Source organism: Paenibacillus sp. YIM B09110, from assembly GCF_037167145.1.
Lineage (GTDB): Bacteria > Bacillota > Bacilli > Paenibacillales > Paenibacillaceae > Pristimantibacillus.
The window spans coordinates 288357-343644 of the sequence record NZ_JBANSP010000007.1 but is presented as its reverse complement, the minus strand read 5'-3'; the positions used below and the strand labels follow the sequence as shown (position 1 = coordinate 343644).

General features: G+C 52.0%; 46 protein-coding genes and 1 riboswitch (1 of these 47 running past the window's edge). Of the genes, 20 read left to right on the top strand and 26 right to left on the bottom strand.

The features are described from left to right. Positions 1–188: 188 nt before the first annotated feature. The 4 genes from bcp to V8F51_RS13780 all read right to left on the bottom strand — a co-directional run bounded on the left by bcp (position 189) and on the right by V8F51_RS13780 (position 3929). Positions 189–662 carry a thioredoxin-dependent thiol peroxidase gene (gene bcp, locus V8F51_RS13795; protein ID WP_337100851.1) on the bottom strand — a complete coding sequence of 158 codons (474 nt, stop codon included), beginning with the start codon at positions 660–662 and terminating at the stop codon, positions 189–191. 28 nt (positions 663–690) lie between these two features. Further along, the gene (locus V8F51_RS13790; RefSeq protein WP_337100850.1) at positions 691–1371 is read right to left on the bottom strand and encodes a VOC family protein; all 681 of its coding nucleotides are present in this window, start codon (positions 1369–1371) and stop codon (positions 691–693) included. Further along, entirely contained in the window at positions 1361–2458 is a 1098-nt protein-coding gene (locus tag V8F51_RS13785) for an asparaginase (RefSeq protein ID WP_337100849.1), read from the bottom strand. The genes V8F51_RS13790 and V8F51_RS13785 overlap by 11 nt, the downstream gene beginning before the upstream one ends. A 133-nt stretch (positions 2459–2591) precedes the next feature. Further along, entirely contained in the window at positions 2592–3929 is a 1338-nt protein-coding gene (locus tag V8F51_RS13780) for an ABC transporter substrate-binding protein (RefSeq protein WP_337100848.1), read from the bottom strand. Positions 3930–4504: 575 nt separating this feature from the next. On the opposite strand from V8F51_RS13780, the gene V8F51_RS13775 reads away from it, so the two are divergent. Beyond that, positions 4505–5053, top strand: coding sequence for a PadR family transcriptional regulator (locus tag V8F51_RS13775; protein ID WP_337100847.1), 549 nt, complete (start codon positions 4505–4507; stop codon positions 5051–5053). Between the two features lie 7 nt (positions 5054–5060). Next, positions 5061–6917 (top strand): ABC transporter ATP-binding protein, encoded by a 1857-nt coding sequence (locus V8F51_RS13770; protein ID WP_337100846.1) that lies wholly within the window; start codon positions 5061–5063, stop codon positions 6915–6917. 273 nt (positions 6918–7190) lie between these two features. Here the strand turns inward: V8F51_RS13770 and V8F51_RS13765 are convergent, their stop codons facing one another. Then, positions 7191–10388: an MMPL family transporter gene (locus tag V8F51_RS13765; RefSeq protein ID WP_337100845.1), complete on the bottom strand. Its 3198-nt coding sequence runs from the start codon at positions 10386–10388 to the stop codon at positions 7191–7193. A 39-nt stretch (positions 10389–10427) separates the two neighbouring features. Then, a complete protein-coding gene (locus tag V8F51_RS13760) occupies positions 10428–10871 on the bottom strand; it encodes a MarR family winged helix-turn-helix transcriptional regulator (RefSeq protein WP_337100844.1) in 444 nt (147 codons plus the stop codon). A gap of 253 nt (positions 10872–11124) precedes the next feature. Here V8F51_RS13760 and V8F51_RS13755 point away from each other — a divergent pair, with 253 nt between their 5' ends. Together V8F51_RS13755 and V8F51_RS13750 are read left to right on the top strand one after the other, a co-directional pair. Next, positions 11125–11688, top strand: coding sequence for an FAD-dependent oxidoreductase (locus V8F51_RS13755; protein WP_337100843.1), 564 nt, complete (start codon positions 11125–11127; stop codon positions 11686–11688). Between the two features lie 66 nt (positions 11689–11754). Continuing rightward, positions 11755–11841: riboswitch (cyclic di-GMP riboswitch) on the top strand. Positions 11842–11938: 97 nt separating this feature from the next. Beyond that, positions 11939–14563, top strand: a complete 2625-nt coding sequence (locus tag V8F51_RS13750) for a putative bifunctional diguanylate cyclase/phosphodiesterase (RefSeq protein ID WP_337100842.1) — start codon at positions 11939–11941, stop codon at positions 14561–14563. A gap of 61 nt (positions 14564–14624) precedes the next feature. On the opposite strand, the gene V8F51_RS13745 is transcribed toward V8F51_RS13750, so the two are convergent. Next, on the bottom strand, positions 14625–15569 hold the full coding sequence (locus V8F51_RS13745) for a hypothetical protein (RefSeq protein WP_337100841.1): 945 nt from the start codon (positions 15567–15569) through the stop codon (positions 14625–14627). A gap of 278 nt (positions 15570–15847) precedes the next feature. Here V8F51_RS13745 and V8F51_RS13740 point away from each other — a divergent pair, with 278 nt between their 5' ends. Continuing rightward, positions 15848–17593, top strand: a complete 1746-nt coding sequence (locus V8F51_RS13740; RefSeq protein ID WP_337100840.1) for a methyl-accepting chemotaxis protein — start codon at positions 15848–15850, stop codon at positions 17591–17593. A gap of 340 nt (positions 17594–17933) precedes the next feature. Here the strand turns inward: V8F51_RS13740 and V8F51_RS13735 are convergent, their stop codons facing one another. Then, positions 17934–19961, bottom strand: a complete 2028-nt coding sequence (locus V8F51_RS13735) for an ABC transporter ATP-binding protein (protein WP_337100839.1) — start codon at positions 19959–19961, stop codon at positions 17934–17936. Positions 19962–19997: 36 nt separating this feature from the next. Beyond that, entirely contained in the window at positions 19998–21743 is a 1746-nt protein-coding gene (locus tag V8F51_RS13730; protein WP_337100838.1) for an ABC transporter ATP-binding protein, read from the bottom strand. A gap of 516 nt (positions 21744–22259) precedes the next feature. Here V8F51_RS13730 and V8F51_RS13725 point away from each other — a divergent pair. From V8F51_RS13725 to hmpA, 3 genes are all read left to right on the top strand, one after another. Further along, positions 22260–23051 carry a tyrosine-protein phosphatase gene (locus V8F51_RS13725; protein WP_337100837.1) on the top strand — a complete coding sequence of 264 codons (792 nt, stop codon included), beginning with the start codon at positions 22260–22262 and terminating at the stop codon, positions 23049–23051. 367 nt (positions 23052–23418) lie between these two features. Next, complete coding sequence (locus tag V8F51_RS13720) at positions 23419–24612, top strand: nucleotidyltransferase domain-containing protein (protein WP_337100836.1); 1194 nt, start codon at positions 23419–23421, stop codon at positions 24610–24612. Between the two features lie 134 nt (positions 24613–24746). Further along, positions 24747–25979, top strand: coding sequence for an NO-inducible flavohemoprotein (gene hmpA, locus V8F51_RS13715; protein ID WP_337100835.1), 1233 nt, complete (start codon positions 24747–24749; stop codon positions 25977–25979). Here the strand turns inward: hmpA and V8F51_RS13710 are convergent. Continuing rightward, entirely contained in the window at positions 25928–26470 is a 543-nt protein-coding gene (locus V8F51_RS13710) for a Crp/Fnr family transcriptional regulator (RefSeq protein ID WP_337100834.1), read from the bottom strand. The two genes, hmpA and V8F51_RS13710, sit on opposite strands and share 52 nt — an antisense overlap. A gap of 155 nt (positions 26471–26625) precedes the next feature. On the opposite strand from V8F51_RS13710, the gene V8F51_RS13705 reads away from it, so the two are divergent. After that, on the top strand, positions 26626–27114 hold the full coding sequence (locus V8F51_RS13705) for a hypothetical protein (protein ID WP_337100833.1): 489 nt from the start codon (positions 26626–26628) through the stop codon (positions 27112–27114). A gap of 2 nt (positions 27115–27116) precedes the next feature. Here V8F51_RS13705 and V8F51_RS13700 read toward each other — a convergent pair whose 3' ends face one another. Together V8F51_RS13700 and V8F51_RS13695 are read right to left on the bottom strand one after the other, a co-directional pair. Next, the gene (locus V8F51_RS13700) at positions 27117–29417 is read right to left on the bottom strand and encodes an ATP-dependent DNA helicase (RefSeq protein ID WP_337100832.1); all 2301 of its coding nucleotides are present in this window, start codon (positions 29415–29417) and stop codon (positions 27117–27119) included. Between the two features lie 106 nt (positions 29418–29523). Then, positions 29524–29889: a hypothetical protein gene (locus V8F51_RS13695; RefSeq protein ID WP_337100831.1), complete on the bottom strand. Its 366-nt coding sequence runs from the start codon at positions 29887–29889 to the stop codon at positions 29524–29526. A gap of 266 nt (positions 29890–30155) precedes the next feature. Between V8F51_RS13695 and V8F51_RS13690 the strand changes: the two genes are divergently transcribed. Then, positions 30156–31181, top strand: coding sequence for a GGDEF domain-containing protein (locus V8F51_RS13690; RefSeq protein WP_337100830.1), 1026 nt, complete (start codon positions 30156–30158; stop codon positions 31179–31181). Positions 31182–31185: 4 nt separating this feature from the next. Here the strand turns inward: V8F51_RS13690 and V8F51_RS13685 are convergent, their stop codons facing one another. From V8F51_RS13685 to V8F51_RS13675, 3 genes are all read right to left on the bottom strand, one after another. Beyond that, complete coding sequence (locus tag V8F51_RS13685) at positions 31186–32562, bottom strand: serine/threonine protein kinase (RefSeq protein ID WP_337100829.1); 1377 nt, start codon at positions 32560–32562, stop codon at positions 31186–31188. A gap of 104 nt (positions 32563–32666) precedes the next feature. Next, positions 32667–33554 (bottom strand): PP2C family protein-serine/threonine phosphatase, encoded by an 888-nt coding sequence (locus tag V8F51_RS13680; RefSeq protein ID WP_337100828.1) that lies wholly within the window; start codon positions 33552–33554, stop codon positions 32667–32669. Next, positions 33545–33967: a hypothetical protein gene (locus tag V8F51_RS13675; RefSeq protein WP_337100827.1), complete on the bottom strand. Its 423-nt coding sequence runs from the start codon at positions 33965–33967 to the stop codon at positions 33545–33547. Before V8F51_RS13675 ends, V8F51_RS13680 begins: the two co-directional genes overlap by 10 nt. A gap of 149 nt (positions 33968–34116) precedes the next feature. Here V8F51_RS13675 and V8F51_RS13670 point away from each other — a divergent pair, with 149 nt between their 5' ends. The 3 genes from V8F51_RS13670 (at position 34117) to V8F51_RS13660 (ending at position 36344) form a co-directional block, all read left to right on the top strand. Next, on the top strand, positions 34117–34371 hold the full coding sequence (locus tag V8F51_RS13670) for a ribbon-helix-helix domain-containing protein (RefSeq protein WP_337100826.1): 255 nt from the start codon (positions 34117–34119) through the stop codon (positions 34369–34371). Positions 34372–34376: 5 nt separating this feature from the next. Continuing rightward, on the top strand, positions 34377–35516 hold the full coding sequence (gene dnaN, locus V8F51_RS13665; RefSeq protein WP_337100825.1) for a DNA polymerase III subunit beta: 1140 nt from the start codon (positions 34377–34379) through the stop codon (positions 35514–35516). Between the two features lie 90 nt (positions 35517–35606). Beyond that, the gene (locus tag V8F51_RS13660) at positions 35607–36344 is read left to right on the top strand and encodes a Bax inhibitor-1/YccA family protein (RefSeq protein ID WP_337100824.1); all 738 of its coding nucleotides are present in this window, start codon (positions 35607–35609) and stop codon (positions 36342–36344) included. Positions 36345–36930: 586 nt separating this feature from the next. Here V8F51_RS13660 and V8F51_RS13655 read toward each other — a convergent pair. The 3 genes from V8F51_RS13655 to V8F51_RS13645 form a co-directional block, all read right to left on the bottom strand. Continuing rightward, complete coding sequence (locus tag V8F51_RS13655; protein WP_337100823.1) at positions 36931–38256, bottom strand: ABC transporter substrate-binding protein; 1326 nt, start codon at positions 38254–38256, stop codon at positions 36931–36933. 138 nt (positions 38257–38394) lie between these two features. Continuing rightward, positions 38395–39228, bottom strand: a complete 834-nt coding sequence (locus V8F51_RS13650) for a carbohydrate ABC transporter permease (protein WP_337100822.1) — start codon at positions 39226–39228, stop codon at positions 38395–38397. Next, complete coding sequence (locus tag V8F51_RS13645; protein WP_337100821.1) at positions 39228–40124, bottom strand: carbohydrate ABC transporter permease; 897 nt, start codon at positions 40122–40124, stop codon at positions 39228–39230. Before V8F51_RS13645 ends, V8F51_RS13650 begins: the two co-directional genes overlap by 1 nt. A 209-nt stretch (positions 40125–40333) precedes the next feature. On the opposite strand from V8F51_RS13645, the gene V8F51_RS13640 reads away from it, so the two are divergent. Continuing rightward, on the top strand, positions 40334–42214 hold the full coding sequence (locus tag V8F51_RS13640; protein ID WP_337100820.1) for a cache domain-containing sensor histidine kinase: 1881 nt from the start codon (positions 40334–40336) through the stop codon (positions 42212–42214). A gap of 3 nt (positions 42215–42217) precedes the next feature. Next, positions 42218–43861 (top strand): response regulator, encoded by a 1644-nt coding sequence (locus V8F51_RS13635; protein WP_337100819.1) that lies wholly within the window; start codon positions 42218–42220, stop codon positions 43859–43861. Between the two features lie 350 nt (positions 43862–44211). On the opposite strand, the gene V8F51_RS13630 is transcribed toward V8F51_RS13635, so the two are convergent. Both V8F51_RS13630 and V8F51_RS13625 read right to left on the bottom strand, forming a co-directional pair. Further along, positions 44212–44442 (bottom strand): cold-shock protein, encoded by a 231-nt coding sequence (locus V8F51_RS13630; RefSeq protein ID WP_337100818.1) that lies wholly within the window; start codon positions 44440–44442, stop codon positions 44212–44214. 174 nt (positions 44443–44616) lie between these two features. Further along, positions 44617–45249 (bottom strand): hypothetical protein, encoded by a 633-nt coding sequence (locus tag V8F51_RS13625; RefSeq protein WP_337100817.1) that lies wholly within the window; start codon positions 45247–45249, stop codon positions 44617–44619. 231 nt (positions 45250–45480) lie between these two features. Between V8F51_RS13625 and V8F51_RS13620 the strand changes: the two genes are divergently transcribed. Beyond that, a complete protein-coding gene (locus V8F51_RS13620; protein ID WP_337100816.1) occupies positions 45481–45612 on the top strand; it encodes a DUF4023 family protein in 132 nt (43 codons plus the stop codon). 59 nt (positions 45613–45671) lie between these two features. Here V8F51_RS13620 and V8F51_RS13615 read toward each other — a convergent pair whose 3' ends face one another. Beyond that, the gene (locus tag V8F51_RS13615; RefSeq protein ID WP_337100815.1) at positions 45672–46985 is read right to left on the bottom strand and encodes an SMI1/KNR4 family protein; all 1314 of its coding nucleotides are present in this window, start codon (positions 46983–46985) and stop codon (positions 45672–45674) included. Between the two features lie 142 nt (positions 46986–47127). On the opposite strand from V8F51_RS13615, the gene V8F51_RS13610 reads away from it, so the two are divergent. Beyond that, positions 47128–48078 (top strand): DUF4261 domain-containing protein, encoded by a 951-nt coding sequence (locus V8F51_RS13610; RefSeq protein ID WP_337100814.1) that lies wholly within the window; start codon positions 47128–47130, stop codon positions 48076–48078. A 42-nt stretch (positions 48079–48120) separates the two neighbouring features. After that, complete coding sequence (locus tag V8F51_RS13605; RefSeq protein WP_337100813.1) at positions 48121–49299, top strand: DUF4272 domain-containing protein; 1179 nt, start codon at positions 48121–48123, stop codon at positions 49297–49299. A 107-nt stretch (positions 49300–49406) separates the two neighbouring features. Here V8F51_RS13605 and V8F51_RS13600 read toward each other — a convergent pair whose 3' ends face one another. The 5 genes from V8F51_RS13600 to ggt all read right to left on the bottom strand — a co-directional run bounded on the left by V8F51_RS13600 (position 49407) and on the right by ggt (position 54298). Continuing rightward, positions 49407–49733 carry a hypothetical protein gene (locus tag V8F51_RS13600; protein WP_337100812.1) on the bottom strand — a complete coding sequence of 109 codons (327 nt, stop codon included), beginning with the start codon at positions 49731–49733 and terminating at the stop codon, positions 49407–49409. 24 nt (positions 49734–49757) lie between these two features. Then, positions 49758–50456 carry a pirin family protein gene (locus tag V8F51_RS13595; RefSeq protein WP_337100811.1) on the bottom strand — a complete coding sequence of 233 codons (699 nt, stop codon included), beginning with the start codon at positions 50454–50456 and terminating at the stop codon, positions 49758–49760. Positions 50457–50552: 96 nt separating this feature from the next. After that, complete coding sequence (locus V8F51_RS13590) at positions 50553–51413, bottom strand: fumarylacetoacetate hydrolase family protein (protein ID WP_337100810.1); 861 nt, start codon at positions 51411–51413, stop codon at positions 50553–50555. Next, entirely contained in the window at positions 51410–52687 is a 1278-nt protein-coding gene (locus tag V8F51_RS13585; protein ID WP_337100809.1) for an amidase, read from the bottom strand. Before V8F51_RS13585 ends, V8F51_RS13590 begins: the two co-directional genes overlap by 4 nt. A gap of 24 nt (positions 52688–52711) precedes the next feature. Next, the gene (ggt, locus tag V8F51_RS13580; RefSeq protein WP_337100808.1) at positions 52712–54298 is read right to left on the bottom strand and encodes a gamma-glutamyltransferase; all 1587 of its coding nucleotides are present in this window, start codon (positions 54296–54298) and stop codon (positions 52712–52714) included. A gap of 213 nt (positions 54299–54511) precedes the next feature. On the opposite strand from ggt, the gene V8F51_RS13575 reads away from it, so the two are divergent. Together V8F51_RS13575 and V8F51_RS13570 are read left to right on the top strand one after the other, a co-directional pair. Next, positions 54512–54994: an Lrp/AsnC family transcriptional regulator gene (locus V8F51_RS13575; RefSeq protein WP_337100807.1), complete on the top strand. Its 483-nt coding sequence runs from the start codon at positions 54512–54514 to the stop codon at positions 54992–54994. 3 nt (positions 54995–54997) lie between these two features. Next, positions 54998–55288, top strand: partial view of a chromate transporter gene (locus V8F51_RS13570; RefSeq protein ID WP_337100806.1) — the beginning only. 348 nt of this gene lie beyond the right edge of the window; 291 of the gene's 639 nt are visible here — the first part of the coding sequence; its start codon is at positions 54998–55000; its stop codon lies beyond the right edge, outside the window.

Below are 55288 nucleotides of genomic sequence, written 5' to 3'. Positions count from 1 at the left end.
GCGGAGGTTGGAGCGGCCGTGGCGGTAAATAGCGCAACGTTCTTGCGCTATTTGGGGTGGTTTGGGGTTTGTGTGCGAAATAGCGTAAGGTTTTTGCGCTATTTCGGTTGTGGCGGCGCTCAGCGCCAGCAAAACAGAAAGGGATACCCCAAAGCGCTCTCAAGCGCTTTGGGGTATCCCTTGGTTCGTTACAGACTCTTAGCGGCCTCGAGCACTTCGGCTGCGTGGCCTTCTACGTTCACGCTGCGCCACTCCTTGGCGATCTTGCCTTGCTCATCCAGCAGGAATGTCGAGCGTTCAATGCCCATGAACTCCTTGCCTTCCCAACTGCGTAGCTTCCATACACCGAACAGCTCCGACACGGTGTGCTCCGTATCCGACAGCAGCAGGAACGGCAGCTCATGCTTCTCGATGAATTGCTCATGCGACATCAGATCGTCTGGGCTAATGCCGATAACAGCCGTATTATGCGCAGCGAACTGTCCGTTGAAGTCGCGGAAGTCGCAAGATTCGGTCGTACAGCCCGGCGTCATATCCTTCGGGTAGAAATAAATAACAAGCTTCTTGCCTGCATAATCAGCAAGTGCCGCTTCCTTGCCGTTAGATGCCTGTAGCTTAAAATTAGGCACCTGATCTCCTACCTGCAAAACCGTTTGTCCCATCGCATATTCTCCTCTACTCTACTTATTATTAATTTTGCTCGATGACGAGCTGCTGACCGCTCTCATACAAATGTAACTCACCGAGCCCTCGTATGTCAGCACGTATAGGGAAGCTCTCCGCCGTCTTATTCGTGAAGTGCCACCTGCCCCCTACCGTTCGAATAATGAACAGACCTTCATCATCGCCGATCGGATTGAAGCTGTCATCTCTCGTCTTATACGTCGGTATGCCAAGCGCCTCGAGTGCATCCACTGTTGACCGCACATGGCGCGCCGGCAACCCAATTTCGCTAATGTTCAGCACATCCTGCTTTGCATCGAAAGGTCGGTCCACCTCATTATCCATCGTATGACGCGCAATCAACTCCAATATATTACCCGCTGGATCGGCAAAATAGACCGAATGCGAATTCCACAAGGCACTATACGAGACATCCTCACCTGCCTCAACGCCCAGCTGCACATGCCGGCTTATCCAAGCCTTCGCTTCATCCAGCTTATTCGATGGAATATTGAACGCAAAATGGTAATAAGGATTGTTCTCTGCACTCTCAACGGATACAAAAGCCAATCGGGAGCTGCCCGCCTGAAACGTAACGCGTCCGCTCAAGCCTTCGTCTACGATCGGAAACTGAAGCGTTTCGTTGTAAAAAGATATCAGCCGAGCCAGCGGCTCTGCCGTTAGAAATTCCGCCCTATCAATGAACATCGCACGCTTCATTCCTCTCGTAAAAGATAGACGCGCCCGTCACGAACGACTTAACGCTTTCGCGAGCATCGTCATCCGATCCCCCATATAAGCCCCATCCCAACATGAGCTTCGTAAGCGCCGCTTCTACCGATAGCTTCTCGATCACAATCGCTCCCGCCTCAATCAGCTTCAGCGATGAGGAATACATAGAATCCGAATTGTCTTTGATCGGACAAAGGTAGACGTCAATCTGCTGTGCCTGGCAAGCTTCAATAAATCGAGTAAGGGAATACGGTTCTTCATCTACCGCACAAGCCGTTCCCGAATGATGAAGATCATGCAGAATCGCCTTCGGCCGCCGCTCTCCGCCCTCGCCAAACCGATAATAGCTATAATTCAATCCCGGATAAGGCTTCACGTATACGATGCTTGAATCTATAGCAAGCGATTCACTTTGCCATTCCGCCAAGCCGGAATCCTTGCGGCCGCGAAGCTGCTCCGGTGTCGGATTATGGTCATGCGCAAGCCGTACAAACTTACGATTGACCACTTTGCCATAAGGCAAGTCATACGGACAACGAAACTGATCGGTGAACGATTCGCATTGCGTAATCCGAGTACCGAGATAGACAATGGGTTCGGACTTGTCGTTCGCATAGACGACAAAAACGCCCGGCAGCTCGCCGTCCAATATGAAATCTATTGAATGGCTGAAGTTAGCGAGACCGTTGCTCCGCTCGTCTTCTAAAGGATAATTGCTCGCCGTGAACACGAGCGGTATTGTAATGTCAGCGAACAAGTAGCTGAACATCGCCGCTGAATAAGCGAGCGTATCGGAGCCATGTGTCACAATAATGCCCGCATAGGACCGCCAGTCCGCTCCCTTGAGCGTGGCGGCTAAAGTGCTCCAATGATTCGGCGTCATATTTTCGCTCAAAATATTAAGAGGCTGAATCGTATCCAATACGACTTCGTCGCGCTTCAAGCCGCTAGCCTGATAAGCGTCAAGCAAGGCATACGAGCCTGACTCATTCACCTGAATCTCGCGGCCTGCGCTTCTGCTGCCAATGGTCCCGCCTGTAAATACAATTAATAAGCGTTTCATAGACTTTACTCTTCCTTTCACCTAATCGACTATCCCTCTTATCGTATCGGCGATGCAGGAGAAGGTCAAACTGCATATAGAGATAGTGTAAGCGAATGAAGCAACGTCCATTCATCGTTACGCTTGTATGTTCCTACTCAGGCGATCGTTTCCACATCTCGTCAAGCTGTTCTAACAGATGCTCTCCCGTCCAATCTCCACGTAAATACTTTCTTAGCATGTCCGGTCCATTTTGCGTGTAATCCCCATTTTGAGCAAAGCCGCCTAATGTTCTCGTTCCCGCATAGCGTACAGGATTGTTATTCATAAGAATATACGGAGCGAACGCGCCAGTTTTGAAAAACTCCGAGTCGTCCACATTGTTATAGATCGGTATAACGCCGGTATCTTTGGCAAACTTCATATGGTTGTCTGTCGACGATAAGAAGGTGATCAGCTCCCAAGCCTCATTCTTATGGCCCGACTTGGACGATATTCCCCATCCCGCCCCGCCGACACTGTAATAAGATACGCCGCCCGGTCCAGCTGGAAGCGGAGCAGTAGCCCAGATGCCATACGCAAGCTTCTCCTCAATAAGAGCGATCGCGTCCGAATCTTGAATCAGCATTGCCGTCATGCCGTTCGCGAACGCTTCTACCTGCTCGTTGAACCCCCAATTAATAGATTCCGGAGGCGATGTATCGGCGTAAATATTACGATACAGCTCTATAGCTTGAAGAGCTCCATCATAGGCAAATATGGACCTTCCGTCATGTCTATACATCGGCTCTCCCAGGTTCACATCGTCGCTGTTGTACGCTTGGATGATCTGATTCAACATTCGGGTTGCACCCGTTCCCCCCCGGAAGGCATAGCCGAATTGGTTGCGCGGAGCGCTCGTAAGCTGCTTCCCGACATAATACAACTGTTCCCACGTTTCAGGCACTTGAAGCGCCTTCGCCTCGAACAGATCCTTCCGGTAATACAATTGTGACTGGTATAGACCGCTCGGAATGTAGTAAGGCGTACCGTCTAGATTGGTTGCAGCAGTACGAGCGTTCTCGCTTAACATGCTATATTTGTCCCATTGCGCAACATAGGGTTGAAGATTTTCAATAAGTCCCTCCGAGATAAAGGATTGCATATTGCCGGTTCTCACTTCTACAATATCTATCCCTTGCTCCTCGCCTAGCAGCTTCATTATCGTCTCATCCGCCGTGGCATAGTCGGTTGATACGAGTTCAACCTTAATGTTTGGATGCAGCCGTTCAAAAGCTTGAATAAGCGCCTTCAACGATTTGGTTCGCACATCATTAGGCAAGCTCTGTGCAATCCTAATCGTAATACGATCCGTCACACCAGGCGGACTGCTTTCTTGTCTGGTTATGTTCTCGTTATGAGAGGCGCACCCGCTGAGCAAGATAAACACAAGTACGAGTAGCAGCAAAAGCTTATTCCAGCCGAGCTCGAGCTTCCTCCACTTGTTATCCATTCCATACCCTCCCCGTAGCGCATATTTCGTTGTGTCCTACCTTATTTATCGGTCGGCAACTCCCCATACAATACAGTTACGGCCTTGTTTCTTAGCGGAATATAATAAAATGCCAGCTGCTTTCAAGACATCCTCCGTCCATTCACTGCGACAACGCACCACGTATCCACATTCGCATGTCGAAAATAGTAAGCGCATACAATTTCAGCAACTACTAAGAATACCATCTGAGCAAGGAGAAGATTCTTTCGAGAAAGTGGTCGTTTTTGAAGTTCATGCTTTCGGCACATCCATAGAAGATCAAATGAGTAACCTTGCTCTTATTTTACCACAACGGGCAGTCTAGATCATCACACCAATGGCAGATTAAAATCCGTTTCAAGCATTACTCTAACGTTAATCGCTGTAAGTTACTTAAAAATTTCTGATATTGTAAATAATAATAATAATCATTGTCAATGATGATAAGAGGCACACCATTACGAAGATAGAAAAACGGCTATTGACTTCAATACGATATATCGTTAACTTAATATTACGATATATCGTATTATACAAGCGAGGTGAGACCTACTATGCATCCACATAAAGAACCTGGCTCCGGCAAACGTTACTTCGGCCGCGGCGGCGTGAAGATTGCGCTGCTCAGACTGCTCGCCGAGGAGCCGATGCACGGCTATCAGATTATGAAGACGCTGGAGGAGCAATCCGGCGGTCTCTATATTCCTAGCGCAGGCAGCATTTATCCGACACTGCAAGCGCTTGAGGAGAAAGACTTCGTCTCGGTCAGAGAGGACGACGGCAGCAAAAAGGTTTACTCGATCACCGAACAAGGACGATCCGCGCTCTCCCTGCTTCCCGAGCGGCCCAAACGTGACGAGGACGGGAAACTGCCCCCGGAAGTGGAAGCCTATCGATTCGAGAAGATGAGACGCAAGCTTGGACTATCGAACGAGTCCTTCGACCTGCTTCGTCTTGTGACGCGCGCCGAACAAGAAGCTTCGGCAAGCAAGGAGCTCTCGTCCAAGCTTCAATCGCTGTTATCGCAGCAGCAGCAGCAGATCAATACTTTGCTTGATGCATATGCGCAGCAAGCAACCGGGGCTATCGAGGAAACGGAGTGATGCGAGCATGAACCCGAATCCAGGTTTTATGGGCAATCGAATGCCGCCTTTACCGGCCAAGAAACCAGCTCGCGGCAGTATATGGAGCATGTACAAGCGAATGTTTCTCCATGTGCGAGCGCAATGGATGCTCATGGCAGCCGCCTTCATCTGTATCATCGCCGTGTCGCTGCTAGAGTTCGCCATTCCGCGTCTTACGCAATGGACGATTGACGACATCATTCCGAGTCAGCGTTACGACAGCTTAATTTGGGTAGCGCTGGGCGTTCTAGGTACGGCGCTGCTGCTAGGGCTGTTTAACTATTTAAGCAGCTTACTAATGGCTTCTGTCGGCCAGCGCGCCGTGTACGACATACGCGGCGAGCTGTATCGGCATATCCAGCGGCTTGATATCGGCTTCTTCGACCGCAACCGCACAGGTGATCTAATGTCGCGCGTCACGAACGATGTGAACATGCTTCAGCAGCTCGTCTCGTCAGGCATGATGTCGATCATAACCGACTGGTTCACCTTCATCGCCGTCGCCGCTTATATGATGTGGATCAACTGGCAGTTAACGCTCATCGTGCTCGCAACGTTTCCGCTAATGCTCCTTACGACGCAATTTTTCGGCAAGAGGATGCGAGCGGCATTTAAGAAAGTGCAAGAGACGGTTGCCGAGGTAAGCAACCATCTGCAAGATACGTTATCATCCATTCGACTCATTAAATCATTTTCCAACGAAGACTTCGAGGCGGATCGCTTTGCACTGCGAAGTGAGAGCAATATGAAGGCCAATCTGCATGCCGTGAAGACGCGGGCTGTATTCGAGCCGGTGATCGACATGCTCTTGTTCATTGGACTTGCTGCCGTCTTGCTGTTCGGAGCACGCTTCACGATGGACGGAAGCATGACGATCGGCACCATCGTTGCCTTTATGGCATACCTTCGCCTGCTGCAAAATCCGATACGCCGCTTCAGCCGCACCATTAATACCATTCAACAATCGGCTGCCGCTTACGAGCGAATCGTCGATATATTAGGAACGCAGCCGCAGATTGCCGATGCTCCGGACGCTACTACGCTGACCCATGTGCAAGGGCACGTCGTCTTCGACAACGTCAGCTTCGCCTATCACAATGATGTGCCGGTGCTGACGAACTTTGAATTCGAGATTGCCCCTGGCAAGATTACCGCCATCGTCGGATCTTCCGGTGCCGGCAAGTCGACGATTACGCATTTGATGACGCGGTTCTATGACCCCCAGGAGGGTACGGTATCGCTCGATGGCATTTCGCTTCAGCATTTGAAGCTGGCGTCTTTGCGATCGCATCTTGGCATCGTTTCGCAGGATATTGTGCTGCTGAACGGTACGATACGCGAGAACATCGTCTATGGGAAGCAAGGCGCGTCCGATGAAGAAATCGAGGCTGCCGCGGGGGCTGCAAGCGCACATGAGTTCATTATGTCGTTCCCGCAAGGCTATGACTCCCAGATCGGGGAACGAGGCGTGAAGCTGTCCGGTGGACAGAAGCAGCGCATATCGATCGCCCGCGCCATACTGAAAAATCCAGCCGTTATCATACTGGACGAGGCAACCTCCTCGCTCGATACGGAATCCGAGAAGTCGATTCAAGATGCTCTCGCGCACTTGCTCGAAGGCCGCACTTGCCTCGTCATCGCGCATCGGCTGTCAACGATTCAGCAGGCCGATACGATCTACGTGCTGGATAAAGGCGTCATCCTCGAATCTGGCACGCATGATGAGCTGCTTGCGGCACAAGGCAGGTACAAGCAGCTGTATGAGCTGCAGTTCCCTCAGCAGGAAGCTGCGGCATCCGCCGCCGAACCACAGCTGGAGCTGCAACGGACGAAGAAATTTTAGTTGCATGATCAAGACTCGCGACAAGGACCTCATATTCCACTATTCAGTGGCGTATGGGGTCTTTGAGTTATACGAATCCCAAACCAACACCAAGCCTCATGACGAATAAAGTTAAAAAGTATATCTATTCCACCAATTTCAACTTACTTGCGAGAAATAGATATAGAAACGATCTCTATCTCATATAAAACCTCCACATAAACAACAAGAAACCGTCCCAACAGCATACTGGCTATTGGGACGGCCTCTTTGAATGATCAACAAACCCCTGACTTACTTCGGGTCATGCGAGGCAATGCGAGCTCGCTGACCGTGCGAACCGATGGAAGCGCCTGAGTCGGCATCACGCTCGCGTCCCATGAACGGCCACCAGTTGGCTGGGCCGAACATGCGTACCATGACCGGTATGAACAGCGGCAGCATAACCATCGCATACAAGAACAATCCGCACAGGACGATCGTTGCAATTTGCAGCAGCGACATGACTCCCGATGGAAGCATCGCCGCGAACGTGCCGCCGAGAATGACGGCAGCGGACATAATGACGGTACCCATATTTTTCATCGCTTCAAGGATCGCCTCGGAAGGCGACAGGTGACGATATTCCTTGAATCGATCCATTAAGAAGATGCTGTAGTCGATGCCGAGCGCCACCAGCATGACGAAGCCGAAGAACGGCACGGCCCAGCTGACGCCCGAGTAACCGAGCAAACGTACGAATATAACTTCCGTAATCGCCATCGAAGTGTAGAACGTAACGAGCAGCGAGGCGATCATGTAGAGCGGCATAATGATTGAACGGAAGAGCACGATCAGAATAATCGCTATGCCGATCAGCATGAGCACAACCGTCTTCGAATAATCGGCCGACGATATATTGCTCAGATCGTGGTTAATGCTCGTCACGCCGCCGATTGCAATCTCGGCATCGCTATATGCCGTGCCTTTCAGTGCCCGTTCCACGGCTGCTTCGAGCGAAGGAACTTCAGCCATTGTATCTTGCTCGTAAGGATTTGTACGGAATACGACATCGAACTTAGCCGTGTGGCGATCCTCGGACATATACACATTAAGTGCCGATTGGAACTCCTCGTTCGCAATCGCTTCTTCGGGAATATACCAGCCCGTCATTTGTTTATTCGGCGAATCTGCCAAACCATTCAAGTAACCTCCAGCCGACTGCAGGCCATCCGTCACTTGCGTAAGTCCGCTAACACTATCGTCGAGTCCGCTTGTCAGCTCGCCGAGCTGATCGCCAAGCGCCGCGAAGCCCGACTGCAGCTCCTTCTGCCCTTCTGTCAGTTGACCAAGACCCTGCGTTACGCCCGGCAGCTTGGTGACGATCTGCCCTTGACCTGCCGCTGCTTGCGCAATGCCCTTCTGCAGCTCGGCAATGCCAGCTGCCAATCGTTCAAGTCCGCCTGCAAGCGCGGATTGGCCTTGCGAAGCTTGCGTGAAGCCCGCATTCGCCTGCTTCATGCCGGTATTGATTGCGCCAAGCTGCGCGTTCATCTGCGCAAGCTGGGCGTGAACGCCGGCAGCGCTTTGCTGCAGCTGGCCGAGCGCGCCAAGCGCCTCCTGGAATGCGGCATCTTCCGCCAGTCCAGGATAATTGTCCGTCAGCCCGCTTAAGCCTTGCTGCACGCCAGAGAGCCCTTCCGCCAGCTTCGCCTGCTCAGCAGCGACTGCGCTATAGGCGCCGGTCAACTGATCCAGACCGCCGCCAAGGTGCTCATAGCTGCCCGCAAGCTCCTTGCTCGCAGCAGCCAATTGAACCGCGCTGGCATGCGCCTGCTCAAGCCCGGCGGTCAATTCCTTCGCTCCGGCTGAGCCGTCCAGCAGCCCTTGCTCGATCTTGCTCAGACCGGCGCCAAGCTGCTCGACGCCCGTCTTCAGCTCATTCGTGCCGGAGACGAGCTCCCCCGCACCGTCGACCGCTTCGGCCAGCTTCGGCGCATTTTCGTTCAGCGCGTTGCTCGCCTCAGACAAGCCGCTGCCGATCTTGCCGAGCCCTTCTCCGCTCTGTCCAAGGCCATCCTCGAGCGTGCCTACCTGGTCGGCGACGAGGAATTGCTCCATCGCTTCGCCCATCGGCCGCGTGGCGCTGCGAACCGCCTTCACGCCTTCGGCCTTCGCCAGCTCGCGGCTCGCCTGCTCCAGTGCTGCCAGTCCCTCAGGCGTATCCAGCGGCTGATCGGTCTTCACGACGACCGTCGTTGGCAACGATTCGCCTGGTCCGAATCCCTCCGCAATAATATTGAATGCTTTAACGGAATCATATTTGTCGCCAATCTCGTCAAGCGAATTGAACGAGATCGAGCCTTTGTAAGCAGTGAGGAACGGTACGACGATTACCGCCAATATAACAAGCGCCCACACCGGTTTCTTCAGCGAGAAGTTGCCGACAGCGCCCCATAGCTTGCTCGGCTTATGCTCCAGCGAGCCCTTCGCCGGCCAGAACAGCGCCTTGCCCAGCACAGCCATAAAGAACGGTACGATGGTGAACAGTGCAATAAGCAGCACCGCTACGCCAACAGCGACCGCTACGGCTGAACGATACAACATGAATGTCGAGAAGCCGATCGACGCGAATCCGACCAGCACCGCAAGCCCGGAGAACAGTACGGTTCTGCCTGCCGTGCGATACGTATGAACGATCGCTTCCGTAATGTCGCCGCGATGCGCCAGCTCTTCCTTGAAGCGGCTGATCAGCAGTATGCAGTAGTCCGTGCCAATGCCGAACAATACGGCAACGAGGAAAATTTGCGTAAAGTTGGATAGCGGAAAGTCAGCATACTTCACGAGGAATGCGACTATCGATTGTGAGGTGAGGTAAGTAAAGCCAACCGCCAGCAGCGGCACAATCGGCGCAACCGCCGAACGGAAGACGATGAATAAGATGATAAGAATGAATCCGACCGTAATAAGCTCTGTCTTCTTAAGCCCTTCCTGCGAGCTCTGCACAACATCCTCGGAGATAATCCAGTTGCCCGTATAATAATGCTCAATGCCGATGTCGGACAGCGACTCATACAGACCGTCCTTTAGCTCGACCAGCTCCCGGTCGCCAGCCTCTACGCTCAAAAGTGTCAGAACGGTGCTGCCGTCCTCGGACATCATCTGCGGCTTGAGCTCAGGCGTATCGAAGTGGCTTGTAACCGACGTGACGCCGATCGACTCGCCTTCCGCCTTCAGCTTATCAACGCCGCCCTTCACTTCGGCTAGATCGCTTTCCGATAGGCCGCCTTCTTTATGAAAGACGAGCACGGTCGCCATGCCGCTTGCGCCTTCGTCGCCACCTACTTCCTTCACTAGATCGCTGGCGATATGCGAGGAGTAGCCGTCCGGCACGCCAATCTGTCCTTTCGTGCGTACAAGTTCCCCCATTGCCGGCGCTGTAATCATCAGCCCTGCCGCCAACGCAATCCATAACACAAGCACTAACCACTTTAGCTTCAGTATGACTCTCATTCTCTCTCTGCTCTCCCTTCACGATTACGCTTCATAGCCTTACTGTGGTTTGCCCAGTTCATGAGCGAGCTTCTCGAACGTCTGGATAAACGTGATCGCTTCCTGCTCGTCGAACGGGCTAATATACTTTAGCAGCAGCTCATACATCTTCACATCCATCTCGTCAAAAAGCTGCTCTCCCTCCTCAGTCAGCGCTAAATAAGTGACGCGCCGATCCTTCTCATCAGGCAAACGATAAATCAGATTCTTGTAGAAAAGACGATTAATAATGGCCGTAATCGAGCTTTTGCCCACGCAGAAAATATCAGCCAGCTCCGAGGACGTGCTTCTCCCTTGGCTATGCAAATATCGCAGCGTCGAGAACTGGTCGATCGTCAGCTCTTCCGGCATCAGCTCGCGTATCAAGGCGTTTAATCGACGGTTAACCAAGAAGTGGGCAGCCTCGTAGCGATGTATAATTTCTTTGGATAGTCTGAGATCCATTCCTGCATCAGATCCTCCTTCTGTGTCGCAATAGTCCGAACACCTAGTGACCTCAATGCCTCGGACAAACTAATTCTACTGTAGAACTATTTGATAATCGAACTATATCAAAGACGCGATTCAAATGCAACGTATCAATAATGAACTTATCGTGAACGGACTAGAATTGTCCGATTGATTTTTGCCGCGGAACATTTATATAATATTGGCGAAAACAAAAGGAACGAAATAAATTCATATGGAGGTTGGACGCATGTACGATATTGCAATTATCGGAGCTGGGCCCGCAGGAGCAAGCGCAGCGATCTTTAGCGCCAAGGCAGGCAAAAAAACAGTCATGTTCGAAAATAACAAAGGGATGACAAAACGCGCATGGTTCGAGAACCATTACGGCGTGTCCGAAATCGGCGGTCCTGATCTCATCGAGACAGGCAAGAAGCAGGCGCTCAAATTCGGTACCGAGATTAAGGAAGAAACCGTTCAGAACATCACAGTCATCGAAGGCGGTCTCAAGATTGAATCCGATGGCGGAACTTACGAAGCCAAGCATGTCCTGCTCGCTACTGGAGCCGCAACTGACCTTGCGGAGCATATCGGCGTTCAGACGAAGCCAGGTACAGAGCCGCGCATCAAGACGGTTGTCGCAGTCGATCCAAGCGGCAAAACGAGCATTCCCGGGATCTGGGCCGCGGGAACGGTAGCAGGCGTAAGCGTTCATGCGATCATTACAGCCGGCGACGGCGCCAAAGCAGCTATCAACATCATTAGCGAAATGAATGGCGAACGTTATGTCGATCACGACGTACTGAAAGCATAGTTTACTAATTCACGCAAAAAAAGAAGGATTTTAGAATAAATTGTCGAATATTAGGTGAAAAGCCGGATAGGCAAAGGGCAAACTATGCGAAAGCATAGGACGCAAAGCTACGGGTCTACAGCGTAATCACGCCATGATCGCCGGGTTACCCTAATGATTTGTGACTGCAGGAGGGTGCCGTTTGGCATCCTTTTTTTATTGTCAAATCCAACCATAATCGTTCCATTGACATATTACCAGGAGGCCCGAATTGAGTACTGTACAGCAACCGAAGCGTAATCGATGGATCATCGCCATGTCCTTCCTACTATGCACGTTGCTCGCTTTAATCAGCGAGAGACTTGGCTATCCCTTTCTATATGGCATAACATTCACCTTTACAAGCGTATTCCTGTTAGTCGGACTCCGCTTGTTCGGGTTCTGGCCCGGATTACTGGCCGCCGCAGTCGTGCATACGATTGGGACTCAGCTTATGGAACAATCTCTATTCCATTACATCGGATTGCTGGAAATTGCCATTGTCGGTCTGCTCGTTCGCAAGTACCCGAGTCACCTGTTCGTCTGCGACGCCGCCTTCTGGCTGCTCATCGCCGCCCCGCTAACGTATCTTACGCATGTCGGTCAATATAACGCTATGGGGACCGATCTGATACTCGTTACATCGATTGTGGCGATAAACGGACTGCTGAACGCGCTGTGTGCCGATATTGCCCTGCAATATTTGCCGCTCTCAAGGTGGTCCGGCATCGCTCGCGATTGGCGCAGATCCAGTTCCCTCAACCGCGTCATGCTTCATTTCTCGGTCGTGTGCGTTATACTGCCGTTTCTATTGAATATTTACATTAGCAGCACAGGCTCATTCAAGGAAGCCAGCCGCCACGCCGAGCAGCTATCCAGCAGCGTAGCTTCGATGATCGGAAGAGAGTATATGGAGAGCAGGATCCGATATGAAGATAATAAGTCTGAGGCCACGCTTGCATACCTGCAATCGCTGATTGCCAAGCATTCGTCCGCTCTATATACAATTACCATTACAGATGGAAGCGGCACCGTCATCCCTTGGAACGGCAGCATCCGTAATGACACCTCAAGCTACCGGATTAACAAAGCGTTAAGCAACAACCTTCAATTGCTTATTCCTGTACTTAAAGAGCATCCGCTCCATATCTCGACTTGGCATGAAGGAAAGTTCCGTTACGCCTCGTCCATCCATGATACGGGCCTCATGATCCATATCGATATTCCTTTACATAACTATCAATACTATCTTTTTAATAAATACATCACGCATTTCATTTATTTAATTACACTCGCCTTATTCGCTGCGCTTGTTGCGTTCTTCATTAACCGCTGGCTAGGCAGAAGCTTGAAGCGATTAGCCGAAGCGACGAACAATCTGCCGAGCCGCCTGAAGCAGGAAGACTTGATCGAATGGCCGTCCAGCAATATTTTCGAGATTCACGCCTTAATTAGCAACTTCAAGCAAATGGCGGTCAATCTCGTCCATATGTTCGGTGAGACGCAGAAAAACAGCGAGCGCCTGCAAGCTCAAGCGTATATGCTTGGGCAATCGGAGGAGAAACTTCATCGCCTCGCTTATTACGACATGCTGACAGGCTTGCCGAATCGGCTTCACTTTACGAAGCATATTCAAGACATGATTACGATACACGCTGGCAATGAACATAAGATTGCTGTTATGTTCGCCGATATCAATCGCTTCAAGCAAGTAAACGATACGCTTGGCCACGCAACCGGCGATAGACTCCTGAAGCAGGCTGCCAGCCGCTTCGCAGAGACTGCAACGAGCTTCGATGTATTTCGTCTCGGAGGCGATGAATTCGTCTTCGCCGGCTCGTACACCGACGTTGCGGAGGTGCACAACATGGCGGAGCAGATCGGCGAAGCATTCTCGAAGCCTTTCGAAATCGACGGCATGCCGCTTTACTTGACAATCAGCATTGGCATTAGCCTATATCCGCTCGACGGAGAAGATATCGACACCGTTATTAGCAATGCGGATATCGCCATGTACAGCGCCAAGGAGGAGGGCGACGGCTGCTACCGCTTCTACAAGCCGAAACTGGCCTCGGTCATGACAGAGAAGATGCACTTGGAGAACGGACTCTATAATGCGCTGCAAACAAACCAATTCTCCTTACACTATCAGCCGAAAATGAGCGCCTCGACAGGGAAGTTATGCGGCATAGAAGCGCTTATCCGCTGGCAGCATCCAGAACTGGGCCTTATTCCGCCAGATAAGTTCATTCCGCTTGCCGAACAGGCGGGCTTCATATTAGAAATTGACCGATGGGTGTTCCGCGAAGCTTGCCGCCAGAACAAAGCGTGGCAGGATGCGGGTTTACCTCCGATATGCGTATCGGTTAACATCTCCGGGAGACATTTTTTCCAAGGAAACTTAATCGAAATGATCGTAACCGCGTTAGAAGATACACAATTATCGCCGGAATACGTCAGCATTGAAATTACGGAGGGCGTCTTCATGCGCAATATGGAGCAAGTCATTGAAACGATCCAGTATTTGCGCAAGCTCGGCATCTTAATCTCGATGGACGACTTCGGCACCGGCTACTCAACGCTTAATCAGCTGCAAAGGCTGCCGATCTCCGATGTGAAGCTGGACCGCTCTTTCATTCAAGGCATTACAACCGACGAGAAGAAATCCTCGATCGTTCGGGCTATTATCGAGCTTGTGCACAGTATGGATATGAGGGTCGTGGCAGAAGGCGTGGAAACCGATGACGAATCGCAATTTTGCAAAGAGCTGAAGTGCGATGAACTGCAAGGTTACTTGTTCAGCAGGCCTCTTCCGGCGCATCAGTTCGAAGCTCTGCTGGCCGGCAGTGCAGCATAAAGCACTGCACAAACAACGAATGGCAGTACAGGAGTAGCCACCTGTACTGCCATTGTTCGTCTTAAGCGCTTGCTCCGGTTTCGGCTTGAGATGCCGATTCGCTTTCGCTTGCCTGTGCCCCATTCTCCGCTGCTGGCTTGTCACCTTTCTGGGCACCGCGCGCTCCGTTAGGACGCTCCCCCCGCGGACCTTTGCCGCCATCTTGAGCGCGCCCTTGAAGCTCGCCGTTTACCAGCTTCTCGGCATGCTCAGCCAAGGTTGCAAGCTTCTCGTCATACTGCTCCTGCGTCAACTCTCCCGCCGCAAGTTTCTCGGCGAGCTTCGCCTTAACTTCGGCTACATGCGCATCAATAACGTTTTGAACGGCTATGCCTTTCTCAGCAGCAAGTGCCGCAATCGTTTTTCCGCCATCTAGAGCCTCCTTAAGCTCGTCCGCTCCTAGACCCAACGCTGCAGCTACCGCTTCAAGCCCTCCGCCTCCAAAGCCCTTGCCGCCGCGACCGTCATGCTTGCCCAGCCCCTGTCCGCCGCCTTTGGAATCAAGCAGCTTCTCCGCCTGCTCGGCAGCGGTTGGTTTCGTCTTCTCTGCTTGTCCTTCCTTCTGCTTATCGGTGTCCGCAGATGCGTCTGGGGCGCTCGCACGCTCCGCCTCCAGCCATTCGATTAGCTTCGCTTTCAGCTCTTCGCGAGTTTTGCCCTGCGCCACTGCGATTTCGCTGAGCGTGCTCGTCTTAAGCTGCGTCTTCAACGCTGCTTCATCAATACCCAAGTAAACGAGAAGCTGTTCTTGTATGTTTCCAAGGCCATGTCCGCCGAATTGTCCGTCCTTGCCCTTCTTCTCTGCGCCGTCGACAGCTTTGCCGGTTTGGTTTGAATCGGTCTGAGCAACGTCAGCCGAAGCAGCATTCACATATTGGCTGCTCCAAAGCACGCCTCCTCCTAGTGTCAAAGTAAGCGCGATGGCTCCTGCCGTTATCGCTTTTGCTTTCGGTTTCAATTGAAGCATTCGTAATTCCACCTCTCATCGATAATGTTGTTACAGGAACATCCTACCCCGGCTTCCTTAATTGTCCTTTAAAGCCGACTGAAAGTTAGCTGAATTCTGCTCAGAAGCTTATATATTCAACACTTTTCTAACATTGAATCTCGCATTTTTCTAATATCCCATTGCTATGCTTATTGCAGAAAATACAACTAGAATTGTCGATTCCTTAAATTACCACCTACATAATCCGACATAAATCGACGATATTCATCATAATCAATGTTTTGGAGAGTGATAGGATGTTTCGTGCGTTCAACAAAAGTTTAGTAGTGGCAAGTTCAATTGTGTTAGCTTTATTATTAATTATCGTTATCGGAGTTACGGAGACGTTATCCTATAACAGCCAAAAAACCGCCTTTACGCAGGAGATTATTCGTACCGGAGAAACACTCGGTGCCCAGATGGAAGCCAGTTACTTCTTGCTAGGCCGCGGTTACGAGGAAATTAAGGCTGGCGGCGATACGGAGGGCGATGTTTTTCAACAACTTAAGCAGCTGCTGGACACGATGATAAAGAACGAACTAGTTGCGAATGCTTACATATACATGCCCGAGATAGCCGAGCAAGACGGCAAGAAGATTGCGACCGTTATGCAAAGCAACGAAGCGCTTCATGCTGCCGATTTCGGTCCTGGCGACACTTATGAGATTCCGGAGATTGTCGAGCCGACGTTCAAGGAAGCAGCGGAAGACGGATTTGCGATTTCCAAGGTTTATGAGGACGACATAGGGCAATGGGTCACCTTAATGACTGAGCTTGAATCTAAAGATGGTCAAGTAGTAGGAATGTTCGGCGTCGATATCGACTATGCTTTCATTAACGCCAAGCTTAGCGAGCTGTTATGGAAAAGCATTGCCATTTCCGCCATATTCTCAGTCATCGCTATTCTAATAGCTGTCGCGCTTATCCGCTTGGTGCTTAAGCCGCTCAAGAGGCTGGCAGAAGTATCGGCGTTAGCCGCTCAGGGTGATCTTACGCTTGCCGTTGCGGTTAAGGGGCAAAATGAAATTTCTCAAGTAGGAACCTCGTTTAACGCGATGATCGCAAGCCTGCGCGAGCTGGCAGGCAATATTAGCACGACTTCAGGCGAGGTTGCGGGCGCTGCGGCCAACATGCAGCAAAGCGCTGAGCAGACCTCACAAGCAACGCAAGATGTGACGGAAGCGATTCAAGAGGTTGCCGTTGGTTCAGATACGCAGTTGCAAAGCTTCCAAGAATGCCAACGTGCAATGACGGAGATGACCGTGGGTATACAACGTATTGCGGAATCAACCTCTTCCGTATCCGAGCTAGCCGCAGATACAAGCCAGCTTGCTTCCGAAGGCGAGAGTGTCATTGATTCTACGCTACAACAGATGCACGAGATTGAAGAGCATGTATCGACGACCGTCGCTACGCTTCACGAGCTGAAGGAGCAAAGCGATAAGATCGGCGGCATACTCGCAATGATCGGCGACGTCGCGAATCAGACGAATTTGCTGGCGCTTAACGCATCGATCGAAGCAGCGCGTGCCGGCGAGCATGGCAAAGGGTTCGCTGTTGTTGCGCATGAAATTCGCAAGCTGGCCGAACGTTCGAAGGAATCATCGGAGCAGATTGGCGCAATTCTGCACAGCATCGGTAGCGGTACGTCGCATGCGGTGCTGACGATGGAGAAATCGGCAGTCGCAGCCCGAGAAGGATCAATCGTGAGCGCGAAGGCAGGTCAATCGTTCCGCGCCATCGTTACGTCGATCCGCGATGTATCCAGCCAAGTGCAAGAGGTATCCGCCGCTTCCGAGCAGATGTCGGCCGGCAGCGAGCAGATCGCCGCTTCGCTTGACCAGCTCGAAGGCATTGCAGCTACATCGGCAGACAACGCGCAGCGCGTAGCAGCCGCTTCCGAAGAGCAGCTAGCCTCGATGCAAGAGGTCGCAAGCTCGTCCGAGCAGCTTCGCAATCTAGCGACCACGCTGAATGAAACGATCGGACGCTTCAAAACCTAAATTATCAAATTACTCATACTAACCCCTCCCCTTATATATAAAGAAGGCTAGCCTCTCCTAATGGAGAAGCTAGCCTTCTTCGCTTATATGGCCTGCTTTGACGTATAACCTCACTAGATATGAACCCAAACTCACTATTTACGCTGAATGATACCGTTCACCGACAAATAATGAGGCAAAGCTCACTGCCCGTGAAGTTAGCTTCACGGCTAATGAGGTTTGCCTCGCTAATCCCCGCAAACAGCCAACATCACCGCAAAATAGTGAGATTTAACTCACCATTTCATGAGAACCGTCACTATTCCTCGCTCGGCAAGGAGCAGGCAAACCTTAAGCCACCTTAAGCCGGCTGCGTCGCGCCGCCCTGTTGCAGCTGATACATCGCGTAATATTTGCCGCGATGCTCCATCAACTGCTCGTGGTTGCCGCGTTCGACGATTTCGCCGCGGTCCAGCACAAGAATCTGATCGGCTGCGCGAATCGTCGACAGCCGATGCGCAATAACGAACGTCGTGCGCCCCTTCTTGAGCACATCGAGCGCCTCTTGAATGATCGCCTCGGTCTCCGTATCAATGCTCGCCGTCGCCTCGTCCAAGATCAGAATCGCGGGATCGTATGCGAGCGCCCGCGCGAACGAGATCAGTTGCCGCTGGCCAGCCGACAGCGTGCTGCCCTTCTCGATAACCGGCGCGTCAATACCGCCCGGCAGCACGCTGAACATCTCGTACGCGCCGACATCGCGCAGCGACTGCTCGACCTTCTCCCGGCTGATCGCCGGGTTATCCAGGCTGACGTTCGAAGCTATCGTTCCGGTGAACAGGAACGGATCCTGCAGCACGATGCCCATATGCTGGCGGAGCAGCTGCTTCGGTATATCGCGAACTTCCTTGCCGTCCACGACGATACGGCCCTCATTAATATCATAGAAGCGGAACAACAGGTTCAAGATCGAGCTTTTGCCCGAGCCGGTATGACCGACAAGCGCGACCGTCTCGCCCTGCTTCGCATGGAAATCTATGTTCTTCAGCACGTATTCGCCTTTCTTGTAAGCGAATGAGACGCGCTCGAACTGCACATCGCCCTTGTAACGCTCCATGGTGCCAGGCACGACGTCGATACCTTCCTCGTCCATGAGCAGGAACACCCTCTCAGCCGATACGCGAGCCGTTTCCAAGTTGGAAAGTTGGTTCACGATGCCGACAATCGGCGCGAACATCCGGTTCATGTAATCGACGAAGGCGTACAGAACGCCTACCGACACGGCCGTGCCGAACCAATCGCCCCAGAACAGCCAGATCACGATGAGGAACAGAATGTTCCGTACGACGTTAACGAGGTTATGGGATGTAATGGAGTTCAGGCTAAGCAGCTTATTCTGATACTTATAATAATGCTCATTAAGCGCCTCGAATTCCTTGTTCGTCTCCTCTTGGCGACGGAACGCTTGAATGATCGGCATCCCTTGAATCGATTCGTTAAGCATGCCGTTAATCTCGCTCAGCTTGGAGCGGATAATGCGGTTATAACGCGCCGCGAACTTGCGGTAGACGATAATCCATACGATAAGGATCGGCACGAGCGGCAGCGAAATGAGCGCCAGTCTTGCATCGAGCAGGAACAATGCCCCGTAGATGGCCGCCATATAAATAATGCCTGTAAAAAAGTTTGCCAGCACCGCGACGTAAAGTTCGCGAATCGCCTCGGTATCATTCGTGATGCGCGAGACGACTTGGCCCGCCGACAAATTATCGTAATAATTGACCGGCAGCCGCTGCGTATGCGCGAAGATGTCGTTCCGCATCCGGCGGACGATCTTGTTCGCCGACGTCTGCAGCATTAGCCGCTGGCCGTACGTGAACACGGCCACAAGCAGCAGCAAGCCGAAGTACAGCGCCGCCATTGTCAGCAAAGCCGGAAATTCCGGCTTGTAGAAGCTATACAGCTCCGAGGACGATAGCTTGGTCACGGGATAGCTCGCTTGCTCGCCTGTTTCCTTACTCGTTATGGTCATCGTGCCATCGGTGACGACACGCTTGCCGCTTTCGAACTTCAGCGGCTCTTCCAGCCAATAGAACTGGCGTACCGATTGAAGCACGCGAACCTCCGCGCCCTTCTGTTCATTCGCAGCGAAGTGATCCTCGCGCTTATACCATTTATCTTTATAAAGAACCGCATACGGCTGATCCGCCGAAACCTCATGCCACTTCTTCTCGATGCCGAGAATGTTCTGGTCAATCATTCGCTTAGCGATGAACGGTCCTGCAAGCTCCGCGCTGACCGCAAGCACGAGCAGCAGCAGCGCCAGCAGGATCGGTTTCTTATAAAGCATGGCGTATTGAAACAACCTCTTGCCCGTTGTCTGTTTCATTGTCCTTCACGCCCCTAAATTATGAATCTGCACCTATTACTCTTCGATAAAAGCTTCCAGCTGCTGGCGATCGTATTGCTCGCGATACCAGCCGCCGCTCTCCAGCAACTGCTCATGCGTGCCTTCCTGTACGATGCGTCCCTCGTCGAGGACGATAATCCAGTCCGCATGCTGCACGGCCGACAGCCTGTGCGTCGTAATGAGCGTTGTCTTGCCGACGCGCTCCGTACGGATGCCGTCAATGATTTCCGCTTCCGTCTTCGCGTCTACCGCGGACAAAGCGTCGTCCAGCAGCAATATTTCCGGATCGGCGATAAGCGCCCTCGCGATGCTGACCCGCTGCTTCTGGCCGCCGGACAGCGCAACGCCCTTCTCGCCTACCATCGTCTGGAGACCGTCCGGAAGGAACTGAATATCCTTCGCGAACGAAGCGCGTTGCAGAGCACGCTGCATATCTTCATCCGTCGCGTCGCTCTTCCCAAACATAATATTTTCCTTTACCGTTCTCGAGAACAAAATCGGCTGCTGCGGCACATAGCCAACCCAGCGCAGCCACTCCAGCGTGCGCAGTTGACCGATCGATGCGCCCGAAATCGTAATATCGCCTTGTCCAAGCGGGTATTCGCGCAAGAGCTGCTTCAGCAGCGTTGTTTTGCCGCTGCCGGTCCGACCGACAATGCCGAGCGTCTGGCCTTGGCGAAGCGTGAACGACACGTCCGCTAAGTTGTCGACTGTCGAGGACGGGTAACGGAACGTAACATCCCGGAACTGAAGACCTTCCGGCTCCTTCACCGCAACCGGATCGGCAGCTTCGGGAACGTCCGGCTTATAGCCGAGCGTCTCATTGACACGGTCAAGCGAAGCGTTGCCGCGCTGCATAATGTTAATAAGCTCGCCAATCGCGAACATTGGCCAGATGAGCATGCCGAGGAATACGTTAAACGAGACGAGCTCGCCAAGCGTAATTTCATTATGGAATACGAGATAACCGCCGTAACATAAACCGATTAAGTAACTCGTTCCGACAAGCACTTTCATCGTCGGCTCGAACAATGCGTCGATCTTGGCGACTGCGATGTTTTTGCCTAGCACTTCCTTCGTCTTCGCTTTGAATCTCGCTTCACTTGCTTCCTCCTGTACGAAAGCGCGAATAACCCGCACGCCCGCTACAGACTCCAGCACCTGGTCGTTCAGGTCGCCGAAGGCGTCCTGCGCGTCCATGAAGCGCTCGTGAATCTTCTTGCCGAAGTAGCTCATCGCCAGCGCCATAAGAGGCAGCGGCAGAAGCGAAGCAAGCGTCAGCTTCACGCTGATAAGGCCGGCCATGACGATCAGAATCGTAATCATGAACAGCGTCGAGTCGACGAGCGTCAAGATGCCGAAGCCGGCTGTCGTCGCCACTGCGCCAAGGTCATTCGTCGAGCGGGCCATCAGGTCGCCCGTACGGTTGCGCTCGTAGAACGTCGGCGTCATACGCAGGAAATGCCGCATCAGCCTCGACCGAAGCAATCGCTCCAGCACGAACGCGCCGCCGAACAATTGATAATGCCACACATAGGTAATGACATACCCGATAATCGTTAAAGCGATCCAGCTGACTACAATAAGCTGGAAGTCGGCGTCGCCCAGCACGCCTTGGTGAATGCCGTCAATCGTATAACCGATCAGCCACGGCGGAATAACATCAATGAATCCCGTCAGAACGAGGAGCGTGATCGCTAGCGTATACCGCTTCCAGTTCATGCCGAAAAACCATTTTAATTTTTTGAGTACAATAAACATCCTTCTCTACCACACCTTCCGCTATCCATCCTTACGACATTCTTCCCTTAGAAAAAACAAAAGAAGCGCGCCGCCGCAACGACACGCTTCTTCCTTCCGCCGCGGGACGTGAGGGCAGCCTGCGTACAGGCTGCCGCAACCCGATTGCGGCAAACGAAAAGGCGCAAAGTTACGGTAACGTAACCCTGCGCCCCTATTGACGGGTATACTCCCTTGTTACCGGGAAATGACGCGCGGATGGATTACGTTATTCATGTTGAAACGATGGATCATGATTCCAGCTGCAATGGCTCTCATAAATTTCCGCATGTAACGTAACCCTCCTCTCGAATAAAATCTACTTGTCACTTTACCATCCGATGAAAACGATGTCAACCACAAAATTACAGCTCCTGTCCCTTTACAAAACCTTCGCATGCCAATGATTTTAAGTTAACATTCAACTTGTATTCTAGTTGCGTACCAGTTATGTTAACGAAAGAAACGGGTTTAGATGAAGGGAGCTTATACGAACAAATGACGACGACAACGAAGCAAGTTAACGATTCCAATGTAAACGTTCTGCCTTTCCAAGGCGTACTTAACTTCCGCGACATGGGCGGATACGAGACGATTGACGGGCGCAAGGTGAAGCGCGGGCTGCTCTTCCGCTCGGCCGAGCTGACAGGCATGACGGAGAGCGATCGCGAGTTGTTCGCCTCGCTGGGCATTAAAACCGTCTTCGATTACCGCGACGACAAGGAAGCCGAGCTTAAGCCGGACCCTCTCTTCGACAACGTAGCCAACGTTCGCGTTCCCGCGATGAACCAGCCTCATAATACAGGCGATATTCGCGAGATGCTGAAGTCCGATCTGTTCCGCAACATGTCCGTCGAGACGTTCGCCGACATGTATGTGCAGATGGCCATCGACAATGCCTCCTTCAAGAAGCTGATGTCGCTCCTCCAGGAATCGGAGAGTCTCGGACTGCTGCACCACTGCGCAGCCGGACGCGACCGTACCGGCATCGGCAGCGCCTTCATTCTGCTTGCTCTCGGCGTCGACCGCGAGACGATTATTGAAGACTATCTGATCTCGAACGTCACGCTAGTCTCGATGAACGAGAAGATGAAAGAGCAGCTGGCTGGGCTGCTCGACGAGGAGCAAATGGAGCGCTTGTCAGCGATGTTCCAGCTTCGCCGCGAGTTCATGGAAGCCGTATTCGGCGCTATCGATACGAAGTACGGCGACACGAACAGCTTCCTGGAGCAAGAGTTCGGCCTCGATGCCGATAAGCGCTCAGCGCTCCAAGATCGCTGCCTGGAGTAGGCGGTCTCAAATTATAACGTAAAGGACCTTCTGCTTCCACTGTAAAGTGGGGCTGCGGTCCTTTTTCGATTGTCCATTTCCTATTCGGGATATGAATGGATTTTGTGCAGTCAAATGGCCGGAAACGATACGATATCAAAGTTTGATTGGATTTTGTACAGCCTAATGGACGGAGGAACCCTGCTGAGGGGCTAAAATGCCGGTTTTGACTGTATGTTTTCCACTCAGAAGTCGCTTAACAGGCGATTGGAGCAGATTAGACTGTACGAAATACAGGCAAAAACATTATGTCGGCAGGAGAGGCCGGGAAACTTATTCCGCCTACCGAAAGCGAACCAACAACTCCTTTTAAACCATTCTTTATCGGATGAACGTTGCCGGCCTCCTATATACTTTGGGTGATCCCCATCTTCTGCAAGCCGTTAAAGGAGGCGTGAATGTCATGGTAAACGTGTTCGATGTTGCCCAAACGCTCATTCAGCATATACAAACCCGCTTTAAAGACGATGTAGCCTTGGTCGCGTATTACGGCTCATATGCGCAAGGAACGGCTACTTCCCGCTCCGACCTCGACTTCTTCTTCATTCCAGCAACTCCACATGGTTTCGGCGCAGGGCTCTCGTTCCTATGCGGCGGCATCAGCTTCGACTTTTGGCCCATCGGCTGGGAGCGAGCGGAGCGGATGGCCGCTTTCGAAGAATCGAATACGTCCATCATTGCCGACTGCAAGCTGCTGTACGTCCGTTCGGATGCCGATCTTGCCCGCTTCGAGCATCTCCGCAAGCGAATTTCCGAAACCGGCAAGCCATCGCTTGCCCTTCTAGAGAAAACGGAAAATCATTTGCGAGACGCATACATTCATCTATACCAAATGTCTCTGCTCCATACCCATCTAATCCGTGATCTGACGCTGATCCGAACGGAGGCGCACGGTGTTCTGACCCATGTGCTTTATGGCCTCGCTCTGCTTAACGGCACCTACTTCTCGAAAGGCTGGGGCAAAAACGCAGAACAAATCAACCAATTTCAACTGAAACCAGCTAAGCTTAATGAACAAATGCACACTATTAAGCAGGCAAGCGAGTCAACGAAAATAAAAGAGGCATGCGAGCAGCTTGTGCAAGATATGCTGGAACTGTTGAACGCCCAAAAGGCGCTTTATGCAGCCGGACCTGACTACGAAGGCCGTATGAAAGGATTTTACGAGGAAATCAGAGGGCAATTCGACAAGCTGTTAACGGCTTGCGAGGCAAACGATTATACGACAGCTTTTTTCTGGTCCATCGGCGCCCAGGATGAGATCGCGCGTTTCCTCTATTTTACGAAGAATGGCTTTTGGCCAAGCGCCGTGCTCGCCACCGCGGACTACATGCATGAATATATCGCTGCCGGATTGCCTGATCTGCCTAAGCTGCTCGCTCCGGATCGATTAGCCGAGCTGCGGGACATGATTCAGCTCCTTGATGAGCGGCTGCGCTCCCTTCTCCAGTCGCATGCCGTACCTATCACCGAATTTGAGACGCCTCAGCAGCTAAAGCAGTTTCTAGGCCGACGCGTTTAGCTCCAACTCGGCGTTCCGTCACAAATCGTTGCTTTTTGCTGTGTTTTCAATCACATATATAACTTCCTGCGATTGTTTATACTAAGGCTGCATCAACACAACTATTCGTATAAACCTCCAGGAGGGGATATTACATGTTAAGCAACAACACAGTAGCTATTATCAAATCAACCGTTCCGGTTCTCGAAGTGCACGGTCTTGCCATTACGAAGCGTTTCTATGAAATGCTGTTTACAAGCCATCCCGAGCTGCTTCATATTTTCAATCATGCGAACCAGAAGCAAGGAAGACAGCAAACGGCGCTTGCCAATACGGTGTATGCGGCCGCTCTGCATATTGACAGGCTGCCCGACATTCTGCCCGTGGTCAAACAAATCGCGCATAAGCACCGCAGCTTGGGCGTGAAGGCGGAGCATTATCCGATTGTCGGCCATCATTTACTGCAGGCGATCAAGGATGTCCTTGGCGACGCTGCGACGGATGACATTTTGCAGGCTTGGGGTGAAGCTTACGGTGTCATTGCCGATGTCTTCATTAGCGTTGAAGCCGAAATGTACGAGGAGGCAAAGCGTCAGTCCGGAGGCTGGGACGGCTGGAGAGCATTCACCGTTGAGCGAAAAGTAGAGGAAAGCGACGTTATTGACTCCTTTTACCTCGTTCCGCAGGATGGGGGAGCGCTTGCCGCTTACGAAGCTGGGCAATATATAAGCATTAAATTGGAAATTCCCGGCGAGACGTACACGCACATCCGTCAATACACTTTATCCGATGCGCCTGGCAACCCTTATTATCGCATTACCGTCAAACGCGAAAATACGCTGCAAGACCGACCGGCCGGCATCGTATCCGTCTATCTGCACGAACAGCTGCGGCAAGGCGATACGGTATGGCTGTCGGCGCCGGCCGGGGAATTCACGCTGAATAAGGAAGACGAACGGCCGCTTGTCCTGCTCAGCGGAGGTGTCGGCATTACGCCAATGCTTAGCATGCTCCGGACAGCTCTTGAACGACAGCCCGGGCGCGATATTACATTTATCCATGCCGCGCAGAACGGGGATGTGCATGCCATGAGGCAAGAGGTTGAAGCGCTGCATAAGAAACACGATAAACTCAAAGTCTATTATGCGTACAATCAGCCGACCTTGCGCGACAGGGAACAGCACGCTTTCCATAAAGAAGGACATGTGGATCTGGCATGGCTGCAAACGATCGTCGCTTCGCCGGATTCGAGCTTCTACTTCTGCGGTCCCGTCCCTTTCATGAAGACGGTGTACGGCATGTTGAACGAATGGGGAGTCGCTGCGGACGACATCCGCTACGAGTTTTTCGGGCCCTCCGACAGCCTCGCCTCGAAATCGGAGGCTTGAGCGCGAAGCAGCCGGTTGACCGTCTCGCGGCGCAAGCCGATCAATTGACCGATCTCGTCCTGCGTCAGGACGTCCGTTAGCGAAGATGCGCCGATATATTGACGGAACCATTGCTGCAGCTTGATCAGCTTGTCCACCGGCTTCACCTGCGCCAATTGATCAATACGCTGCTGCATCATGCGAAGCTTGCTTTGAAGAAGCAAAGCGACCTCCTGGTATTTCTCCGGACTGCGACCCAGCTCCTCATACCATTCGCGCGGCGCAAGCGTCACCACCTCGCTCGTAACGAGCGCGATCGCCGTGCCGTGGTAGGGCATCGGGCTTATCAAGGAATGGTGGGGGATCGTTTCATTCGGCGTAATAATATTGACGAGAAGCGGACTGCCGTCCTCATGCGTTCGGACGATCTTGAGCATGCCGCTGCGAAGATGGTAGAGCGATCCCGTCTCCCCTTGGCGAAACAATATTTCGCCTTTATGCAGCAGAAGCATTTCGCCACCCCCTTTTTTTTGTTAATGTATACCATATTACGCCGTCCATCTCTATGGCCGGCGTTTTTTTGTGTTATAATACTTGTTGCTGCGCTTTCGTTACGTAAGCGCGGAAGCTATTATTATCAGCAAAAAGAAAGAAGGATCCAATTATAATGACCATCAAGTCCGTAGCTATCTGCGTCTATATTGTTCTGATCTACTGGATCTCGATGCATGTTCCGATTATGCATACCTTGTTTTTCCCTACACTTGGCGCTTTCAGCCTGTTGTTCATATCGAAGCCTTTCAAGAAGGATATCGTCGGAAAAGTCGCCTTAGGCGCCATAACCGCATCGCTGATCGGCTCGCTGTGCATGCACTTCAGCACTGGCGTTCTGTCGATACTGCTGAATACGGTAGCCGTGATGTGGCTGATCCGCAAGTTCAAATGGAACGCTCCGCCTATACTGGCCGTGTCCTTTATTCCCTTCTTCACCCAGCCGTCCACGATATGGATAACACCGTTGTCCGTAGCGGTGTCGCTGCTCGGATTGCTGCTCTTCCTATACACTGCCGTTCGTCTGGAGCGCAAGTTCGGTGAAGCCCCGCTGTTCATCCGCCGCAGTACGGAACAAGAGTCGCCAGAGCGCGCAGCGATGTAACTTTAACGCCTCCACTCCTCCGGCAACAAGCGGTTGTAATGAGGCTGCAAGTAACGGTCGTCAATAAGCATCAGCGTACCGCGATCGGTCTCCGAACGAATGAGGCGTCCGCCTGCTTGCAGCACCTTGTTCATACCGGGAAAGACGTAAGCATAGTCATAGCCGCTCTTGCCCTGCTCATTGAAGTAATCGCGAATCATATTCCGCTCTAAGCCTAACTGCGGCAGACCCACGCCAACCACGACGACGCCGACCAACCGGTCTCCCGCCAAATCAACGCCTTCGGAGAACACGCCTCCCATGACCGCAAAGCCGATCAATGATCGTTCCTTGCCCCCTTGGAAGCTGTTCAGGAACTGATCCCGCTCCTCCTCGGACATATCCTTCTGCTGCAGCAGCACCTCAGCCTTCAACTCATCCTCTTCCCTCATCGGCCAGCTCTCCATAAAGGTCTGATGCACCGCATTCATATACGCGTAAGAGGGAAAGAATATGAAGTAGTTGCCAGGCTTCTCCGCAACCAACAGCGCAAGCTGACGAGCAATCGGCGCATACGAATCATCGCGATCCTGATAACGGGTCGACACCGGCTTCACGATTACTTCCAGCTGTTCCTTATCGAACGGTGAAGCGACGGCCAGCGTATAATCCTTCTCCCCCGCCCCAAGCATGTCCATATAATAAGATACCGGAGACAGCGTTGCCGAAAAATAAATATGAGACCGATACCCTTTGCCCATCAATTGCAGCATTTGCGAAGGATCGAGGCAGAACAGCTTCACGCGAAGCTCGTTCTTCGTGAGTTCCGTCAACGTCACATATTTATCGTCGTAATGCTTAGCGGTACGAATGAAGTTTTGTGCGGCAAAATAGGTGTCGAGCAGCAGCTCGCTTACGCTTTGCCCTCCGGCAAGCAACCGTTCCGCCGCGGCGGCGAACGTTTCTACAAGCGCTACAAGCTCCGACGGAAGCAGCTTCTCTACAAGCTGCGGCGAATCCTCTCTCCCCTTGCGAAGCGCAATGAAATAATCATTTACCGCCTTGGCTGCTTTGTAGCCTGCCTGATCCGTTCCCTTCAACTCTCGCTGCAGCGCAAGGAACGCCGACTTCACCAGCTCGGCTGAGTACATCTCGCGCGCCCGGTCCACTAGATTATGCGCCTCGTCGACAAGCAGCGCCGTCTTGCGCTTCTGCTCATTATATTGCCGCTTGAACGAAATACGCGGATCAAAAATATAATTGTAGTCGCAAATGACCGCATCGGCCGCGTAAGCGACATCCAGCGAGAACTCGAATGGACATACCCGGTGCGTCTGCGCATATCGCTCGATAATCGAACGCGTGATGACCGTCTCATTAGCGAGTATATCAAGCACCGCCCCATTGATCCGGTCATAGTAGCCGTCCGCGAATGGACAATGCTCCTTCTCGCAGCGCACTTCGTCCTGAAAACACACTTTATCCTTTGCCGTTATCGTAACCGTATGCATCCGCAGACCCTGCTCATCCATCAGCAGCAGCGCATCCTCAGCTGCCTTCCTCGTCGTTGTGCGAGCCGTCAGGTAATAGAAGCGCTGAAGCATACCGGCTCCAATCGCCTTGACTGCCGGGAACGTCGTGGAGATCGTCTTGCCGATGCCTGTCGGCGCTCTGGCGAACAGCCGCACACCCTCATCGATAGACTTATAGACCGCACCGGCTAGCTTGCGCTGTCCCGCACGATACGTCCCGAAAGGAAAGGCGAGCGATTCAATGCTCGCATCGCGCTCAGCTGCATGTCGAACACGAAGCAATGCATACGGAATATATTGCTGCACGACTTCCTCTACGAACCGTTCCAGTTCCTCGAAGGCGACCATACGATCGAATTGCTGCAGTCTATCGCTCTGCGTATGCACATAGGTGAGCTGCACCCGCATCTGAGGCAATTGCTCATCCTTGGCATACATATAGGCGTAGAACATCGCTTGCGCCCAGTGCACCGGATAAGAGTGCTCGGTTATAAGGTCCAGGTCACCGGATGTTGACTTAATCTCATCTATCGTGATAGCAGGCTCGGTCGCAAGCAGCCCGTCGCATCGGCCATCCACCGCAATGACGAGGCCTTCCGCCTCGATGTCCGCCTTCAAATATACTTCCTTACGGTCAAGCTCACCGTACTGCTGCTGAATCCGCTGATGCGCTTTCGTTCCTTCATGCATCGCATCCACCGCATTCAGCTTCACATCGATGCTGCCGCTAAGATAGACATATTCGACCAGATGCCTTACCGATATCGCGATCGTACTCGGTTTGTCTGACATGACTTAGCTCCCCGACTCCTCCAAGAACATTTGTTCCTCTATTGTATCATGTTCAGTGGCAGCAGACACAAAGAAAAAGGCGTCCTACACGGACGCCTTCTCCCTTCTACTCCTCCGTCTCTTCCTCGGGATGCAGCCCGACGCCATTCAGCAGATCGGTTCCGTGGAAATCCTGCTCCGGCGAAGCCGGGTCTACCGGGCTGTTCATTGCGATGTCGTCGGCATCCGGCACGGCAGCCATCTCAGCCGAGATCTCCTCGGGCGTGTCTGCCTCTTCATCCCCTTCACCCGAGATGATGGCGCTGGATACACCCGCCTCGCTATCCGGATATCTTCGCAACAGCTCGTCCGTCGCGTCCAGCACGGCGCTCGTCTGCTCCTCGTCCGCAAACAGTCCAAAAGCCGGATCGATATCCCGCTCCGTCACAAGATCGTTGTGCTCACGATCCGTATGCTCCTCATTCCAATACATATCTATCGCCTCCGCTTAAATATCCGTTATCCTTCATAGATTTCCCCGAAGCGGCATTATTCTAACCAAACTTACTTTTGAAGGGAAAACTGTCGAATAATAAAGGAATCGTTGCCTGCTCCGTAGAACATTGCAGGTACGATATTGATAACCGGTCTTTCATTATTTCACCCTTTAGAAATGAGGATGTTATGTCTCTACCCATCTACCGAACAATGCGTACTCCACAAAAATGGAATCGCGGAATATTAAACTTATTTTGGGCCATGTCTACGATTATTCTTGGCTCGATGCTCCTTATCCATTATGTGCTGTCACCGCATGTTCCTTTCTTAATGCCGGTGAACTATTTGTTTAACGGCATGCTCGTACCTAACGCGATTTTTCTGCTGCTTGTGCTTGCGCTGGAAATTGTCTACCGCAGATGGCCGAACGGAATGGAGCTTGCGACGGTCATTTCATCCATATTAACCTCGCACTCGTACTTCTACTTTATCCATGACAGCTACGATACTTTACCTATCATTCTTATATTCCCGTTGCTTATCTCAATGATGTATTTCAAGAAACGTTATTTGTTCATAACATTAGCGATGTGTCTGATGGCCATGGCAACCCTCTACGTTCAACCCGGCCGTTTTGTGAGGGAGGAGGATCTCATCGAGATCATTATAGTCGGGAGTATCCTGTTCTGCGCGGCAATGACAGGCCTTGGCGTTATCCATCGCAGCCACGCGCTCGTCGAAAGGCTTGATCAATCGATTCAGTCCGAACAAGAGCTTCTTATCCAAACGATCGTTATGGAGAGAATGACGAAGATAGACCCCCTAACCGGACTGCATAATCACAAGTCGTTTCATGAGTATTTTGCACAATTGCTCGATCAATATAACCGAAGTCCGTTTCCGCTCCAGCTTGCGATCCTCGACATCGACAATTTTAAGCAGGTCAATGACACCTACGGGCACTGGGTCGGAGATATTGCACTCAAGCAGGTTGCCGCTTGCATCTCCAAGCACATTACCGCCAATGCCTTCGCTGCCAGATATGGCGGCGAGGAATTCGTCGTGCTATTATGCGAGACGAGTGAGGCGGAAGCGTACGCTTCCATTGAACGTCTTCGCAAATCGATTGCGCTTATGTCTGTAGCGGAGATGAACCGTCCCGTCACCGTAAGTGTCGGCATGCATGCCGTTTCGCCGGGCGAGACGAAGGCCTACTGTTTTCAACAAGCTGACCATGCCTTATACGAATCCAAAAATAAAGGCAAAAACCGAACGACCGTACAATAGCGGACTATTCCGGTCCAAGGCTCTCAATGAGAGTCACCGCATCTCCTCTCTCCAGCTTCGTGCCTGCGATCGGGTACTGATCGACTATCATTCCTAACGCAATGGACTCGCTATAGCGGTATTCTACTTGGTAAGTCACGTTCCCGATTCTAAGATCTCGGACAGCAGATTCGCTGCTATGACCAATATAAGCGGGTACGCGAAATCCCCGATTGAGCAAAAGCAGGGAGGACAGGATAACGATCATAAGCAGCAGCCCGCCGCCGCCAGCGAAACGCATCCATTTTGGAACGGCGCGGCGCCGAGCAAGCGAAGCGCGTACCTGCTGCTTCATAGATCGTGATGGCTGGGTGGGCGACCGCGGAGGCTGAAGCAACTTCGTAGGAGGCCGCTTGTTGCGAGGGGACGTGCTTCGTTCTTTTCTGCCCGCTTCAAGCGCAGCTTGAAAGGATTGCAGCGATTGGAAGCGATCGGAGGCGTGTACGGAAAGTGCCTTCATCAGCACCGCTTCCTCATGAGGATGAATGATCGCGTGAAGCCGCAAAGGAGGGACAAGCGATTCCCGGTCCAGCCTATCCAGTGATTCCGGCGGAATCCGACCTGTGATTGCTCGATATAAAGTTGCCGCTACCGCATACAGATCGGTCCACGGACCTTGCTTTCCTTTCGTTCGATACTGCTCCTCTGGCGCGTAACCCGGCTTTAAGACGACCGATAGGCTATGCTCGCCCGCCACCTGCCTTGCAGCCCCGAAATCAAGCAGCTTTACTTGGCCGTTCGTTGTTATATAAATGTTTTCCGGGCTAATATCCCGATGCAGCATGTGATGCGCATGCAGCTCCTGCAACACATCCATGATCGGGCGCATAATGCCAATTGCGATAACAAACGGTACGCGTCCGCCCTGCATTTTCAGAAACTCCTTGAACGTCTGCCCCTCCAAATAATACATGACCAAATACGCCGTTCCATTTTCCTTGAAAAAGTCGCGAACCGTCACTACGCCGGGATGCGGTCCTAACTTGAACACCCGCCTCGCTTCCTCTAGAAACTGATCAAGCCCATACGCATACCGTTGCTGCGCCTCCCCCGAATACACGTTAATAAGAGGCTGATTGAGACTTCTCGTCGCCAGCTCGCGAGGCAAATATTCCTTAACCGCCAGCTTCGCCTCGAGACTGAGATCCCATGCCAAATAGGTAATGCCGAAGCCGCCTTGCCCTAGCACCTTGCCGATCAAATAACGGCCGTTCAGAATCGTACCCGGCATCAAATGCCACGGAGCGCTTGACTGCGTGCCTCCCGCATAACCGCAGGAAGGACATACTGCCGTCCGGTCCATCCGTTCCATGCACCCTAAGCAAATGCGATCATCTCTCATCCCTATGCCCGCCTTTTTAGTGCCAAGTCATGTAGAAGCTCCGAAAGGCTGATATGTATGTACCGATTGTACCGATACCGTATAAGAGTGGAACGATAACATTTCTATATTTTCAAAATAGCGACGGTTGCATTATCTTGATACGGACGCCCCTCTTCAATTACCTTCTGCACCATATATTCTGCTGCCAGCTGCGACGGAAGCCTCGCCGCTTCACTCATCAGCAGCTCCGTCAGCCCGTCATAGAAGCCATCGCTGCATAACAAGATCCAATCCTCCGGCTGCAGGCGAAATGGCGTCCAATTACGATCAAGCTCCCGCAGCTCCGGGATACCGAGATAACTCGTCAGCAGCATCCGCTCCGGATGCGTATCCGCTTCTTCACGGGTCATAAAGCCGGCTTTGACGAGCTCTTCCAGCCGCTTTGCGTAGATATGGTCCTGCGTAAGCGCCCTTAACGTACCTTCACGATACAGGTATATTCGGCTATCGCCGGCCGAAGTCCAATACAGCCGGTCTTCCGACACAACAACCGCAATAAGCGTCGTCCCTACGCCCCATTCAAGTCCATGCTCTATCGCCAGCTCATATACATCGCGGTTAGCCGCGTGAATCGCCCGCTCTAGCGCTTGCGGAATGCTCTCTTCGTCCGCTTTGTTCCTATAAGCTTGAAGCATCGATTGCACAGCCAGCTGCCCCGCCTCGCCTCCCATTGCAAGCCCGCCCATGCCGTCGGCGAGTACGGCCAATACGCCGCGCCTGCGAATCGCTTCTCTGTCGTGAAGCTCGGAGAAGCAGTAGGAATCCTGCTGCTCCTCCCGTTCTCCGATATGCTGGGCGATTCCCGAAGCAACCTTTAATCGCACATCGCTGCGTGCGGACTCGGACTCGGCCTGCGCTTCATCGATGTTCGAACGGCCTCCTGACAGCAGCCCTACAATAAGGATCATAAATATAAGGCTGCATCCAATCATCAACCACATCACAACCATGAAATCACCTTGAACAATAAGGAAATCGCGCCTATGCCAAGTCCGGTAAGCGAAGTGAATATTCCAACTCTCGCTAAGCCTGGTCGCTGTGAATCGATGCCTTTGAAGCCGAGCAACAGTCCAATAATTCCGCACACGATGCTTAGCAGCCACGTCCACCAAAATACGATGCTGCATATGCCGAGTATCATCGATGCAAGGGCATGACCGTTCAATTGGCGGTAACCTCTCGGTTTACCCGGCCGATACGGATTGTAATACGGGTAACGATTGCTCATGCGCTCACCCTCTCCGGCCACTATTATACTCATCCATATGGATAGGACTTTCGTTTTATGCCAACCGCCGGGCAACGCCCAAAAAGGCTTGCCGATGCGGAAGTTGTCCCGTTTCAGCAAACCTTTTGCATCCATTAACATGACTTCATTAGATTGTGTGAAAAAGCGCTAATCGCTAGCTTGCGTTGAAAATATTGCCAATCGCAACTTAGCATGGTAAAGTTAAGTTAATTGGTATTTGAAATAGGTTACCTTAATCAAACACAGTAAGGAGCTTAATCCCTATGCCCGCGAAAAAAATAAAGCTCGGCATTCCCGAGCACGAAGGACAGCTATCGATCATGTTCTCGCAGGGCGGACCCCGTACCGGCGCCGGCCGCAAAGGCATTGGTGAAACAAGAAAAATATCGTTAACACTGCCTTCGTCAGCATGGGAGCAGATCGAATCCCAATGCGAGAAGGACGGACGCTCACGATCAGAAGTGCTACGAAACATGATTGAAGCTTACTTGTCCGATCAGCAAACGGGAGAACAGTGAGCGCGATGCGAGTTGAGATTGCGAGACACGACCTCCATTACGCCTTGCAGCATGTAGCGGCAGCACTGCTTTCAAGGCCCGTTCAGCCTATTCTCACAGGCATCAAGCTGCAAGCCGATATGCGCCAGTTCACATTGACCTGTACCAAACTAACGATGACACTGCAATATCAATTGCTCTCATCCTCCAATTCGCTTGAGGTTACGCAAGCAGGAAGCACCGTCGTTCCCGCACGTTACTTCATCGATATTGTCCGTAGCTTGCCAGAAGGCATAGTCTCGCTCGAGTTAATCGAGAATACCATCTTGCACGTCCAAGCGGGCCAATCTAACTACAGGCTCGCAACGATGAATGCTGATGAATTTCCGGAGTCCAATCATGGCGAAGCGCGATCATCTTTTCTAATCAACAACGGGGAACTGCAAGCGATTGTGAAGCAGGTCGCTTTCGCCGCCTCTGCATCGGAAGTACGCCCTGTTCTGAACGGCGTCTCCATGTCTGTACGCGAGGATGGCAGCAAGCTGAAGCTACTGGCAACAGACGGCGTTCGGCTCGCATCCCGCTCCTCGCGGCTTCACGCGGATGACAGCGACAGCATGCCTTCAGCTGTCGTCGTTGAAGCTAAACATTTGCTCGATTATTCGAAAATGCTAGCCGACAGCGCCGGCGACACCCAGATCAGCTTCAGCGAGCACGGTGTTCGTTTCGCCACAAGCAGCTTCAGCATGCAGACGTCGCTTATTCCCGGCCAATTCCCGCCGACCGACAAACTGCTGCCGTCCGCCTTCTCTACAGCGACAGCGATCATGCTGGATACCACTCCTTTCGCGCAAGCGGTCGGGCGAGTATCGCTGCTGGCAGGCAATATGCACATTATCGGACTCCGTATTGGGGAAGATGATGCAGAATTGTTCGCCGCTTCGCCTGACATCGGCGATGTGACGGAAGCTGTGACGTTTGCGGAGAGATCGGGCGAGGCGATTACGGTATTTTTTAACGGGAAATATATGAAAGAAATCGTTGACGCTATTGATAGCGAGCAAATGTACGTACGCCTCACAGGAAGAGAGAAACCGATCATTATTGAAACTACGCACGGACACGATACGTATTACATTCTTACTCCGATCCGAAGCGCCTATTGAAGCCGCAGTGAAACAAATAGTCATTGCTAGTGGATGAGCATCATAGGATGTGATAGAATCGGTACAAAATGACAATGAGGTGAATTACCCATGTTAGGAAGAAGCGGTAATCCGACATTAAGAGATCATACGTTTGATCGGCACGGAAATTCGTTGAATGACGCGATGACGATCAACGGAACGGTCAATAAAGCGTTCATTACTCTCGCATTAATGCTTGGCGGGGCGTTCTCGACGTGGAACATGTATTTCAACGGCCAGAACGTCATGGGCTACATGATTGGCGGCGTTATTATCGGACTTGTAATGGCGCTTATCATAAGTTTCGTCCCTAGGACAGCACCGTACTTAGTACCGGTCTACGCCATAGCGGAAGGACTTTTCCTCGGCGCCCTGTCGGCTAATTACGAATCGCTATACAACGGCATAACGATGCAGGCAGCACTGCTGACGATGTGTGTATTCGTAGCGTTGCTCCTCGCATACAAGACAAGACTCATTAGAGCGACGGAAAACTTCAAGCTTGGCGTATTCGCCGCTACAGCAGGCGTTGCCCTTCTTTACCTGGTAAGCTTCGTGCTCGGACTCTTCGGCATCAGCGTACCTTTCCTGCACAGCAACGGCCTGATCGGCATCGGCATCTCGCTCGTTATCGTCGTCATCGCAGCGCTTAATCTCGTGCTTGATTTCGACTTCATCGAGAACGGCGCGCAGCGCGGCGCTCCGAAGTACATGGAATGGTACGGCGCGTTCGGCCTGATGGTCACGCTCGTATGGCTGTACATCGAGATGCTCCGCCTGCTCTCCAAAATCTTCAGCCGCGACTAACCTCTGTCGCAGCCGCATAGCAGCAAACAAAGAAGAAGCTATCCCGCGCCGGGATAGCTTCTTCTTTGCTTGGCGTGGTGGCAATGGCAACCTGACTGCCGTGATTTGAGAAATAACTAGAATTCCTCCTGTTAAACTGAACGACATTATGCCATTTCGCTCCATAACGGGAATTACTCCTGTTATTTGTCACATATTCCAACCTCTCTCCCTATGCACGGGAAAGTAACAGGAGGTTTTCCAGTTAATCGTGCGAATTCTCCGTTTAGCAAGAAATTAACGGGACTATTTCCAGCTATTTCGGCATCAGGCATGAACCGACCTGGGTTGGATCAAGCTGGATAATCCCTCTTATTTCCGCTCAAAAGAGCGATATTCAATGAATAGGATGGTTTACACAGCTTATCCTACTCATTCTATGTCAAATGATAACCCCCTCAGATAATTCCAAGATTATAAGATAGGAATTTCATCCTATTCATTCTTTAGCGATTAATTTCTTCAATTAACTATCCCAACGCGCACAAGAAAAGCTCCGACCTTGCAGCCTGAGCCGCGTGATCGGAGCTTTCCGTCTTACTCGCTATTATTTCTTCACGATATCCTGTACCGCTTTGTCAAGCTTCGAGAGCAGCTCGTCGCCCGAGATTTGCTTGCCGAGGTACTCCTGCATCGCCGCGCCCCATTGCTGCGTGATGCCATCCGGGAAGCGGTCCCAGTTCCAAGTTTTCACTTGCGATGGGTTTGCATTCGCGAATACTGCGAAGTCGCCGCCGATGCTTCCGATCGCTTCTGGGTTAGGCTCGATCGAAGATAGTGCAGGTACGAATTTGAAATCTGTCGCGATATACTTTTTGCCTGTTTCCGAAGTAACCATCCAGTTCAAGAATGCTTTCGCTTCTTCTACGTTAGCGGATTTGTTGTTCACGATCCAGTTGTTCGGAACGCCTGTGAACACGTTCGGCGTATCAAGAAGAGGTACAGGCATCATGCCCAGGTTCATACCCGGTGTTACTTCGTCGATCATGCCTTGAATCCAGTTGCCGTGTTGGATCATCGCATATTTGCCAGCCGCGAATTCAGCAACTTGCGTGTTGTAGTCCGTCGTCAGAGCGTTCTTCTGTCCGTTCGCGAACATAATGTCTACGAGGCGTACCCATTGCTTCATCGTGGCGTCGTCTTTCAATGTTTTCGTGCCGGCTTTCACTTCTTCAATGAAGGCAGCAGGGTCAGCTTGGTTAGCCAGCGCGATGTTCAGCGTATGGATACCCATCGACCACCACTCGTTCGTCAAGGCAAAAGGTGTAATGCCTGCGTCTTGGAGCTTCTTCGCAGCAGCTTCCAGCTCGTCAAGCGTCTTAGGAAGCTCCGTGATGCCAGCTTTAGCGAACAAATCTTTGTTGTACGTGAAGCCGTAAGCTTCAAGGTTCATCGGCATGCCGAGCAGCTTGCCGTCACGCGAAATTTGCGGTTTCGAAGCTTCTACCAGATCCTTCGCCCACGCTTCGTTGCTAAGATCCGTAGCACGATCTACGTAAGGGTCGAAGCCTGCCCAGCCGCTGGAGTTGAAGATTTCCGGCTCTTCGCCAGCCGCCAGCTCAGCTTTCAGCAATGCGCTGTAATCCTCGCCGCCGCCGTGCGTCTCTACGTCAACCTTAACGCCTGTCTCTTTCTCGTATTCCTCAGCCATCTTGTTAAGCGCTTCCGCAATTTCCACTTTGAACTGGAAGATCTTAATGGTGACATCCTTCTTAGGCGCCTCTGTTTGTGCAGCTTCAGTCGGTTTGTCCGTTGCTTTCGTACCGCCGTTATTTGCCCCTTTGTTATTGCCGTTATTGCCGTTGTTGCCCCCGCACGCAGCCAGTACGATCACCATAACCGCGACGAGCATAAGGAAAGATAATTTCTTCATCTTACATGACCTCCCGCAACTTTATTATTTAACAATTAAAGCCTTTTCTTGTTTACATCGTCATTATAGTTGTGCAACAAACTAGCACAACACCGAATTTATTGAACAAATAGGTGTAATATTTTGATTATTTACGCATTACCCTTTAACAGAACCCGCTGTTATGCCTTCGATAATGTGTTTTTGCAGGAAAAGGAAGAATGCAATGACCGGGAGCGTGCTGAGCGTCAGCGCCGCCATCGCCAAATCCCACTTGCGCAAGTATTGGCCAAAAAACTTCTGTACGGCGAGTGGAATCGTCGTCATATTATCGTTAATGACTAGCATCGGCAATAAGTAATCGTTCCAAATCCATAGTACGTTCAAAATAATAACGGTAACCGAGATCGGCTTCAAGAGCGGGAACACGATTCTCCAGAAAACGCCGTACGGGGAGCAGCCGTCCATGACCGCAGCCTCTTCGATCTCCAGCGGCACCGACTTCACGAAGCCGTGATATAGAAACATGGAGAGCGATATACCGAAGCCCATATAGCAAATGACGATCCCGTGAAAATGTCCCCGAAGCTCCAGCCAAGACGTAACCCGCATGAGCGGAAGCATAACCGACTGGAACGGTATGATCATTGCGGCAATCAAAGCTGTAAGCAACAGCTTATTGAATGTCGTCGGCCTGCGTACGAGCCGGTAAGCCATCATCGAGCTGATGACGACCAGCGTCAGCACGCTGACTGAAGTCACCAGGAATGAATTCATGAATACGCGCGGAAATTCAACGGCTTCCCAAGCTCTCTGAAAGTTGATGAAGCTTATGCTCTCGGGCAAGGATGAAGCATTGAGCAGAATATCGCCCAACTTCTTGAACGAATTGACGATCAAGAAGTAGAACGGAGCAATGAACAGTAATGCGAGTAAAATACCGATGATCTCTGTGACGAACAGGAGCGGTGTATACTTTTGTCTCGTTTCCATCAGGCTTCCACCTCCTGCTTCTTCGTAATCCACACTTGCGTAACGGTGATGATCGCGACACCGAGGAAGAAGATCATCGCTTTCGCCGTACCAAGTCCGTATCTGCTATAACCAAGCGCTTCGCGGTAAATATTAAGCGCGATCGATTCTGTTGCATTGCCAGGTCCTCCCGAAGTGAGCGACAAGTTCAGATCGAACATTTTGAACGCATTCGATGTCGTGAGGAACAAGCAGATCGTAATCGCGGGCATAATAAGCGGGATCGTCACCGAACGAAGCATCTGGAACATACCTGCGCCGTCGATCTTCGCAGCTTCGATCAAATCCTTCGGCACGCCGATCATCGCAGCGATATAGATAATCATCATATAACCGGCCGTCTGCCAGACGAACACGATAACGATGCCCCAGAAGGCTGTATTCGGTGTTCCGAGCCATTGCAGATTGAAGAATCCGATGCCCGTCGCCTCGCCGATCGCGGCGAAGCCCCTAACAAAAATGAAATACCAGATGTAACCGAGCAGCAATCCGCCTATTACATTGGGCAGGAAGAAGATCGTCCGCAGCACATTGCGGCTCTTCAGGTTGCGGCTTAGCATAAGCGCCAATAGAAAAGCGGTCAGGTTCGTAATGAGCACACCGGCAATCGTGAACTTGAGCGTGAACAGGAATGCATCCCAGAACCTCTCGTCCTCCGTGAAAATCTTCGTAAGATTACGCATACCGGTCCATTTGGCGTCGCCTATATTAATGCCGTCCCATTCGGTAAACATATAATAAAAACCCATTACAAACGGCGCGAGCACAATCAGAATGAAAGCAATGAGGCCTGGACCGACGAATACGGTCTGCTGCGCCCATTCGCTCCATCTTTTTCGAGTGAATCCTTTGGACATCGCGATCTAGTCCCCTTTCTCTGTCTTCGTGTGTTGCCTTACCCACATCCAAAGTATAAAACCACGCTCCCTATGCGGACTACCGAGGATGATGATAACGTTGGTGGAATATATTGACCATCCTTGGCTCAATCGGTTACTGTGTATCCACAAGGTGAAACGGCAAATGCCGTGAGCGACGAGCGCCTATCAGCGGGAGGAATAGCGACTTGAAACCTGTAAAACCGTTCAATACGATACGAAACAAGCTCATGCTGCTACTGCTGGCGGCTACCATTTTACCTATCGCAACATCCATGATTATTTCCTATAACGCCACGACGGGCTCGATCACAGAAGAAGCGATTTCCAAAAACAAGCAGTTGCTCTCTCTAGGGAAAACGAACATTATGAACTACATGAGCAACATCAACCAGAAGTCGCTGGCCGTATACAACTCCATGAATGTGCCTCGCTCGCTGTATTATATTTTGGAGCGCAGCCTGGAGGATGAGGTATTTCCGAACGACTTGACGGATGTCATCAATAACCGCAACCTGCTTAAGGATCATTTGTACAGCATCTACCAAAGCGTAAGCGAATTCAATAAAGTTCGGCTCTATGTCGTCAAGCAAAACGCGACTTATTTGCTCTGGAACGACGATATCAGAGTCGGCGAAAATGACAAGGACACACTGGCTGACACGGTCAAAAAGGCAACCATTGAGGCCACTCACCAAAGCCATAATTACGGACTTAACGTCAAGTCCGGCGCTAATGACGAGATGGTATTTACGCTGCACCGCCCGATCTTCCGCGCGCCAAGCGAGGAGCTGCTTGCCGAGTTGTCTATCGATGTGCGCCTCACGGTGCTCGAAGACCTGAACCGCCAGCTGTACGACAGCGGCAAAGAGGATTTCTATATCGTGGATATGAAAGGGCAGATCGTTCTCGCCTCCAACCAAGAAGAGATCGGCGGCAAGCTCGACCATGCTTGGATGGACAGCGTCTATAGTTCCAGTGAGGACAGCGGACATTTCGACTGGACGGAGCAATCGTTCGAAGGAATGATTTTCTACGATCGGATCAAGACACCGTACATGGATTGGTACCTCGTCAAGCAGACGCCGTACAGTCATCTATACAGCGCTGCCGACCGCGTCGCACGAATTAACATTTGGGTTGGCGCCGCTTTTCTAGCCATCGTCGTTATTGCCACGCTATTCATTTCGATAACGTTCACGAAGCCGCTCTTGCGGTTGATCGGATATGTGAACAAGATCGAGACCGGCAACCTGAATGTCTCGATCGACATTCAAAGCAATGACGAGATCGGCCTGCTTGCCCGCCGCTTCCGCTCGATGATGCAGACGATCAACAACTTGATTTTGGCGGAATATCGACTGGAGCTCGCCAACAAGACGAACCAGCTCAAGGCGCTGCAGGCGCAGGTTAATCCGCATTTTCTCTATAACGCGCTGCAATCGATTGGAACGGTCTCGCTTCAGCACGGCGATCACAAGGCCTACTCCCTCATTACTTCGCTTGGCAAAATGATGCGTTACCACATGAATACGATGGATTCAATCGTCGAGCTTAACCGCGAGCTGCAATATGCGCAGGCTTATCTCGATCTGCAGAAGCAGCGGTTCGATACAGCGCTTGGCATTCGGTTGCAAGTCGATGACAATACGCGCCGCATTCTTGTGCCGAAGATGATTCTACAGCCGTTGCTCGAGAACTTCTTCAAGCACGGCTTTGCGGGAGCGGATTCACCAAGCGAGCTGACAATCGCAAGCTGGCTGAACGAGGATAGCAGCCAGTTAACCATTCGCGTTCTAGACAACGGCATCGGCATATCGGATGAACGGCTCGCCGAACTCCGATATGAGCTGGATAAGCCGCTGTCTTATGGAATGCTGCAATCGCAAGCTCCAGCATCGCAGGAATCCGCTTCCGCATCGTCCCAAGAGGCTGGCGGCATCGGGCTTCAGAACGTGCTGTCTAGGCTGCGGCTGCACTTCCATCCGTCCGCGGCTATCGAGGTGGAGCAGGTTCGACCGCACGGCTTTTCCGTTACGATTCATATTCCGCTGGGCGAAGGAGAATGAGCCATGAAGGCTTTGATCATCGATGATGAGAAACATGTAAGAGAAGCGATACGGCTCCTTGTCCCTTGGGATACGTTCCAGATCGATACGCTGCTCGAAGCTCAAGACGGGCAAAACGCAATTGAGCTGATCGAGAAAGAGAAGCCGGAGATCATCTTCACCGATATGATGATGCCGAATATGGACGGCACGAAGCTGCTGGAATGGGCCGCCAAGCATGCGCCGTCCAGCAAAATCATCGTCATTAGCGGCCATGACGACTTCAGCTTCGTCCGTACAACGGTGAAATACGGCGGCATCGACTATATCCTGAAGCCGATCGATGCCGAGCAGCTCACGTCCGCGCTCGCGACGGCGATTCAAAGCTGGAAGCGCGAGGAGAAGGAGCTCAGCCGCAGCCTCCATATGAATATGGAGCTGAATCAGCTCAAGCCGATCTTCTTGGAGCAATATTTTTCAACATTAATCAGCGAGCCCGGCAATCACCCGGCATTCGCCGAGACGATGGAGCAGGAGCTTGGCCTTACGTTGCCGATGCCGCATACACGCATCGCGGTTGTCAGTCTTGAACTGTCTCCTCCGGCTGTCAGAGCCAAGTTCGCCGCCGGGCTGGACCTGCTTTTCTTCGCGCTGACGAATATATGCAATGAGTTTCTTCGCGACAAAGGGCTCGGCTACGCGTTCCGTTATCGCGGAAATGAGATGGAGATGGCGCTGCTGCTATGGGGTGAAGCGAAGAATGCGCCTGAGCTGTTGGGCGAGATTAACGAGGCTATCTTCAAAGCGCTTAAGACGCGTTTCGTCTTCGGCATCGGATTGCCAACCGCTTTTCCAAACGACGCAGCTGCGTCCTATCAACAAGCGAAGCTCGCTTTGCAGCGGCGCAACCTGCTCGGCAGCGGCTCGGAGCTTCACTTCTACGAGCCAAGCACTGCCCATGCCGCTAAGAACCCGCTGCTTATGTGGAGCGAGCATGAGGAGCGAATTCGCTTCGCTGTTCAGAGCGGACAGCAGGAGCAGATCCGCCGCGCCATGCAGCCGTGGTTCGATGCGCTTGATCAGAGCGGCTGTATTTCACTGGAGCAGCTAGGCCAGTGGCGTCAACAATTCGAGCTGGCCAAATCCATGTGGGAAACGCATGATGACGGGACGACAGTTGAGAAAAATGCAGGCATGCGTACAAGCAACGCTTACCCATTACCGGTAACCCAGCTTGGCCAATTCGATTATGAACAATGGAAGCACTCTGTATTCGATGAAGCATGCCAGTCTGCGAAGCGCATCGCCGAACGGGACAAGGAAAGCGGCGTTATTTACGACATTGCCAAATATATCGAGCAGCATGTGCATTCGGATATTACGCTGCAAGAGATCGCAAGCCGTTTCTTCTTGAGTAGGGAGTATATTTCGCGGAAGTTTAAGCAGGAGATGAACGAGAACATCTCGGACTTCATCGCCAAATGTCGCATTAAGCGGGCGAAGGAGCTGCTCGCGAACGGACAGCTTCGCATCACGCAGATCGCCGAGCAGGTCGGCTTCCAAGACGAGAAATATTTCAGCAAGGTGTTCAAGAAATGGACAGACTGCTCGCCGAACGATTACCGCAAGCGGCATTACGGCGAGGACGGCGGGAGCGGAGGAAAGTAAACAACGGGGTTCAGGGAATGTTCCCCCTCTCGATGCCCGCCCGACAATGAGGAAATGCTTCTCAATACGGACACCAGCAACACTTCTACATCGAAAACGCAAATTTTCGCAATGTTGCGGACCATAGAGACCTTAATGGCTTTAATCACACCATTATCCAACTAATTCGCATGAACTTGTAGCATTTAGAGCCGCTACAGTCCGCTATTCTCATCAATTAGCTCTACTTGCGCTTTTATCGACTATATGGTCCGTAACCAATAGACGTACAAAATAAAAAAGGAGATCAAAGCAGACGGCGCTGATGCCCGCTACTTGATCTCCAGCCTTTAATTAAATCACGACAATCACTACGTAATTGCCGTTCCTTTTTTCAACGATTTCATGTCGGCATTCGTGTTGACTAGCGTAGGCAGCATCTTCATGCCGCTTACCATCGGTGCGTGGCAGAATGTGCAATTTGGAACGTGGTCAAACGCAAAGTTATCCCGCATCCAACTGTTGCAGCCCTCCGTCTCGCAAGTCCAAACCTTCGTGTTTTCCTCCGGCACTTCTTCGGCCGGTTTTTTACGATTATACATAGTCAGCCTCCTCCGCACAAAAAAGGAAAAACTGCCTCTATCGCGCGCGCTTAGGGGCAGTTATCGTTTATGTACATCTGTAGTATTTGTAATTGGGTTTCATGTCTGACGACTATTCATATCGTACCATATTGACCAAGCAAAGGCAAATGATTACCAGCTCTTCAGCTCATATTATTCGCTTCCATAATATGCAAACAGTGTCTCGATCGGCTTAAAATACAGATGTCCATCCTCCCACGGCTGAAAGTGCAAATCCATTCGCGAATCACCCCAGTTGCTTGGCGTACCTGACGTACCGAGCTTGCCCGGCAGTTCCGGCTGCTCCACTACCGCGGGAAATTCCTGATAACCGAACAATAAGTTCTCGTGCATAGCGATTATTTCATATTTCGGTCCATGGAAAGCTTGTTCCTCTTGCAGCTGGTAGTGGTAATAAATATAGCTGGCAGCCATCTCCGGTTTCAAGTGCGCGACGCGCCCGACGCGGCGTTCAACCGCTTCCTTGCGCAGCCAGTGCTCACGGCTTGCCGGCGCGTTAAAGTGAAACACATCAATCATCGGAACCCACTTTCGCTTGGCCGCTTGTCCCGGCCAATCCTCCAGGAGCTCCGTCGCCTCCGGCATAAGGACATCCGCCTCTAGGGGCTCATTCATACATTCCGCGTATACGAATAAATGATTTCCCCACCTGAATGCCGCACCCGTCATAAGCTGACCGCTGCGTACGAGCTGCTGCATCGTCTCGCCACAGGTTTCTATGATTGCATCCCGCTTCAACTGTGCCCTCGCTATTACTCTATGCATCGTCTGCCCAAGCCCCTTCCGCCTATTCCCATCTATTTATACCAAAAAACCCGCGCCCATAATACTGACTGAATAATGAGCCTGATGGACCAATATGATGCAGTTCTTACGACACGAAATAATAATAAGGGAATGTTTACATCTCGCGCAATTATAATTTATTTTTGGATAAGATAAGCAAGCGGAACGCGCAAGATACCTGTACGAGGCAAATACGAGGAGGTGACGCGGATGGAAAGCACGAAGGAATTTGTAGACAAGGTGCATGATACACAGCGCAAGGCTGAACGAAATAAGCGGCGAAACGGCCAAGGCTCGCCAGCCAACAATCTTGGCAACAAGCAGCACAGCACGAATAAATAACTACAGCAAATAACTAACCGGAACGTTTCTGCGTTCCGGCTTCTTTTTTTCATGCCAACCTATCGCCAATCGGCCGCAAAATGTGACAGAACCAGATCGACCCGCTCTTTTTCCTTCCGAAGCACCGATTGTTGCTTAACCAATTCCAATAAATTTATCAGCAATGCGGCATCAGGCTCTCCGCTCGGAGAAGCTTTCCCCCTGATCATTATCCCTAATCCGGAAACAGCCGTCTGTCGCTGCACATCGTTACCTGCAAGCCATTGCCCAACATCGCTCCATTCGGGCTCACATACCGCGAACAAACTGTCCCAGCCATCGATCGGGAATGAAACATGCTTCTCCATCCAGGGAAGAGCGGCGCGATTGCGAAAAAACCACAACGCTCCGTTTGCCGTAAAGCCGCTTATTTTACGATCCTCATCCGTTCGTTCCAGCTCGCCGCACACCAAATACAGCCCCTCGGCTACCGGCAAACATGCGGCGGTCAAGTAGTGGAGCGGCTCTCCGGCCAATGAATACGAATGCGAGGCATCGCGCCATAAAGACCGCACCCAATCGGCTGCAACCGGGCCTACCGTTCCGGCAAGCAGCACGCACCACTCTTTTTTGCGGTACGATTCGGACTCGCTTTCCAACCTGTGCTGCCATTCGCGAAGCACGATAGCCGAATCATATTCGTCGAATGCTTCCTTGACCCGCTCAGCTTCAAGCCCATGCATGGAAGCATATAAAACAAGCTTATCTAAACTCGATGCAGCATCCGCCAGCGTCGTCGACAGATATTGCTCGATCCACGCTGTCCATCCGAGTGCCGCCTCCCCTTGCAGATCAAGTCCGTGACCGTCGCAGTAAGACTCGTATTCACAGCACTCCGCCCCTATACAGCTGAGCGCGGTTACACGCTCAATGTATTCCTGAAAAGAAGGCGCCAGCAAAACAAATTCGTCCGTCTCATGATCCCAGCCTACAACGGCAGGATTTTCCGGATCCTTCTCCCTGTCGAATAACACGTAATCCCCGTTGTGCGCGCAATAAAAAGCCAAATACCGACCTCCAGCCTCATCCAAATCGCCGCCGAAATCCGGCCATTCCATATCATCTAAGCTCCACCCGAAATCGCCCGAAGACGAGAACCGCACAATCGTCCAGTCCGGCAGCCACCACGTCACGTTAACTTCGCGGGAACCCTCCCGCAATATTTCGCGCACCGCTTGCGGCAGCGCTATTCCGAGTCGTCGCTCCGCTTCGAGTAACTCCTCTTCTTCGGCAGGAGGCTTGATGGCAAGCGGTCGGACGCGGGCTCTTCTCCGCTCCAACCTCTCCAGCAGGATTACCCACTGCTCCGCCCACGTTGCGAATCTTTCCTTCATGCCCCTCACTCCTTTCACTTCAACGTAAATTGTTTGTGCATCGGTAATCGGACGTTCGAAACTTTAGGCCTCTCCAAACTATAGAATGTTTTGTCGATATATGGAAGGTATACATTCAACCATTCGAAGAGGAGGTAGAGTTATGCCAAAAGGTTTTTTCACACAGGGAGTAGCTATCCTACTTTCACGCTCCGTATCCATCCGCAGCATTGAAGCTGCACTGAATCAAAGATTTAGTACCGATCATATAAAAGAAAATGCCGAGCAATGGGCGTTCAGCGGACCAAGCCTGCTTATTCCGCATCGTCCCGAAGTAGACGGCGTCATTACAGTCGATATTGTCGATCGCCGTTGGCCCGATGATATGGGCGATCCTGCAGTAGATGCGACATTGTTCGGCGCATGGACGATGGGCTTCTTCGGCCCTTTTACCTATCCAGGAAATTTAGAGCGTTCCGCTCAGCAAGCATGGGGTTACCCCGAAGGGCGACAAGCCGTCGAAGAACATACCGCATTTATACGCATTCGATCCACCTATATCTATGGGGCGGCAAACGATGAAACCTCTGTCTTGCCCGCCGATTACGACGCTTTTGCGGAGCTAATGGAGTTGACCGCCATTGCGCAAGATTTGCTTCGCTTGCCTGAAGCGCTCTGCTATTTCAACCCGAACGGAGAATGCCTCGCTTCCGGCGCACGGATACAAGAGCTATTCGAGCGCTTTGAGCAGTCTCAGCTTCCTCCGCTTGAGCTATGGTCTAACGTTCGCCTCTTCAACCTGCCGCAGGAAGAAAATTGGCTGTTGATGGATACGGTAGGCATGCTCCAACTGGACGCGGACGATCACGAAGCGGTGTTTGACCGCCGCTCCCATAATCCGAACGAGGTCGCCAACTTTCTTCGGAACGTGTCCGATTACGTGTACAAAAACGGTCCCGTCATCCAAGACGGCGATACGATCAACGGTCCCGGCAGCATGGACTGGCAAGCCTTTTCGCTCGAGGAGGGATTGGGCAATCCGCCTAGAAGCGTAATGCGATGGTTCCCTCTCGATGGGAACGAACTACCGTCCGGACTAGATCCGAGCAACTAACGAATGCCTCTTATTTTAACTAGAGAAAGAGTGGAGAGTTGAATGAAAAACTGTGCGATCTACAGCTCTAATTTCGACCTTAATCAGGTCTTGGACCTCATCAAAGCGCTATATCCGAAAGACAGTATCCAAGTGACCGAAGACGGAACGAGCATTCAAGTGACCCGCAAAAAATGGTTCGCTAAAACCGTTAACCGCTTTACCATCATGACCAGCCGTACCCAGCCTGACGAGTTTGCAAAAATGATTAACGGAATGGGAAATTTCTTCGCGCAGCTGCAGGCTAAAAACAGCCTCGTCCACGAAAAGCTGCTGATCAAAATATCGACACTCAACATGGTCATCGGCATCGAGACAGAGGAGGACATTTCCGATGCGTTCTATAAAGAATTGCTCTCGATTGCGGAGCGGTTGGACGGCCCCGTATTTTGGGGAAGCCGCCAGCTGCTTCATTGGGATGGAAAACTTCTGATGGATCTGGACGGCAACTCGGAGGTGAATGATTTCAAAGTAACAGCCCATACCAGTCTCTTGCACGGCGATCTGAAAGAGACGGAAACGGCGCTTAGCCGCAAAGAGCGGTCAGAGAGGATCTTGACGGAACGCGGCATTCCATTCAACAAGAACTTGCCTGCGGCGCTGCCGGACGAAGGCGCCTGTATTCGGAGCCTAGATGATATAGCAAAACGCGCCGTTGCCTTATGCATCGTGGCGTTGAAGGGCGAGTGTGTCGGAAGCGGCGAGAGCGAGGAGGATACAGATGAGGTTGTCGAACGGGTTACGGCTCTGTATAGCGCATCCGGTTTTTTCTCGCCCCTTGAACAAGCTTTTATTCGTAACCGCAGCCCTAAGATAGACGAAGCCGCACCTTTCTCATGGCGTTACGAGGGCTATCTTGTGATGCTATGGGCGCTAGGCTTTGTCCAGAAGCTGGACGAGCCGACCGGTGTATGCGACGTTGGGGCAGCCGTTTCTATCTTGAAGCGATATGACAGCTTTGAAGCATTCAAATCCAGTGCCCGGTTGCGAAGCGTGAATGAAACATTGGATGCAGCTGACCTCATTTACCGTTATAACTGGGTGTGCGTGGACAGCAGGATTAACGATCGCCAAACGCCCGGGGATTTGGATAACGGCGTCGTGTATGAGAGGCATTACGCGCTGAATTGGCTCATTCGATACAAAGACCAGTCATGGGACGAGATTAAAACCGATACGTAATCCACCATCATTACATTACGGGTACAACGATTATAAGCTCGGCATATTACAATGAAAGCCCGGATATGCATTGCGCATGTCCGGGCTTCTTTCGCTTTCAACAACGGTTAAACGGAATATTCGTGCGGATAATACTCAATGCGGGATTGAGCCTGAATGGTCAAAAGCCCTAGCTCAATACCATATTCAACCGGCGCATTGCCTACGTAATACCAAGTCTTCAATGTCGGCTTGTCATCATACTCGTAGAAAACAAACACGTTAAGCTCTTCTTTAAGCTTCAAAATCTCTTCGATCGTCTCGCTCCAAGACACCTCTATATCGATCCGCCATCCGTCTCCATCTTGGTTCAGCGAGAAGCCTACATCCTGCTTGCCCGAATCGATAAGCATCCGTCCGCTTACCGCATGCTTTACTAGCAGCGTTTGTCTCACCTATTTCCTCTCCCTTCGGGGACGTTATGGAAGATCGACCAGCATGAAGAAAACATCTTCCTCAGCCGTGAGCGTCAGTTCGCTCTCGCGCTCGATCTCCGCCGAATCCATTGCCGTCATAGATTGACCTAGCGCGGCCAGCTTGCCCTCTATGACATATATAAACAGGTTGCGCCCTTCGCCAGCCTCATAATGAATCGATTGATTGCGATCCAGCTTGCTCAGGTAGATCGTCATACGTTGTGCAATCGTCGCCGTTTGCCCAGACAGCTCATCGGAAACAACCGGCAGCAAAGCATTATGCAGCTTGGCCGTATCGAAACTCTTCGCCTCGTAGGATGGCGCCGCTCCGCGTTCGTTAGGCATGAACCACAGCTGGAGCAACCGAAGTTCCTCATCCGGGCTATCGTTGAATTCAGTATGAATAACGCCGCTGCCGGCCGACATGCGCTGCACTTCGCCAAACGAGCTTACGACGCGATTGCCTAAGTTGTCCTCGTGGCGAATGCGGCCGTTCAATACGATCGATACAATCTCCATATCGCTGTGGGGATGCGCGCCGAAGCCTCGTCCTGGAGCTATATAATCGTCGTTGCATACACGCATCACGCTAAAGCCTGTTCGACTCTTGTCTTGATAACCGCCGAATGAATAAGCTGGATAGCTTCGCAGCCAGCCGAGATCCGCAATATGCCGTTCAGATGCAGGAAATAGGTTGATCATCGTTTCTCCTCCAAACTGAATTTATTAACTTACTTATTTATAGCAGGTTTTGCGATCTCGATCAAGCGGCAAAATAACAGCGAAGCCACGGCAGTCTTACTCGCGGACAGAGTTACATAGCGGTTCAAAGCCGTCAATGCGGCATTCGATCCTATCGCCGTCACGAATGACGACCGACCCCGGCGTTCCGGTCATAATAATGTCGCCCGGAAGCAGCGTCATAACCTTAGAGAGAAAGGCTACCGCAAAGTCTGGACGGAATTTCATATGGAATAGCTTGTTGCGATGCACAACCTTGCCGTTCAGAGCCGTCTCGACATAAACTTGCAGCAGCTCGGGCAGCTCTTCCTTCGTTACGAGCGTTGAACCGAGACCAAAGAATGTATCAAAGCTTTTCGCCCGGGCGAGAAAACGTTGATTGCGCGCATGAATATCGGCTGCCGTCACATCAATTGCCGCAACATATCCCGCGATGACGTCGCCGTAGTCCTCCTCCGTTATGTTTTTGCAAGCTTTGCCGATCACGACGGCGAGCTCCGCTTCCGCAGTAATCGCACCTGCTCCCTGCGGAATGCGAATAGCGTCGAAGGGACCAATCAATGTCGTAGCCGGCTTCATGAAGCAAACCGGCTCTTCGCTAGGGTCGGCAGCCGCGAGCTCCACTTCATTTTGCACATAGTTCATGCCGATTCCCCATATTTTGCGAGGATTGCGATAGAGCGGGGCGTATTCCGCTTCCGAATAAGGAAGAGCAGGCAAGTCAGCCAGCATCGCCTTGCCGCCGGCTTCATACCATTCCGTTATCGCATCAAGCTCGCCGCACGAAATAATATCGAACAGCTCCGTATGCCAGGAACGTCCTGCCGCCTTATTAATCGTATCTATCAAGACAAGTCCCGCTTCGCTATTCAGCGCAGCGACCTCATTCTCGCCAAGCTTCAATGTAGTTACCCTCATCTCGCCCTCCTACTCTCTCCTCGTGATTGAATATAGCTATCAGCAGCATTGGCAAGCCATTCCAGCAAGCGGATATCCTGATTTCTCCCCGCCATGAACGACAGTCCAATCGGCAAGCCGTCCTTGCCGGCAATCGGTATCGTCACTTGAGGAAGGCCGCTAAGGCCTGCAACGCAGCACAACTCGAATGTCCGCATGCGGACCCGCTCCACCTCTTTGCCGGACTGTCCAAGCAGCGGCGCCGCAGCAGGAACAGTCGGCATGACGAGTACACCGTCCTCCCCGAGCATTGACTCCATACGCGCTCTCGCGCGCTGCTGAATGAGCGACGCCTTAATGGCATGCTCCTCTCGGAGCGAGCTTGCCCATACGAACCGTTCGGCTATGCCCGGACCGAAAGTTGGCTTCTCGCTCGTTATCCATTCGCGATGAGACTGCCATATTTCCATGCCTTGCAGCGTCCGGAAGGCACTCGTCCATTCCCCGATTCCCTCGGGGGCCGCGACAATCAGTTGCGGTTCGCCTCCTATTATGTCGGCCAAGCCTTGAATGTAGTCCCGAAGCGTTTCCTGCAGCGGCTGCTCAGGAATATCCCACAGATCGGTTGCGACTAGCAGCCGCTTGAAAGGCGCATGATGCTGCTCTCCCTCTCCATTGCCGCTTTCGTTCCACCGATCAAGCAGCACCCGCCCGACATCCAGCAGCGTCTGCGCGTCGCGTGTCATCCAGCCGATCGTGTCGAAGCTCGGCGCAAGCGGAATAAGCCCTGCCACATCGACTGCGCCGTGTGTAGGACGTATGCCATATATACCGCAATACGCGGACGGAACGCGAATCGAACCGCCCGTATCCGTACCGATCCCGAAGTCGGCAAGCCCAGCCGACACCGCAACGGCCGAACCGCTGGATGAGCCGCCGGGAATACGTCCCTTCGCCTTCGGATTCATCGGCGTGCCATAGTGATGGTTCTCACCATTAATGCTGTACATCAGCTCATCGGTTATCGTTGTCCCCTGCATATGTGCCCCTGCGGCAAGAAGCTTGCTTACGGCAGACGCGTAATCCGTTGCAGGCGCATGCGTCCGCAGCCAGTCAGGATTGCCCGCGCCAGACGTATGCCCCTTAATATCGAAAACATCCTTAACCGCGAACGTCTTCCCGGTCAATTCGCCGCTCCCGGAAGGAGGGACGTCGATAGACGCGTTCGCATAGGCGTTCCAACGCTCTATCTGACGCAGACGCTCACCTTCCTGTTCGTGTTGGTTCTGGCTCATTGTCTGTATCCTCCCTCTCGTCTTCTAGTAATCCAAGCCCGCTGCGGCGCCGTCGCAGCGCGGATCCGTGCCGCCTTGCAGATTACCGCTCTCATCACGCTTTATCGCATGGGCATGACCCATAATGCCGTCGAAATCTTTCATTTTGCGCACGATATGACCTGCTTGCGATAAGGAAGAGAACACCGCTTCGGATATACGGCCCTCCATCTTCAGCTCCTGCGTCGGCTCGCCCCATGTCCGTCCCCATACCCAGCGCGGCTCGTTAATCGCCTGCTGCGGATCCATCCCATAATCGACCATTCGCGTGAAAATCGCCGTCTGCGTCTGCGGTTGCCCCTCTCCGCCTTGCGTCCCGTACAGTATGGAGGGCTTTCCGTCCTTGCAAGCCATAGCCGGCATAAGCGTATGGAAAGTTCTTTTGCCCGGCTCAAGCCGGTTCACATGACTGGCGTCGAGCGAGAAGAACGAGCCGCGATTTTGGAGCAGCACGCCTGTTTCGCCCGCAACGACAGCCGAGCCGAATTCGAAATACAGACTCTGAATGAATGATACGGCATTGCCGTCTCCGTCAACGACCGCGGCATATGCCGTATCGCTGCCAATCGACTTCGTCTGCAAGCCGGACGCTTGCTCCATGTCGATAGAATCGGCCAGCTGCGCGGCATACGCCTTGCTAAGCAGCCTATCCAGCGGCACTTCCGTGAAGGCTGGATCGGACAAATACGCATTGCGATCCTGGAAGCTTAGCTTGAGCGCTTCTATACAAAGCTGATAATACTCATGCGAGCCGTGCTCGATCGTCTGCAAATCGAATTGCTCTAGAATATGAAGTGCCATAATCCCAGTGAAGCCTTGTGAATTCGGAGGCATTTGATAGAGGTCATATCCTCTATAAGAGCCCTTCACAGGCTCAACCCAATCACCATGATGCGCTTCAAAATCCTCACGCGTCAGAAGACCGCCATGCCGCTGCATATAATCGGCAATTTCCACCGCCGTCTCGCCTTTATAGAACTCATCGCGTCCGAACGCAGCGAGCCGCTGAAGCGTCTTCGCCATATTCGCCTGCTTGAACGTCTCACCCGGCTGCGGGGCGCTGCCTCCAGGCAAATAAATGTCCGCCGTCTCCAGCGTCTGCGCGAGGATGGCTTCGCATTTTAATGTATTTTCATATTGATCATTAGACATCGGAAACCCGTTCTGCGCATATTCAATCGCCGGAGCAAGCACCTGCGCCCATTCAAGCGCGCCATACTTCTCATGCACCGCGAACCAACCGTCCACCATCCCCGGCACGGTAACGATGCTCTTCATGCCGCGGGTCGGAATGGACTGTTCCCCATCGTAGGCGGCCCTTGTTGCCAGACGTCCCGATCTTCCGCTGGCGTTATATCCCCGAACAACGTCCTCTTCATGATGGTGCATCAGCCAGAAGGAATCCCCTCCAAGGCTCGTCATATGCGGGTACACAACAGCGAGACAAGCGCTGACGGCAACGGCGGCATCGTAGGCATTGCCTCCTTGCTCCAACATGCGAATGCCGGCGGCGGTCGCCAAATAATGAGGACTGACAACCATAGCCTTCGTACCGGTTGCAGATTGATTCATCGCTATCACTCCTATATGTTAGATAACCTAACTCAAATCTATGATTAAAAAATACCACGCCTATCATTGATAGGCAACTAAAATGTAATCATTTTTGCCATAATGTATTGAAAACGAATGAATTCCTGTTTATATTTATACATATGGTAATTATAAATAGATATTACATGACACCTTGAAATCAAATTTCATAAGGAAAGGGGAGTTGGTGACATGCAATCCAAACCATCCGAGGAGCATACCTCCGTCGAAATCGACGAGATTGACCGTAAGATTATATCAGCTCTCAATACGAATGGTAGAATATCTTACACTGACCTCGCAAAAGAAATCGGACTTTCGCGCGTAGCTGTCCAAGCGAGAATTAATGCACTGATGGACGCAGGCGTAATTGAACGCTTCACTGCGGTCATTAATCCGGAGAAAATCGGCATTCATGTGTCTGCATTCTTTAATGTGGAGGTCGAACCGAAGCATCTGCATGCCGCAGCCGATGTGCTTGCCATGGAACCGTTCGTTACGAGTCTTTATCATATGACCGGACCTAGCAAACTGCATATGCACGGCTTGTTCCGTAACAACCAGGAGATGGAGCAGTTCCTGAAGGAAAAGCTGTATACACTTCCCGGCATTATGGGCGTAGATTGCCAAGTGCTTATTAATCGGTATAAAAGCCGGATGGGAATGAGGCTTTAGACGATGGCAAATGCATTCCGTGATAATATGTATACGCAATTGACATGGGCGCTTATGAAGACAGGCATTATCGGCTACGGCGGCGGCCCATCGGTTATCCCGCTCATCCGGTACGAAGCAGTGAACCATTACAAGTGGCTGGAGGACGAGGAGTTCGGAGAAATTCTCGCGATTGCCAATGCGCTGCCCGGTCCGATCGCGACTAAGATCGCCGCTTATCTCGGCTATCGGCAGAAGGGCGTGCTTGGCGCCATTGTCGCCGTGCTGGCGCATATCGTGCCTTCCGGCATCGCG

What these genes read in the sequence shown, in the direction of transcription:
- ggt (WP_337100808.1), bottom strand. Translation starts at nt 54,298, where the DNA reads ATGAATCAATCTGCAACCGGTACGAAGGCTATGGTTGTCAGTCCTCAT.
- hmpA (WP_337100835.1), top strand. Translation starts at nt 24,747, where the DNA reads ATGTTAAGCAACAACACAGTAGCTATTATCAAATCAACCGTTCCGGTT.
- V8F51_RS13695 (WP_337100831.1), bottom strand. Translation starts at nt 29,889, where the DNA reads ATGTATTGGAATGAGGAGCATACGGATCGTGAGCACAACGATCTTGTG.
- V8F51_RS13745 (WP_337100841.1), bottom strand. Translation starts at nt 15,569, where the DNA reads ATGCTTCAATTGAAACCGAAAGCAAAAGCGATAACGGCAGGAGCCATC.
- V8F51_RS13620 (WP_337100816.1), top strand. Translation starts at nt 45,481, where the DNA reads ATGGAAAGCACGAAGGAATTTGTAGACAAGGTGCATGATACACAGCGC.
- V8F51_RS13770 (WP_337100846.1), top strand. Translation starts at nt 5,061, where the DNA reads ATGAACCCGAATCCAGGTTTTATGGGCAATCGAATGCCGCCTTTACCG.
- V8F51_RS13760 (WP_337100844.1), bottom strand. Translation starts at nt 10,871, where the DNA reads ATGGATCTCAGACTATCCAAAGAAATTATACATCGCTACGAGGCTGCC.
- V8F51_RS13610 (WP_337100814.1), top strand. Translation starts at nt 47,128, where the DNA reads ATGCCAAAAGGTTTTTTCACACAGGGAGTAGCTATCCTACTTTCACGC.
- V8F51_RS13725 (WP_337100837.1), top strand. Translation starts at nt 22,260, where the DNA reads ATGACGACGACAACGAAGCAAGTTAACGATTCCAATGTAAACGTTCTG.
- V8F51_RS13720 (WP_337100836.1), top strand. Translation starts at nt 23,419, where the DNA reads ATGAACGTTGCCGGCCTCCTATATACTTTGGGTGATCCCCATCTTCTG.
- V8F51_RS13590 (WP_337100810.1), bottom strand. Translation starts at nt 51,413, where the DNA reads ATGAGGGTAACTACATTGAAGCTTGGCGAGAATGAGGTCGCTGCGCTG.
- V8F51_RS13655 (WP_337100823.1), bottom strand. Translation starts at nt 38,256, where the DNA reads ATGAAGAAATTATCTTTCCTTATGCTCGTCGCGGTTATGGTGATCGTA.
- V8F51_RS13710 (WP_337100834.1), bottom strand. Translation starts at nt 26,470, where the DNA reads ATGCTTCTGCTGCATAAAGGCGAAATATTGTTTCGCCAAGGGGAGACG.
- V8F51_RS13690 (WP_337100830.1), top strand. Translation starts at nt 30,156, where the DNA reads ATGTCTACGATTATTCTTGGCTCGATGCTCCTTATCCATTATGTGCTG.
- V8F51_RS13765 (WP_337100845.1), bottom strand. Translation starts at nt 10,388, where the DNA reads ATGAGAGTCATACTGAAGCTAAAGTGGTTAGTGCTTGTGTTATGGATT.
- V8F51_RS13735 (WP_337100839.1), bottom strand. Translation starts at nt 19,961, where the DNA reads ATGAAACAGACAACGGGCAAGAGGTTGTTTCAATACGCCATGCTTTAT.
- V8F51_RS13635 (WP_337100819.1), top strand. Translation starts at nt 42,218, where the DNA reads ATGAAGGCTTTGATCATCGATGATGAGAAACATGTAAGAGAAGCGATA.
- V8F51_RS13730 (WP_337100838.1), bottom strand. Translation starts at nt 21,743, where the DNA reads ATGTTTATTGTACTCAAAAAATTAAAATGGTTTTTCGGCATGAACTGG.
- V8F51_RS13790 (WP_337100850.1), bottom strand. Translation starts at nt 1,371, where the DNA reads ATGTTCATTGATAGGGCGGAATTTCTAACGGCAGAGCCGCTGGCTCGG.
- V8F51_RS13605 (WP_337100813.1), top strand. Translation starts at nt 48,121, where the DNA reads ATGAAAAACTGTGCGATCTACAGCTCTAATTTCGACCTTAATCAGGTC.
- V8F51_RS13740 (WP_337100840.1), top strand. Translation starts at nt 15,848, where the DNA reads ATGTTTCGTGCGTTCAACAAAAGTTTAGTAGTGGCAAGTTCAATTGTG.
- V8F51_RS13585 (WP_337100809.1), bottom strand. Translation starts at nt 52,687, where the DNA reads ATGAGCCAGAACCAACACGAACAGGAAGGTGAGCGTCTGCGTCAGATA.
- V8F51_RS13675 (WP_337100827.1), bottom strand. Translation starts at nt 33,967, where the DNA reads ATGGATGCAAAAGGTTTGCTGAAACGGGACAACTTCCGCATCGGCAAG.
- V8F51_RS13755 (WP_337100843.1), top strand. Translation starts at nt 11,125, where the DNA reads ATGTACGATATTGCAATTATCGGAGCTGGGCCCGCAGGAGCAAGCGCA.
- V8F51_RS13645 (WP_337100821.1), bottom strand. Translation starts at nt 40,124, where the DNA reads ATGTCCAAAGGATTCACTCGAAAAAGATGGAGCGAATGGGCGCAGCAG.
- dnaN (WP_337100825.1), top strand. Translation starts at nt 34,377, where the DNA reads ATGCGAGTTGAGATTGCGAGACACGACCTCCATTACGCCTTGCAGCAT.
- V8F51_RS13630 (WP_337100818.1), bottom strand. Translation starts at nt 44,442, where the DNA reads ATGTATAATCGTAAAAAACCGGCCGAAGAAGTGCCGGAGGAAAACACG.
- V8F51_RS13785 (WP_337100849.1), bottom strand. Translation starts at nt 2,458, where the DNA reads ATGAAACGCTTATTAATTGTATTTACAGGCGGGACCATTGGCAGCAGA.
- V8F51_RS13625 (WP_337100817.1), bottom strand. Translation starts at nt 45,249, where the DNA reads ATGCATAGAGTAATAGCGAGGGCACAGTTGAAGCGGGATGCAATCATA.
- V8F51_RS13575 (WP_337100807.1), top strand. Translation starts at nt 54,512, where the DNA reads ATGCAATCCAAACCATCCGAGGAGCATACCTCCGTCGAAATCGACGAG.
- V8F51_RS13780 (WP_337100848.1), bottom strand. Translation starts at nt 3,929, where the DNA reads ATGGATAACAAGTGGAGGAAGCTCGAGCTCGGCTGGAATAAGCTTTTG.
- V8F51_RS13680 (WP_337100828.1), bottom strand. Translation starts at nt 33,554, where the DNA reads ATGGTTGTGATGTGGTTGATGATTGGATGCAGCCTTATATTTATGATC.
- V8F51_RS13670 (WP_337100826.1), top strand. Translation starts at nt 34,117, where the DNA reads ATGCCCGCGAAAAAAATAAAGCTCGGCATTCCCGAGCACGAAGGACAG.
- bcp (WP_337100851.1), bottom strand. Translation starts at nt 662, where the DNA reads ATGGGACAAACGGTTTTGCAGGTAGGAGATCAGGTGCCTAATTTTAAG.
- V8F51_RS13705 (WP_337100833.1), top strand. Translation starts at nt 26,626, where the DNA reads ATGACCATCAAGTCCGTAGCTATCTGCGTCTATATTGTTCTGATCTAC.
- V8F51_RS13775 (WP_337100847.1), top strand. Translation starts at nt 4,505, where the DNA reads ATGCATCCACATAAAGAACCTGGCTCCGGCAAACGTTACTTCGGCCGC.
- V8F51_RS13685 (WP_337100829.1), bottom strand. Translation starts at nt 32,562, where the DNA reads ATGAGAGATGATCGCATTTGCTTAGGGTGCATGGAACGGATGGACCGG.
- V8F51_RS13660 (WP_337100824.1), top strand. Translation starts at nt 35,607, where the DNA reads ATGTTAGGAAGAAGCGGTAATCCGACATTAAGAGATCATACGTTTGAT.
- V8F51_RS13650 (WP_337100822.1), bottom strand. Translation starts at nt 39,228, where the DNA reads ATGGAAACGAGACAAAAGTATACACCGCTCCTGTTCGTCACAGAGATC.
- V8F51_RS13615 (WP_337100815.1), bottom strand. Translation starts at nt 46,985, where the DNA reads ATGAAGGAAAGATTCGCAACGTGGGCGGAGCAGTGGGTAATCCTGCTG.
- V8F51_RS13595 (WP_337100811.1), bottom strand. Translation starts at nt 50,456, where the DNA reads ATGATCAACCTATTTCCTGCATCTGAACGGCATATTGCGGATCTCGGC.
- V8F51_RS13700 (WP_337100832.1), bottom strand. Translation starts at nt 29,417, where the DNA reads ATGTCAGACAAACCGAGTACGATCGCGATATCGGTAAGGCATCTGGTC.